Origin of the sequence: Nocardia sp. NPDC057227 (genome assembly GCF_042669725.1) — a bacterium.
Taxonomy (GTDB): domain Bacteria; phylum Actinomycetota; class Actinomycetes; order Mycobacteriales; family Mycobacteriaceae; genus Nocardia; species Nocardia asteroides_A.
The window spans coordinates 153936-209117 of sequence record NZ_JBHUXA010000012.1 but is presented as its reverse complement, the minus strand read 5'-3'; the positions used below and the strand labels follow the sequence as shown (position 1 = coordinate 209117).

53 protein-coding genes (2 of these 53 running past the window's edge) are annotated in these 55182 nt (G+C 72.9%); 36 read left to right on the top strand and 17 right to left on the bottom strand.

Annotated features, from left to right (window positions below; translation table 11 throughout):
• From ACFUJ1_RS18985 to der, 3 genes are all read left to right on the top strand, one after another.
• Positions 1 to 415 carry the 3' end of a pseudouridine synthase gene (locus ACFUJ1_RS18985; RefSeq protein ID WP_378647277.1) on the top strand. It extends 908 nt beyond the left edge of the window, so only the last 415 of its 1323 coding nucleotides appear in the window; its start codon lies off the left edge, out of view; its stop codon occupies positions 413 to 415.
• 65 nt (positions 416 to 480) lie between these two features.
• Complete coding sequence (gene cmk, locus ACFUJ1_RS18980) at positions 481 to 1152, top strand: (d)CMP kinase (protein ID WP_378647308.1); 672 nt, start codon at positions 481 to 483, stop codon at positions 1150 to 1152.
• Positions 1149 to 2564, top strand: a complete 1416-nt coding sequence (der, locus tag ACFUJ1_RS18975; RefSeq protein ID WP_378647275.1) for a ribosome biogenesis GTPase Der — start codon at positions 1149 to 1151, stop codon at positions 2562 to 2564. Before cmk ends, der begins: the two co-directional genes overlap by 4 nt.
• Positions 2565 to 2619: 55 nt before the next feature.
• On the opposite strand, the gene ACFUJ1_RS18970 is transcribed toward der, so the two are convergent.
• The gene (locus ACFUJ1_RS18970) at positions 2620 to 2994 is read right to left on the bottom strand and encodes a hypothetical protein (protein WP_378647273.1); all 375 of its coding nucleotides are present in this window, start codon (positions 2992 to 2994) and stop codon (positions 2620 to 2622) included.
• The gene (locus ACFUJ1_RS18965; protein WP_378647271.1) at positions 2991 to 4094 is read right to left on the bottom strand and encodes an AraC family transcriptional regulator; all 1104 of its coding nucleotides are present in this window, start codon (positions 4092 to 4094) and stop codon (positions 2991 to 2993) included. Before ACFUJ1_RS18965 ends, ACFUJ1_RS18970 begins: the two co-directional genes overlap by 4 nt.
• Before the next feature lie 80 nt (positions 4095 to 4174).
• On the opposite strand from ACFUJ1_RS18965, the gene ACFUJ1_RS18960 reads away from it, so the two are divergent.
• The 3 genes from ACFUJ1_RS18960 to ACFUJ1_RS18950 all read left to right on the top strand — a co-directional run bounded on the left by ACFUJ1_RS18960 (position 4175) and on the right by ACFUJ1_RS18950 (position 8471).
• A complete protein-coding gene (locus ACFUJ1_RS18960; protein WP_378647269.1) occupies positions 4175 to 5656 on the top strand; it encodes a flavin-containing monooxygenase in 1482 nt (493 codons plus the stop codon).
• On the top strand, positions 5653 to 7386 hold the full coding sequence (locus ACFUJ1_RS18955; RefSeq protein ID WP_378647267.1) for a GMC family oxidoreductase N-terminal domain-containing protein: 1734 nt from the start codon (positions 5653 to 5655) through the stop codon (positions 7384 to 7386). The genes ACFUJ1_RS18960 and ACFUJ1_RS18955 overlap by 4 nt, the downstream gene beginning before the upstream one ends.
• Positions 7387 to 7514: 128 nt before the next feature.
• The gene (locus ACFUJ1_RS18950; protein WP_378647265.1) at positions 7515 to 8471 is read left to right on the top strand and encodes an oxygenase MpaB family protein; all 957 of its coding nucleotides are present in this window, start codon (positions 7515 to 7517) and stop codon (positions 8469 to 8471) included.
• Here the strand turns inward: ACFUJ1_RS18950 and ACFUJ1_RS18945 are convergent.
• Positions 8468 to 9136 carry a TetR/AcrR family transcriptional regulator gene (locus ACFUJ1_RS18945; RefSeq protein ID WP_378647263.1) on the bottom strand — a complete coding sequence of 223 codons (669 nt, stop codon included), beginning with the start codon at positions 9134 to 9136 and terminating at the stop codon, positions 8468 to 8470. The two genes, ACFUJ1_RS18950 and ACFUJ1_RS18945, sit on opposite strands and share 4 nt — an antisense overlap.
• 135 nt (positions 9137 to 9271) lie before the next feature.
• Here ACFUJ1_RS18945 and ACFUJ1_RS18940 point away from each other — a divergent pair, with 135 nt between their 5' ends.
• The gene (locus ACFUJ1_RS18940; protein ID WP_378647260.1) at positions 9272 to 10243 is read left to right on the top strand and encodes an oxygenase MpaB family protein; all 972 of its coding nucleotides are present in this window, start codon (positions 9272 to 9274) and stop codon (positions 10241 to 10243) included.
• Positions 10244 to 10370: 127 nt separating this feature from the next.
• Here ACFUJ1_RS18940 and ACFUJ1_RS18935 read toward each other — a convergent pair whose 3' ends face one another.
• Complete coding sequence (locus ACFUJ1_RS18935; protein WP_378647258.1) at positions 10371 to 11516, bottom strand: LLM class flavin-dependent oxidoreductase; 1146 nt, start codon at positions 11514 to 11516, stop codon at positions 10371 to 10373.
• 150 nt (positions 11517 to 11666) lie between these two features.
• On the opposite strand from ACFUJ1_RS18935, the gene ACFUJ1_RS18930 reads away from it, so the two are divergent.
• From ACFUJ1_RS18930 to ACFUJ1_RS18905, 6 genes are all read left to right on the top strand, one after another.
• The gene (locus ACFUJ1_RS18930; RefSeq protein ID WP_378647256.1) at positions 11667 to 13160 is read left to right on the top strand and encodes a flavin-containing monooxygenase; all 1494 of its coding nucleotides are present in this window, start codon (positions 11667 to 11669) and stop codon (positions 13158 to 13160) included.
• Between the two features lie 63 nt (positions 13161 to 13223).
• Positions 13224 to 16484, top strand: a complete 3261-nt coding sequence (locus ACFUJ1_RS18925) for a carboxyl transferase domain-containing protein (RefSeq protein WP_378647254.1) — start codon at positions 13224 to 13226, stop codon at positions 16482 to 16484.
• A gap of 204 nt (positions 16485 to 16688) precedes the next feature.
• Positions 16689 to 17093, top strand: a complete 405-nt coding sequence (locus tag ACFUJ1_RS18920) for a YciI family protein (RefSeq protein WP_378647306.1) — start codon at positions 16689 to 16691, stop codon at positions 17091 to 17093.
• Positions 17093 to 18313, top strand: a complete 1221-nt coding sequence (locus ACFUJ1_RS18915; RefSeq protein WP_378647252.1) for an RNA polymerase sigma factor — start codon at positions 17093 to 17095, stop codon at positions 18311 to 18313. The genes ACFUJ1_RS18920 and ACFUJ1_RS18915 overlap by 1 nt, the downstream gene beginning before the upstream one ends.
• Positions 18314 to 18543: 230 nt before the next feature.
• Complete coding sequence (locus ACFUJ1_RS18910; protein WP_378647250.1) at positions 18544 to 19512, top strand: AraC family transcriptional regulator; 969 nt, start codon at positions 18544 to 18546, stop codon at positions 19510 to 19512.
• A gap of 101 nt (positions 19513 to 19613) precedes the next feature.
• Entirely contained in the window at positions 19614 to 20639 is a 1026-nt protein-coding gene (locus ACFUJ1_RS18905; protein WP_378647248.1) for a PP2C family protein-serine/threonine phosphatase, read from the top strand.
• A gap of 116 nt (positions 20640 to 20755) precedes the next feature.
• Here the strand turns inward: ACFUJ1_RS18905 and ACFUJ1_RS18900 are convergent, their stop codons facing one another.
• Genes ACFUJ1_RS18900 through ACFUJ1_RS18885 form a run of 4 tightly spaced genes read right to left on the bottom strand, consistent with a single transcriptional unit; the run spans position 20756 to position 23447 of the window.
• Positions 20756 to 22264: an FAD-dependent oxidoreductase gene (locus ACFUJ1_RS18900; RefSeq protein WP_378647246.1), complete on the bottom strand. Its 1509-nt coding sequence runs from the start codon at positions 22262 to 22264 to the stop codon at positions 20756 to 20758.
• A gap of 43 nt (positions 22265 to 22307) precedes the next feature.
• Entirely contained in the window at positions 22308 to 22640 is a 333-nt protein-coding gene (locus tag ACFUJ1_RS18895; protein WP_378647244.1) for a hypothetical protein, read from the bottom strand.
• A 16-nt stretch (positions 22641 to 22656) separates the two neighbouring features.
• On the bottom strand, positions 22657 to 23106 hold the full coding sequence (locus tag ACFUJ1_RS18890; RefSeq protein WP_378647242.1) for a hypothetical protein: 450 nt from the start codon (positions 23104 to 23106) through the stop codon (positions 22657 to 22659).
• 14 nt (positions 23107 to 23120) lie between these two features.
• Positions 23121 to 23447 carry a hypothetical protein gene (locus ACFUJ1_RS18885; RefSeq protein ID WP_378647240.1) on the bottom strand — a complete coding sequence of 109 codons (327 nt, stop codon included), beginning with the start codon at positions 23445 to 23447 and terminating at the stop codon, positions 23121 to 23123.
• A gap of 128 nt (positions 23448 to 23575) precedes the next feature.
• On the opposite strand from ACFUJ1_RS18885, the gene ACFUJ1_RS18880 reads away from it, so the two are divergent.
• Entirely contained in the window at positions 23576 to 24001 is a 426-nt protein-coding gene (locus tag ACFUJ1_RS18880; protein ID WP_378647238.1) for a ChaB family protein, read from the top strand.
• A 22-nt stretch (positions 24002 to 24023) separates the two neighbouring features.
• Here ACFUJ1_RS18880 and ACFUJ1_RS18875 read toward each other — a convergent pair whose 3' ends face one another.
• Positions 24024 to 24254, bottom strand: a complete 231-nt coding sequence (locus ACFUJ1_RS18875) for a DUF6480 family protein (protein WP_378647236.1) — start codon at positions 24252 to 24254, stop codon at positions 24024 to 24026.
• Between the two features lie 241 nt (positions 24255 to 24495).
• On the opposite strand from ACFUJ1_RS18875, the gene ACFUJ1_RS18870 reads away from it, so the two are divergent.
• From ACFUJ1_RS18870 to ACFUJ1_RS18830, 9 genes are all read left to right on the top strand, one after another.
• Complete coding sequence (locus ACFUJ1_RS18870) at positions 24496 to 24804, top strand: STAS domain-containing protein (RefSeq protein WP_378647234.1); 309 nt, start codon at positions 24496 to 24498, stop codon at positions 24802 to 24804.
• A gap of 39 nt (positions 24805 to 24843) precedes the next feature.
• Positions 24844 to 25527 carry a PAS and ANTAR domain-containing protein gene (locus ACFUJ1_RS18865; protein ID WP_378647232.1) on the top strand — a complete coding sequence of 228 codons (684 nt, stop codon included), beginning with the start codon at positions 24844 to 24846 and terminating at the stop codon, positions 25525 to 25527.
• Positions 25528 to 25720: 193 nt separating this feature from the next.
• Positions 25721 to 26149 carry an ATP-binding protein gene (locus ACFUJ1_RS18860; RefSeq protein ID WP_378647230.1) on the top strand — a complete coding sequence of 143 codons (429 nt, stop codon included), beginning with the start codon at positions 25721 to 25723 and terminating at the stop codon, positions 26147 to 26149.
• The gene (locus ACFUJ1_RS18855) at positions 26139 to 26939 is read left to right on the top strand and encodes an RNA polymerase sigma factor SigF (RefSeq protein ID WP_378647228.1); all 801 of its coding nucleotides are present in this window, start codon (positions 26139 to 26141) and stop codon (positions 26937 to 26939) included. The genes ACFUJ1_RS18860 and ACFUJ1_RS18855 overlap by 11 nt, the downstream gene beginning before the upstream one ends.
• A 491-nt stretch (positions 26940 to 27430) precedes the next feature.
• Positions 27431 to 27802 (top strand): hypothetical protein, encoded by a 372-nt coding sequence (locus tag ACFUJ1_RS18850; protein ID WP_378647226.1) that lies wholly within the window; start codon positions 27431 to 27433, stop codon positions 27800 to 27802.
• 492 nt (positions 27803 to 28294) lie between these two features.
• Positions 28295 to 29005, top strand: a complete 711-nt coding sequence (locus ACFUJ1_RS18845) for a response regulator transcription factor (protein ID WP_378647224.1) — start codon at positions 28295 to 28297, stop codon at positions 29003 to 29005.
• 88 nt (positions 29006 to 29093) lie between these two features.
• Entirely contained in the window at positions 29094 to 29636 is a 543-nt protein-coding gene (gene ectA, locus ACFUJ1_RS18840) for a diaminobutyrate acetyltransferase (RefSeq protein ID WP_378647222.1), read from the top strand.
• Entirely contained in the window at positions 29633 to 30895 is a 1263-nt protein-coding gene (ectB, locus tag ACFUJ1_RS18835) for a diaminobutyrate--2-oxoglutarate transaminase (protein WP_378647221.1), read from the top strand. The genes ectA and ectB overlap by 4 nt, the downstream gene beginning before the upstream one ends.
• Positions 30896 to 30897: 2 nt before the next feature.
• Complete coding sequence (locus tag ACFUJ1_RS18830; protein WP_378647220.1) at positions 30898 to 31290, top strand: ectoine synthase; 393 nt, start codon at positions 30898 to 30900, stop codon at positions 31288 to 31290.
• Between the two features lie 54 nt (positions 31291 to 31344).
• Here ACFUJ1_RS18830 and erm read toward each other — a convergent pair whose 3' ends face one another.
• Together erm and ACFUJ1_RS18820 are read right to left on the bottom strand one after the other, a co-directional pair.
• On the bottom strand, positions 31345 to 32121 hold the full coding sequence (erm, locus tag ACFUJ1_RS18825) for a 23S ribosomal RNA methyltransferase Erm (protein ID WP_378647219.1): 777 nt from the start codon (positions 32119 to 32121) through the stop codon (positions 31345 to 31347).
• 425 nt (positions 32122 to 32546) lie between these two features.
• A complete protein-coding gene (locus ACFUJ1_RS18820; protein ID WP_378647218.1) occupies positions 32547 to 36815 on the bottom strand; it encodes a hypothetical protein in 4269 nt (1422 codons plus the stop codon).
• 133 nt (positions 36816 to 36948) lie between these two features.
• On the opposite strand from ACFUJ1_RS18820, the gene ACFUJ1_RS18815 reads away from it, so the two are divergent.
• Positions 36949 to 38322, top strand: coding sequence for an FAD-dependent oxidoreductase (locus tag ACFUJ1_RS18815; RefSeq protein WP_378647217.1), 1374 nt, complete (start codon positions 36949 to 36951; stop codon positions 38320 to 38322).
• A gap of 9 nt (positions 38323 to 38331) precedes the next feature.
• On the opposite strand, the gene ACFUJ1_RS18810 is transcribed toward ACFUJ1_RS18815, so the two are convergent.
• Positions 38332 to 38718, bottom strand: coding sequence for an ankyrin repeat domain-containing protein (locus tag ACFUJ1_RS18810; RefSeq protein ID WP_378647216.1), 387 nt, complete (start codon positions 38716 to 38718; stop codon positions 38332 to 38334).
• Between the two features lie 110 nt (positions 38719 to 38828).
• Between ACFUJ1_RS18810 and ACFUJ1_RS18805 the strand changes: the two genes are divergently transcribed.
• Positions 38829 to 39854 carry a DNA topoisomerase IB gene (locus ACFUJ1_RS18805; protein WP_378647214.1) on the top strand — a complete coding sequence of 342 codons (1026 nt, stop codon included), beginning with the start codon at positions 38829 to 38831 and terminating at the stop codon, positions 39852 to 39854.
• Between the two features lie 55 nt (positions 39855 to 39909).
• Here the strand turns inward: ACFUJ1_RS18805 and ACFUJ1_RS18800 are convergent, their stop codons facing one another.
• Positions 39910 to 42462, bottom strand: coding sequence for a LuxR C-terminal-related transcriptional regulator (locus ACFUJ1_RS18800; RefSeq protein ID WP_378647212.1), 2553 nt, complete (start codon positions 42460 to 42462; stop codon positions 39910 to 39912).
• Positions 42463 to 42637: 175 nt separating this feature from the next.
• On the opposite strand from ACFUJ1_RS18800, the gene ACFUJ1_RS18795 reads away from it, so the two are divergent.
• The 4 genes from ACFUJ1_RS18795 (at position 42638) to ACFUJ1_RS18780 (ending at position 44338) form a co-directional block, all read left to right on the top strand.
• The gene (locus tag ACFUJ1_RS18795; protein ID WP_233017038.1) at positions 42638 to 43048 is read left to right on the top strand and encodes a hypothetical protein; all 411 of its coding nucleotides are present in this window, start codon (positions 42638 to 42640) and stop codon (positions 43046 to 43048) included.
• Between the two features lie 309 nt (positions 43049 to 43357).
• Complete coding sequence (locus ACFUJ1_RS18790) at positions 43358 to 43849, top strand: ATP-binding protein (RefSeq protein WP_378647210.1); 492 nt, start codon at positions 43358 to 43360, stop codon at positions 43847 to 43849.
• 84 nt (positions 43850 to 43933) lie between these two features.
• Positions 43934 to 44095, top strand: coding sequence for a hypothetical protein (locus ACFUJ1_RS18785; protein WP_378647208.1), 162 nt, complete (start codon positions 43934 to 43936; stop codon positions 44093 to 44095).
• The gene (locus ACFUJ1_RS18780) at positions 44096 to 44338 is read left to right on the top strand and encodes a cold-shock protein (RefSeq protein ID WP_378611201.1); all 243 of its coding nucleotides are present in this window, start codon (positions 44096 to 44098) and stop codon (positions 44336 to 44338) included. It begins immediately after the preceding gene.
• A 2-nt stretch (positions 44339 to 44340) separates the two neighbouring features.
• Here ACFUJ1_RS18780 and ACFUJ1_RS18775 read toward each other — a convergent pair whose 3' ends face one another.
• Positions 44341 to 45369 carry an alpha/beta hydrolase gene (locus ACFUJ1_RS18775; protein WP_378647206.1) on the bottom strand — a complete coding sequence of 343 codons (1029 nt, stop codon included), beginning with the start codon at positions 45367 to 45369 and terminating at the stop codon, positions 44341 to 44343.
• 182 nt (positions 45370 to 45551) lie between these two features.
• Between ACFUJ1_RS18775 and ACFUJ1_RS18770 the strand changes: the two genes are divergently transcribed.
• Entirely contained in the window at positions 45552 to 46529 is a 978-nt protein-coding gene (locus ACFUJ1_RS18770) for an NAD(P)H-dependent flavin oxidoreductase (RefSeq protein ID WP_378647204.1), read from the top strand.
• On the opposite strand, the gene ACFUJ1_RS18765 is transcribed toward ACFUJ1_RS18770, so the two are convergent.
• Positions 46495 to 47733 (bottom strand): TMEM143 family protein, encoded by a 1239-nt coding sequence (locus tag ACFUJ1_RS18765; RefSeq protein WP_378647202.1) that lies wholly within the window; start codon positions 47731 to 47733, stop codon positions 46495 to 46497. The two genes, ACFUJ1_RS18770 and ACFUJ1_RS18765, sit on opposite strands and share 35 nt — an antisense overlap.
• A gap of 110 nt (positions 47734 to 47843) precedes the next feature.
• Here ACFUJ1_RS18765 and ACFUJ1_RS18760 point away from each other — a divergent pair, with 110 nt between their 5' ends.
• Both ACFUJ1_RS18760 and ACFUJ1_RS18755 read left to right on the top strand, forming a co-directional pair.
• Positions 47844 to 49139, top strand: coding sequence for a cytosine permease (locus ACFUJ1_RS18760; protein WP_378647200.1), 1296 nt, complete (start codon positions 47844 to 47846; stop codon positions 49137 to 49139).
• On the top strand, positions 49136 to 49819 hold the full coding sequence (locus tag ACFUJ1_RS18755) for a cysteine hydrolase family protein (protein WP_378647198.1): 684 nt from the start codon (positions 49136 to 49138) through the stop codon (positions 49817 to 49819). Before ACFUJ1_RS18760 ends, ACFUJ1_RS18755 begins: the two co-directional genes overlap by 4 nt.
• A gap of 9 nt (positions 49820 to 49828) precedes the next feature.
• On the opposite strand, the gene ACFUJ1_RS18750 is transcribed toward ACFUJ1_RS18755, so the two are convergent.
• Positions 49829 to 50650: a carbonic anhydrase gene (locus ACFUJ1_RS18750; protein ID WP_378647196.1), complete on the bottom strand. Its 822-nt coding sequence runs from the start codon at positions 50648 to 50650 to the stop codon at positions 49829 to 49831.
• 257 nt (positions 50651 to 50907) lie between these two features.
• On the opposite strand from ACFUJ1_RS18750, the gene ACFUJ1_RS18745 reads away from it, so the two are divergent.
• Positions 50908 to 51450, top strand: a complete 543-nt coding sequence (locus ACFUJ1_RS18745; RefSeq protein WP_378647194.1) for a TetR/AcrR family transcriptional regulator — start codon at positions 50908 to 50910, stop codon at positions 51448 to 51450.
• A 117-nt stretch (positions 51451 to 51567) separates the two neighbouring features.
• Positions 51568 to 52905, top strand: a complete 1338-nt coding sequence (locus tag ACFUJ1_RS18740; RefSeq protein WP_378647192.1) for a lipase family protein — start codon at positions 51568 to 51570, stop codon at positions 52903 to 52905.
• A gap of 83 nt (positions 52906 to 52988) precedes the next feature.
• Here ACFUJ1_RS18740 and ACFUJ1_RS18735 read toward each other — a convergent pair whose 3' ends face one another.
• Positions 52989 to 53465, bottom strand: a complete 477-nt coding sequence (locus ACFUJ1_RS18735; RefSeq protein ID WP_378647190.1) for a PucR family transcriptional regulator — start codon at positions 53463 to 53465, stop codon at positions 52989 to 52991.
• 133 nt (positions 53466 to 53598) lie between these two features.
• Between ACFUJ1_RS18735 and ACFUJ1_RS18730 the strand changes: the two genes are divergently transcribed.
• Positions 53599 to 54192 (top strand): TetR/AcrR family transcriptional regulator, encoded by a 594-nt coding sequence (locus ACFUJ1_RS18730; protein ID WP_378647189.1) that lies wholly within the window; start codon positions 53599 to 53601, stop codon positions 54190 to 54192.
• 167 nt (positions 54193 to 54359) lie between these two features.
• On the top strand, positions 54360 to 55182 hold the 5' portion of the coding sequence (locus ACFUJ1_RS18725) for an alpha/beta hydrolase family esterase (protein ID WP_378647188.1). 197 nt of this gene lie beyond the right edge of the window; 823 of the gene's 1020 nt are visible here — the first part of the coding sequence; its start codon is at positions 54360 to 54362; its stop codon lies beyond the right edge, outside the window.

Genomic DNA, 55182 nt, shown 5'->3' with positions numbered 1-55182 from the left:
GCTGGACGCCGACACCGAGGGGCTGCTGCTGCTCACCAACGACGGCGACCTCGCGCACCGGCTCATGCACCCCTCCTTCGAGGTGCACAAGACCTACCTGGCCACCGTGCGCGGCGAGGTGGACCGCTCGCTGGGCAAGCGGCTGCGCGCCGGCGTCGAGCTGGAGGACGGCCCGGCCAGCGTCGACCGCTTCCAGGTGCTCGAGGTGAACGAGGGACGATCCCTGGTCAAGCTGGAGCTGCACGAGGGGCGCAAGCACATCGTGCGCAGGCTGCTCGCCGAGGTGGGGCACCCGGTGGACCGGCTGCTGCGCACGCACGTCGGCCCGGTGGCGCTCGGCGATCAACGGCCGGGCACGCTCAAGGTGCTCGGACGGGACGAAGTCGGCAAACTCTACGAGGCGGTGCAGTTGTGAACGGTCTGGAGATCCCCGTGGCCGATACCGCGCGGTTGACGGACGATTCGCCGCTGGTGGTGGCGATGGACGGCCCGTCGGGTACCGGGAAGTCCAGCGTCTCGCGGAAGCTGGCCGACCGGCTGCGCGCCCGCTACCTGGACACCGGCGCCATGTACCGGGTCGCCACCCTGCGGGTGCTTCGTCTCGGCGTCGACCCGGCCGACCCGGCCGCGGTCGCCGCCGCGGTCGCCGAGCTGCCGCTGACCATCGGCACCGACCCGGGGCAGGAGCTGATCCTGCTCGCCGGCGAGGACGTCTCCGACGAGATCAGGGGCAGCGTCGTGACCCGCGCGGTCTCCGCGGTCTCCGCGGTGCCCGCGGTGCGCGAGCTGCTGGTGGCGCTGCAGCGCGAGCTGGCGGCGGGCGCGGGGCGGATCGTGGTCGAGGGCCGCGACATCGGCACCGTCGTGCTGCCGGACGCGGACGCCAAGGTCTACCTGACCGCCTCCGCCGAGGCCCGCGCGCACCGGCGCAATCAACAGAACATCCGCGAGGGCAGGGGCGACGACTACGCCGGTGTGCTCGCCGACGTGCAGCGCAGGGACACCCTGGACTCGACGCGCGCGGTCTCCCCGCTGCGCCCGGCCGCGGACGCGGTCCAGGTGGACACCAGCGAGTTGGACATGGACGAGGTCATCGACGCGCTGTACCGGGTGGTCGGGCACGCCGTGACCGGAAACGGACGGACGCGGTGACCGAGGACGTACTGGCAGGCGACGGCATCTGGAGCGACGAATCCGACTGGGAGATCCAGGATCTCGACGCCGAGGCGGAGGCGGGCGACGAGATCGCCATGCCGACCCTCGCGGTGGTCGGCCGCCCCAACGTGGGCAAGTCGACGCTGGTGAACCGGATCCTCGGCAGACGCGAGGCCGTCGTCGAGGACATCCCCGGCGTGACCAGGGACCGGGTCTCCTACGAGGCGAACTGGTCGGGCAGGCGCTTCTGGGTGCAGGACACCGGCGGCTGGGAGCCGGACGCCAAGGGGCTGCAGCAGTCGGTGGCCCGCCAGGCCGAGCTGGCCATGTCGACCGCCGACGCCATCCTGCTGGTGGTGGACGCCGTCGTGGGCGCCACCACCACCGACGAGGCCGCGGTGCGGAAGCTGCGGCGCAGCGACATCCCGGTGATCCTGGTCGCCAACAAGGTCGACGACGTGCGGGCCGAGGCCGAGGCGGCCTCGCTGTGGTCGCTCGGGCTCGGCGAGCCCCGGATGGTCAGCGCCGCGCACGGCCGCGGCACCGGCGACCTGCTCGACGACGTGCTCGCGGCGCTGCCGGAGACCCCGCGCGAGGGCACCCCCGGCATCGGCCCGCGCCGGGTCGCGCTGGTCGGCAAGCCGAACGTCGGCAAGTCCAGCCTGCTCAACAAGCTGGCCGGGGACGAGCGCTCGGTGGTGCACGACGTCGCGGGCACCACCGTCGACCCGGTGGACACGCTGGTCGACCTCGGCGGCAAGATCTGGAAGTTCGTCGACACCGCCGGGCTGCGGCGAAAGGTGGCGCACGCCTCCGGCACCGAGTTCTACGCCTCGCTGCGCACCAAGTCGGCGCTGGAGGCCTCCGAGGTCGCGATCATGCTGATCGACGCCTCGCAGCCGCTCACCGAGCAGGACCTGCGGGTGATCAGCCTGGTCGCCGACTCCGGCCGCGCGCTCGTGCTCGCCTTCAACAAGTGGGACCTGGTCGACGAGGACCGGCGGCTCACCCTGGAGAAGGAGGTCGACCGCGACCTGATCCGGGTGCCGTGGGCGCAGCGGGTGAACATCTCCGCGCACACCGGCCGGGCGGTGCAGAAGCTGGTGCCCGCGATGGAGGGCGCGCTGGAGTCGTGGGACAAGCGCATCTCCACCGGGCGGCTGAACAACTGGCTCAAGGAGGTCATCGCGGCGACCCCGCCGCCGATGCGCGGCGGCAGGCTGCCCCGGGTGCTCTTCGCCACCCAGGCCGGTACCCGCCCGCCCACCTTCGTGCTGTTCACCACCGGTTTCCTGGAGGCGGGGTACCGCCGGTTCCTGGAGCGGCGGCTGCGCGAGGAGTTCAATTTCGACGGCTCGCCGGTGCGCATCTCGGTGCGGATCAGGGAGCGGCGCGAGCGCAAGAAGTAGTGCACAGGCGAACGGCGGGGACGGTCGACGACCGTCCCCGCCGTTGTCGTATCCGCTACTCCGAGACCGGGAAGAGCGAGGAGCCGTCCTCGGGAGCGCCGTCGATCTGGCCGCGGTGGGTGCCGAAGAGCTCGTCGGCATCGTCGGCCGGGAGCTGCTCGACATCGGTGACGCCCGCGTCGGCGAGCTCTTCCGTGGTGTGATCGATGGGTTCGCCGACGTCCGGCTCCTCCTCGGCGAGGCGCTGGGCGAGCGGCTCGCCCTCGCGCTCCTCGCGGGCGGTCATGCCGAAGCGGTTCGCGCCGCTCCAGTCGTCCGGCGGATCCACCACGGCGTCGCCGTCGTCGTTGCGCACCTCGTCGGAGTCGAGGGATTCGGCCGGCGACAGGGTGTCGCCGGGACCGTCTTCGGTGCTCGCGTCGGTACTCATACGCCAGAGGTGCCCGACCGGCCCCCGGGCAAACGTGCGGAGCCGGTCACCGCGGGGGCGCGCAGCCTGGTTCTGCGGTAGGCCGCGGGGGTGGTTCCGGTCCAGCGCTTGAAGGCGTGGATGAAGGGGGTCGCCTCGGCGTAGCCGAGCCGCAGCGCGACGTCGTCCACCGACATCGGGGTGGCGGCGAGCAGCTCCTCGGCCAGCGTGCGGCGCACCTCGTCGAGCAGGCCGCGGTAGCTGGTGCCCGCCTCGGCGAGCCTGCGGCGCAGGGTGCGGGTACTCATGGCGAGCTCGGCGGCGACGGCGTCCAGCGTCGGCGGGCCGCTCGGGCCGGGGAAGAGCCGCTCGCGCACGTCGGCGGCGATCCCGGTGCGGGCGCGGCGGCGGCCGACCAGGTCGCGGCACTGCGCGACACACATGGCCCAGGTGGCCTGATTGGCCTGCGGCAGCGGTCGGGTGAGCAGCCCGGGCGGCACGCCGAAGAGGGTCTGCGGGCGGCCGAAGCGCGGCTCGACGCCGAGCGCGGCGGTCAGGGCGGCGGTGTTCGCGGGCGCGGGGAAGGCGAACTCGGCGCGGGTGAAGGTGCACGGCCTGCCGAGCAGGTCGCTCATCACCCGGTGGATGGCGACGATGTCGCGCTGCACCAGGAACCACTGCAGGTCCGCGGGGACCGTGTCGTAGCGGAACCGGGTGCGCACCTCGTGCTCGTCCCACTCCACCTCGGGGGTGCAGAAGGCGAAACCGAGGCTGTAGTAGCGCAGCGCCAGCGAGATGGCCTCGCGCAGGGTGGCGCTGGTGACGCAGGCGAAGCCGAAGATGCCGAAGGTGCTGATCCGGTAGCGCCGCCCGACCGTCGCGCCGAGCGCCGCGTCGCCGGCGCCGAGCTCGCGGACCAGCGCGCGCACGACGGCCAGCTCGGTGTGCGCGTCGATCTGCCGATCCGGGTCGGTCAGCATGGCCGCGGTGAGGCCGGTGCCGGCCAGCAGCCGCGGCGCCGCGACCCCGTGCGCGGCCGCGTACTCGACCATGACCCCGACGCTGGCGACGCCGCGCGGAAAGCTCCAGTCGCGGACCTCGGCCTGCTCGACTTCGTGCATGCCACCAGTATGGCCGAAACTATTGATTCTTGACCTCAGGTATTTGCCTCGGGGTCACGCTCAGGCCATAGCGTGGGGGTATGCCCAGAAGTGCACCTTCGATCGTCATCATCGGCACCGGCTTCGGCGGCCTCGGCGCCGCCATGGAGCTGCAGCGCGCCGGGTTCGGCGATTTCACCATCCTGGAGCGCGCGGCCGACCTCGGTGGCGTCTGGCGGGAGAACACCTACCCCGGCGCGGGCTGCGATATTCCGTCGCCGCTGTACTCGTTCTCCTACGAGCCCAAGTCGGACTGGCCCAAGCGCTTCTCCGGCCAGGCCGACATCCAGGGCTACATCCGGGACGTGGCCCGCAAGCACAACCTGCTCCCGCGCATCCGGTTCGGCTCCGAGGTCACCGAGGCGGCCTACGACGACGCGACCGGCACCTGGACCGTGCGGCTCGCCGACGGCGCCGAGCTCAGCTGCGACGTGCTGATCTCCGCCGTCGGGCAGCTCTCCCGCCCCGCGCTGCCCGCCATCCCCGGCATCGAGAGCTTCCGCGGGCAGTCGTTCCACTCCGCGGAGTGGAACCACGACGTCGAGCTGACCGGCAAGAAGGTCGCGGTGATCGGCACCGGCGCGAGCGCCGTCCAGTTCGTGCCCGCCATCGCGCCGAGCACCGAACAGTTGACGCTGTTCCAGCGCTCGGCGGCGTGGATCATGCCGAAGAACGACATCGAGTACTCGAAGCTGCACCACACCCTGTTCCAGCTGCTCCCCTTCACCAGGAAGGCCGAGCGGCTCTGGTTCTGGACCTTCTGCGAGTTCCTCGCGCTGGCCCTGGTCGACGTGCCGCCGATCCGGAAGCTGGTCACCTGGATCGGCAAGCGCCAGTTGCGCAAGCAGGTCGCCGACCCGGAGCTGCGCGCGAAGCTGACCCCGGACTACCCGGCAGGCTGCAAGCGCGCGCTCTTCTCCAACGAGTACCTGCCCGCGCTCACCGCGGCGAACGTCCGGGTGGAGACGACGGGCATCACCGCGATCGAGCCGGAGGGCGTGCGCACCACCGACGGCGCGCTGCACGAGGCCGATGTGATCGTCTACGGCACCGGCTTCAAGGGAACCGAGTTCCTGTGGCCGATGCGGATCCGCGGCCGCGGCGGCCGCGCGCTGGAGGACGACTGGGCGGGCGGGGCCAGCGCGTACAAGGGCATCACCGTGCCCGGCTACCCGAACCTGTTCCTGGTGTACGGGCCGAACACCAACCTCGGCGTCGGCTCCATCGTCTACATGATCGAGTCGCAGGCGAGCTACATCCGGCAGGCGCTGGAGCGGCTGGCTCCGCACGCGGGCCGGGTGCTCGACACCCGCACCGACCGGGCGGCCGACTTCGACGCCGGGCTGCAGAAGCGGCTCGACCGCACGCCGTGGAACTTCTGCGGCAGCTGGTACCGCAGCGCGAACGGGCGGATCACCAACAACTGGCCGGGCACCGTGCTCAGCTACCGGCTGCAGACCCGCAAGCTGGACCCGGCCGACCACCCGCTGCTTCCCATCGGAGCAAAGGAGCTCTCCCGATGACCTTCGACTACGACGTGCTGATCGTCGGCTCCGGCTTCGGCGGCAGCGTGAGCGCGCTGCGGCTCACCGAGAAGGGGTACCGGGTCGGCGTGCTGGAGGCGGGGCGCCGCTTCGCCGACCACGAGTTCGCCAAGACCTCCTGGCGTGCCAACAAGTACCTGTGGGCGCCGTGGGCCAAGTTCTACGGCATCCAGCGGCTCACGCTGCTCGACGACACCCTGATCATGAGCGGCTCCGGCGTCGGCGGCGGCTCCCTGGTCTATGCCAACACGCTGTACGAGCCGCCGGAGAAGTTCTTCGCGGACCGGCAGTGGGCGCACATCACCGACTGGAAGTCGGAGCTGCTGCCCTACTACGACCAGGCCAAGCGGATGCTCGGCGTGACGACGAACCCGGCCACCACCGCCACCGACCGCGTGCTGCGCGAGGTGGCCGAGGAGATGGGCGTCGGCGACTCCTACCAGCGCACCCCGGTCGGCGTGTTCTTCGGCGGGCCGGGCACCAGGCCGGGCCAGGACGTGCCCGACCCGTTCTTCGGCGGCGTGGGCCCGGCCAGGCGCACCTGCACGCACTGCGGCGAGTGCATGACCGGGTGCAGGCACAACGCCAAGAACAGCCTGGTCAAGAACTACCTCTACCTGGCCGAGGAGGCCGGGGCCGAGGTGCACCCGCTGACCACCGTCACCGACGTGCGGCCGCTCTCCGGCGGCGGCTACTCGGTCTCGACCGTCGGCACCGGGCGGCTGCTGCGCAGGCGGAAGCGCACCTTCACCGCCGAGCAGGTGATCTTCTCCGCCGCCGCGCTCGGCACCCAGCGGCTGCTGCACAAGCTGCGCGACACCGGCTCGCTGCCGGCGATCTCGCCGCGGCTCGGGTACCTGGCGCGCACCAACTCCGAGGAGCTGCTCGTCGTGCGTACCCGCGCCGAAGACACCGACTTCACCAAGGGCGTCGCGATCACCTCGTCCATCCACCCCGACGCCGACACGCACATCGAACCGGTGCGCTACGGCAAGGGCAGCAACACCCTCGCGCTGCTCAGCACCGCGATGGTGGACGAGGTCGACGGCGTCGCCAAGGGCAAGCTGTGGTGGCGGCAGATGGTGCGCGGCAGGCGCGACATCGCGCGCATGCACAATCCGCGGCGCTGGTCCGAGCAGATGATCGGGCTGCTGGTGATGCAGTCGCTGGACAACTCGATCACCACCTACACCCGGCGCGGGGTGTTCGGGCGCAAGCGGATGCACACCAAGCAGGGGGAGGGCGCGCCCAACCCGACCTGGATCCCGGCCGGGCACGAGGTGGCGAACCGGATCGGCGACAAGATCGACGGTTTCGCCACCGGCTCGATCAGCAGCCTGTTCGACATCCCGATGACCGGGCACTTCATCGGTGGCTGCGTGATCGGCGATTCGCCGGAGAGCGGTGTGGTCGATCCGTACCACCGGCTCTACGGGCATCCCGGGTTGCACGTCATCGACGGCTCGACGATCACCGCGAACCTCGGGGTGAACCCGTCGCTGACGATCACCGCGCAGTCCGAGCGGGCGGTCGCCATGTGGCCGAACAAGGGTGAGGCCGATCCGCGCCCGGAGCTGGGCGCGGCATATCAGCGGATCGCGCCGGTCCGGCCGCGCGAACCGGTGGTGCCGGAGAGCGCGCCGGGGGCGCTGCGGTTGCCGCTGGTGGAGATCACCAGCAGGGGGAAGCCGGTCCCCGCGAGCGAGTAGGAGCTTGTCGATCAGTTCGAGTGATAATACTCGACGCCGGACTCCTCATTGATAGTCTGAAGGCAATGTGACTATCACATGGTTCAGGTGGGGGCGCCTCGCCCGCAACGACCGAGGAGTGAACGACCATGACCGCAGCCCGTCCCCAGCAGAGCCACGTCGCCCCGGTGACCCCGATCCCCGACGACGACGAGATCGAACTGATCTCCCCGGACTCGCTGACCGCGGAGATGGTCGGTCACTGGACCTACCTCATGATGGAGGCCGCGGCCTTCGCCATGCAGGGCCTGCACCCCGTCATCCGCGACGTCACCGACAGGTATTCGGTCGCGCGCACCGACCCGGTTGGCCGCGCGATCCGCTCGGTCGACTCGGTGCTGCGCTGGACCTACGGCGGCGCCGAGGCCATCGCCGAGGGCAGGCGGCTGCGCTCGCTGCACGAGCCGCTCCGCATGCGCAATGCCGAGGGCAAGCAGATCAGCGCGCTGAATCCGGCCGCGTACCAGTGGGTCATCGCGACCGCCTACATCACCACCGCCAAGGCGGGCCCGCTGCTGCTCGGCCGCGACTTCACCGCCGACGAACTCGACGGGCTGCTCGCCGACAACATCAAGATCGCGCGCATCCTGCAGGTTCCGATGAAGGGCTACCCGCGGACCCGCGCCGAGTTCGACACCTACTACGAGCACATGGTCACCGAGGTGCTGAACGCCACCGACCTGCAGCGCCGCGAATACGCCGAGCTCCGCAGCGGCGATCTGGAGCAGCTGCGCAGGCTGCCCTTCCCGCTGAACCGGGTCGCCAGGGCTGCCCTCACGCCGATGCTGCGCTTCAACTACCTGTCTCTGGCCGGGCTGCTCGACCCCCGGCTCCGCGACATGATGGGGCTAACCTGGAGCGACGAGGAGCAGCGCAGGCTGGAGCGAATCTACGCGGTGATCCGCGTCGCCTACCGGGTGCTGCCCGAGCGGCTCACCTACTTCCCGATCGCCTACCACGCGCGGCAACACCACCGGGCGATCCAGAAGATGAAGGTGCGCGAGCTGAAGTCGGCCGCCTACCGGGTGCGGCCGAAGCAGGTCTAACCGCCGGGGTGCGGGAAGAGCAGCGGCGCGAGGTGCCGCCGGGCGAACTCCCGCGCGGCGTCCGCGTCGGAGAGCGGGAGCACCCCGCGCGGGTTGGCGATGATCGACATGGTGAGCCGGACGAAGAGCTCGGCCACCACGTGCGCGTCGAACCGGCCCAGCTCGCCGCGCTCCTGCCAGTACTCGATGTACTGCGCGAACAGCACCCGCCCCTGCTCGATGAACTCGTCGCCGGTGAGGAAATCGGCGAGCTCGCCCGCCGCCGAGGAGACCCGCAGGCTGCGGGTGAGCAGCCGGGGCGCCGTCGCCTCGGTGACGTAGGCGGCGAAGATCTCGGCCAGCCCGCTCACCGGGCCCGCGGCATCCCGCAGCGCCTGCACCACGATCACCCCGACCCGCTGCGACTCCGCCATCAGCGCATACCTGACCAGCGCGGACTTCGTGCCGAAGCGCCGATAGACGGTGGCGACGCCGACCCCGGCGCCCTCGGCGATCCGCACCATCGTCGTCTCCTCGAAGCCGACCTCGGCGAAGCAGTCGCGCGCGGCGTCCACGATGCGTCGCGACTTCGGGTCCAGCGCGGAGAGCGCGGCCCAGGAGCGGGCCACGGCGGCGAGCGCCGCCTCGTCCTCGTCGGTGAGCGGGACCTCCGGGCTGGCCTTCATCGCCGGAAGCCTACCGGCCTGCGGCGCGACCGCGATGAGACGGTCTGCCCGCCGGCTTCTCACAGTGATAGCCTGAAGGCGCTGAACTATCACACGGTGCCGCGCGCGGCCCAGGATCGCCGACGGGGGCCTCCCATGACGACGAACGCAACGGTGCCCGTTGTCCGGGGCGGTAGGAGCGCGCCCCCGGTCCGCCCGGAGATGCTGGCGGAGTTCCGCAAGCACACCGGCAGCGTGCTCTCCGGCGTCTTCGGCGGCGCCGCCTTCGACCAGGTGGCGCTGGTGCCGGTCGCCGCCGCGGTCGACCGCACCGGCCGGTTCGCCGAGAACTTCCTCGATCGCGGGATGCGCAGCGGCCTCTCGGCACTGCTCTCCTTCTGGGGCGACCCGGTCGACCGGCAGGCCGAGGCGGACTGGCTCAAGGAGCGGCACCGCGACGTGCGCGGCCGGGGGCAGGGCGACTACGCCGACGTCCGGTACAGCGCGCTCAACCCGGAGACCTGGATCTGGGTCGGGATCAGTGGAATGTTCCTCTCGCTCAACACCTTCACCCCGTGCACCGGGCACGTGCTGCGGCCCGCGGAGCGGGAGGCCGCCTACCAGCTCGTGCGGGAGAGTTTCCGCGGGCTGGAGCTGGCCGCGGCCGGCGGCAAACTCCCGCCCGACCTGGCCTCGGCCGAGCAGTACTACGAGCACATGGTCGAGCACGAGCTGGCGGCCAGCCCGTTCCTGGTGCGGCAGTTCGCCGGGCTGACCCGGCTGCCGCTGCCGACGCTCGGGATCTCGCCCGCCGCGCGTGCCGCGCTCACCCCGCTCTGGCTGCTGGCCCGGCCGCTGGTCGGGCACGTGATCCAGGTGTGCTCGGCGCAGGTCATGCGCCCCGAGGTGCGGCGCATGGTCGGCTTCGAGCTGCTGCCGCGGCACGACCGGGAATTCGCGCTCTACCGCTGGGTGCTGCGCACCGCGTGGCGCCTCCTGCCGGACCGCTCCAAGCTGGTGCCGCTGGCCCACAACCGGTTGCAGTACGAGAAGCTCGTCGCCGTGCACAGGCGGTACGCCCTCGATTCCTTCGCGCCGCAGGAGCGCTCAGGCGGGTGCCCGATGTAGCGATAGTGGACCCGCGGATGTCTATCAAACCCGCCGGGAGAGCGCACCCCGCCGCGCAATTCGACAATGCCCCGAGGACCGGCTCTACCGCGAGCGGACCGACCGGGGCCCGCGCCCCGCGAGTGGGTCAGCTGCTCGCCGCGCCGGCGAACGGCGTCCCCCCGGCCACCTTGACCGGCCGATTCGGATGCCGCCACAGCCCTTTTCGCTCGAGCACCGGCAGCACCCCCTCGCCGAACCAGTACGCCTCCTCCAGGTGCGGATACCCGGAGAGGATGAAGTGGTCGATCCCGAGCGCGGCGTACTCCGCGAGGCGCTCGGCGACCTCCTCGTGCGACCCGACGAGGGCGGTCCCGGCGCCGCCGCGGACCAGCCCGACCCCGGCCCAGAGGTTGGGCGCGATCTCCAGCCGGTCACTGCTGCCGCCGTGCAGCTCGAGCATCCGCCGCTGCCCCTCGGACTCGCTGCGGCGCAGATTCGCCTGCACCCGCTCGATATCGGCGGGATCGATCCCGGCGAGCAGCCGGTCGGCTTCGGCCCAGGCGGCTTCGGCGGTGTCGCGGCTGATGACGTGGATGCGGAGGCCGAAGTCGACGACCCGGTTCTCGGCGGCGGCCAGCCCGCGGATCCAGTCGAGTTTGGCGCCCACGGCCGAAACCGGCTCACCCCAGGTCAGGTAGGTGTCGGAGTAGCGCGCGGCGATCGGCCCCGCCGGCTGGGAGGAGCCGCCGAAGAAGACCGGCGGCAGCGGGTCGGGGCGGTTGGCCAGGAGCGCGCCTTCGACGCGGAGGTGTTCGCCGGTGAAGGTGAGCGGTTCGGTCGCGGTCCAGAGCGAGCGCACGATGTGCAGGAACTCGCCGGTGCGGGCGTAGCGCTGCTCCTTGTCCAGGAAGTCGCCGTAGGCGCGCTGCTCGTGCTGCTCACCGCCGGTGACGACATTGAGCAGCAGCCGCCCCTCGGAGTGCCGCTGGAAGGTGGCCGACATCTGCGCGGCCAGCGTCGGGCTGACCAGCCCGGGGCGGAAGGCGACCAGGAACTTCAGCGTGCGGGTGGTCTCGACCAGCATGGCGGTGGTGAGCCAGGCGTCCTCGCACCAGGCGCCGGTGGGGGTGAGCACCGCCTCGAAACCGTTGTCCTCGGCGGCGGCGCCGATCTGGTTCAGGTAGCGCAGGCTGGCGGGCCGGTCACCGGACATGAAGGTGCCGTGGCCGCCGGCGACGAGGCCGCGGGAGTCGCCGTAGGTCGGTAGGAACCAGTGGAAGGACAGGCTCATGGGTGCAGTGTCGCCGGGGGCGCGGCGCGGGCGCACGGGTTGCGCTCAGCGGGGTTTTTTCGGACGTGAGCTAGACGTAACTTGGGATAACACGTACCCTCGGTCACCAGCACCCGGCCGAGGGAGTTCGGGGCGGATGGAGCGGAACGCATGACGCGACATGTCGATGTCCTGATCGTCGGCGCCGGGCTCTCCGGCATCGGGGTGGCGAGCCACCTGGTGCGCGAGGGCGCCGGCCGCAGCTTCCTGATCCTGGAGCGGCGCGCCGCCATCGGCGGCACCTGGGACCTCTTCCGGTACCCGGGCATCCGCTCGGACTCGGACATGTACACCTTCGGCTACGGCTTCCGCCCCTGGAACGGCACCAAGGTGCTGGCCGACGGGCCGAACATCCGCAGCTACATCGAGGACACCGCGCGCGAGCACGGCATCACCGAGCACATCCGGTTCGGCCGCAGGGTGGTGGCGGCGCGCTGGTCGAGCGCGGAGGCGCGCTGGACGGTCGAGGCGGTGGACGAGGCGACCGGCGCGGTCGAGACCGTCACCGCGAACTTCCTGGCAGGGGCCACCGGCTACTACGACTACGACCGCGGCTTCCGCCCGCATTTTCCCGGCGAGGAGCAGTTCACCGGCCGCTTCGTGCACCCGCAGCACTGGCCCGACGACCTCGACGTGGCGGGCAAGCGGGTGGTGGTGATCGGCAGCGGCGCCACCGCCATCACGCTGGTGCCGGCGCTGGCCGCGCGCGGTGCCCGGGTGACCATGTTGCAGCGCTCGCCCACCTACATCACCGCGCTGCCCGCCGACGACCCGGTCGCGGTCGCGCTGAAGAAGGCCGGGGTGCCGGATCGGATCGCCTACAGGGCCGGGCGGGCCCGCAATATCGCGTTGCAGCGCGCGAGCTACCGGCTCTCCCGCCGCAGCCCGACGCTGGCGAAGAAACTGCTGCTCACGGCGGTGCGCGCGCAGGTGGGCAAGGACCTGGACATGCGGCACTTCACGCCGAGCTACGACCCGTGGGACCAGCGGCTCTGCGTGGTCCCGAACGGCGACCTGTTCCGCGTGCTGCGCAGCGGCGAAGCGGAGATCGTCACCGACCGGATCGAGACCTTCACCCCGACCGGGATCCGGCTCGCCTCCGGCGCGGAGCTCGCGGCCGACATCGTGGTCACCGCGACCGGGCTCACCGTGCAGATGCTCGGCGGCGCCGCGCTCGAGGTGGACGGCGAGCCGGTGGCGGTGCGCGACCGCGTGGTCTACAAGGGCGCCATGCTGGACGGGGTGCCGAACTTCCTCATGGTGCTCGGCTACACCAACGCCTCCTGGACGCTCAAGGCCGACCTGGCCGCCGAGTACTTCTGCCGCGTGCTCGGCCACATGGACGAGCACGGTTACCGGACCGTGGTCCCGGTGGCGCGCGAGGGCGATCGCTCGCCGCACTCGATCATGGGCGCCGCGCTGACCTCCGGTTACATCGCGCGCGGCGACGCGGTGATGCCGCGGCAGGGCACGCGGGGGCCGTGGAAGGTGATCAACGACTACTTCCGGGATCGGGCGTTCCTGCGCACCGGGCCGGTGGACGACGGGGTGCTGGAGTTCAGCCGGGTGCAGGCGGTGCGCCGCGCGAAGGCGCCGGTGAGCTGAGCCGGGCCCGCGCCGGCGAGGGGTCGGTGCGGGCGCCCGCGGCTCCCGGGACACACTGTCCGCATGCGCGTGGTGGTGGCGAACAGGGGCGAAATCGCGGTCCGGATCCTGCGGACCGCGCGGGACCGGGGCTACGAGACCGTGCTGCTGCACACCGCGGCGGAGCGGGGCGGGCTGCCGGTGCGGCTGGCGGACCGTGCGGTCGAGCTGCCGGGGAGCGGGGCGGCCGGATACCTGGACATCGCTGCGGTGACCGCGGCCGCGGCCACCGCGGGGCCGGGAGCGCTGGTGCACCCCGGGTACGGATTCCTCAGTGAAAACGCCGAATTCGCGGCTTCCTGCGCGGCGGCGGGGCTGACCTTCGTCGGCCCCGCGCCCGCTGCGCTGCGCACCTTCGGGGCCAAGCCCGCGGCGCGTGCCGCCGCCGCCGCGGCCGGGGTTCCGGTGCTGCCCGCCACCGCGGCCGGTGCCGACGTGGACGAGGTCGCGCGGTTCCTCGCGGGGCACCCGGGCGGGGTGCTGCTCAAGGCGGTCGCCGGTGGTGGCGGGCGCGGGATCCGGGTGGTGCGCGCGGCCGGCGAGATCGCCGAGGCGTACGCGCGGTGCGCGGCCGAGGCGGCGGCGGGGTTCGGCGACGGCACGCTGTACGCGGAGGCGCTGCTGAGCGCGGTGCGGCACATCGAGGTGCAGGTGATCGGCGACGGAGCGCGGGCCGTCGCGCTGGGGGAGCGGGACTGTTCGGTGCAGCGGCAGCGGCAGAAGCTGGTCGAGATGGCGCCCGCCGTACTGCCCGACGGGCTGCGGGAGCGGCTGCACGCCGACGCGGTGCGGGTGGCGGCGGGGTGCAGGGGCGTGCTCACCGTCGAGTTCCTGGTGGCGGGGGCGGAGCACTACTTCCTCGAGGTGAATCCGCGGCTGCAGGTGGAGCACACCGTCACCGAGGAGGTGTTCGGGGTGGACCTGGTCGGGGTGCAGTTCGACCTGGCGCTCGGGGCGAAGCTGGACGAGCTGGAGTTGCCGGAGCGGGCGCGCGGGTTCGCGGTGCAGGCGCGGGTCAACGCGGAGCGGATCACCGCGGACGGGGCGGTGCTGCCCGGGCCCGGGGTGCTGGAGCAGTTCGCACCGCCGACCGGCGCCGGGGTCCGGGTGGATACCGCCGCCGGGCCGGGGCAGCGGGTCGAGGCCACGTTCGATCCGCTGCTCGCGAAGGTGATCGCGCGCGGGGCGACCGGGGACGCGGCGCTGCGGCGCTGCGCCGACGCGCTCGGCGAGACGGTCATCGCCGGGCCGGACACGAACCTCGCGCTGCTGCGCGCCGTCCTCGCCCGGCTCGCCGGGGTCGAGCCGGTGGACACCGGGTGGTTCGAGCGGAATCTCGCCGGGCTGCTCGCCGCAGCGGCGGAATTCGCGGAGCGCGAGCAATCGCGCCCGGCCGCGGCGTCCGGCAACGCCGGGACCTCCGGTGCGGTGGCCGCGATCAGCGGCGCCGCGTGCGACGGCAGTGCGGGCGGCTCGACCGTGCGCGGGGAAGGGCCGGACGCGCCGGGGCCGGTCCACGGGGACGACACCCCGACCCTCCGTTCCCCGATGGGCGGCACCGTCGTCTCCCTCCCCGCCCCGGGCGCCATCGTCCCGCCCGGCGGCGAACTCGCGGTGCTCGAGGCGATGAAGATGCAGCACGTCCTGCGCGCCGAGACCGCCGTGCGGATCACCGAGCTGCGCACCGCGCCGGGCGCGGTGGTCGACCGGGGAACCCCGCTGCTCACCTGGACCCCCGAGGCCACCGTCGACCACCACACCGAGACCGCCGAACTCGACCTCGACACCATTCGCCCCGACCTCGCCGAGGTCAGGGCCAGACAGCACCGCACCACCGACGCCGCCCGCCCGGACGCCGTCGCCAAGCGCCGCGGGCTGAACCGCCGCACCGCCCGCGAGAACATCGCCGACCTGGTCGACCCGGACAGCTTCGTCGAGTACGGCGCCCTCGCCGTAGCCGCCCAGCGCCTCCGCCGCAGCGCCGATGAGCTCATCGCGAACACCCCGGCCGACGGCCTGATCGCCGGCCTCGCCACCGTCAACGCCGACCGCTACGGCACCGAGCGCACCGCGGCGGTGGTGCTCTCCTACGACTACACCGTGCTCGCGGGCACCCAGGGCATGCGCAACCACGCCAAGACCGACCGCATGCTGCACCTGGCCGCCGAGCGGAACCTGCCGGTGGTCTTCTTCACCGAGGGCGGCGGCGGCAGGCCGGGCGACACCGACCACGGCGGCATCTCCGGCCTCGACGTCACCACCTTCCACGCCATGGGCGCGCTCTCCGGGAAGGTGCCGCTGGTCGGCATCGTCTCCGGCCGCTGCTTCGCGGGCAATGCCGCGCTGCTCGGCATGTGCGACGTGGTGATCGCGACCCCGGACGCCAATATCGGCATGGGCGGCCCGGCCATGATCGAGGGCGGCGGGCTCGGGGTGTTCACCCCGGACGAGATCGGGCCGGTCTCGGTGCAGCGCCGCAACGGGGTGGTGCACCTGGTCGCCACCGACGAGGCCGACGCGGTGCGGCTGGCGCGGCGCTACCTGGCCTACTTCCAGGGCGCCGACGCCGAGTGGACGGCGCCGGACCCGCGGCTCGCCAGGCACGTGGTACCGGAGAACCGGCTGCGCGCCTTCGACATCCGCGCGGCACTGGATTCGGTGGCCGATGTCGGCTCGGTGCTGGAGCTGCGCCGGGACTGGGCGCCCGGCGTGGTCACCGCGCTCGCCCGGTTCGACGGCGTTCCCTTCGGCGTGATCGCCAACGACTGCACGCACCTCGGCGGCGCCATCGACGCGCCGGAGGCGGACAAGCTCTCGACGTTCCTGCGGCTGTGCCAGGCGCACCGGCTGCCGATCGTCTCGTTCTGCGACACGCCCGGCTTCATGGTCGGGCCGGAGGCGGAGAAGCAGGCGACCGTCACCAGGTTCAGCAGGCTGTTCGTGGACGCCGCCGCGCTCACCGTCCCGTTCGGCACCGTCATCGTGCGCAAGGGGTACGGGCTGGGGGCGCAGGCGATGGCGGCGGGGTCGTTCCGCTCGCCGCGGTTCGTGATCGCCTGGCCGACCGGCGAGATCGGCGGCATGGGGCTGGAGGGCGCGGTCCGCCTCGGCTTCGCCAGGGAGCTGGCCGCGCTCGAGGATCCCGAGCAGCGCCGCCAGGCCTACGAGAACCTGGTCGCCGCCGCCTACGAGCACGGCAGGGCCCTCACCGCCGCCACGGTGCTCGAACTGGACGACGTCATCGACCCCGCCGACACCCGCCGCTGGATCCGCACCCTGCGCTGACCTCCGCCGGCGGCAGGACCGCGGCCGATACCCGGCACGGTGCCCCGGCCGCGGGTGCAGGCAAGGGCCGACACCCGGCCGCGGCTCCACACCGGGTGCGGAAAATTCTGCCAGGGTTGTCCGTGTGCGGGGATCGGCTCCGACGTCCCTGACGAGGCGGCACCACCGGGGCGCCGCACGATCGAGGAGAACGCCGTGAAGTACATGATCCTGAGCTACGCCTCGCAGCGCGACTACGACGAGATGGTCGGCAAGAGCGACGGCGCCGCGCCCGAGTGGTCACCGGAGGATTTCGCGAACATGGCCCAGTTCATGGGCGCCTTCAACGAGAAGCTGGCCGCATCCGGCGAGCTGGTGGAGACCCGCGGCCTGCTCGACCCGGCCCGCACCAGGCGGGTCGCGGCCGGGCCGAGCCCGGTGGTCACCGACGGCCCGTACGCGGAGACCGAGGAGGTGCTGGCCGGGTACTGGATCGTCGAGTGCGCGAGCTTCGACCGCGCCACCGCCATCGCCGCCGAGCTGAACGACTGCCCCGCGCCCGAGGCCGCACGGGCCCGCGCCTACGCCGACGTCAGGCCGATCGCGGAAGACCACGCCGACCTCGGCTGATGTCCGCTCCGGAACCGGTGGGTGACCTGCTGCGCCGGTGCGCGCCGCAGGTCCTCACCGCCCTGGTCCGCCGCTACGGCCACTTCGACGCCGCCGAGGACGCGGTGCAGGAGGCGCTGCTCGCCGCCGTCGTCGCCTGGCCGGAGTCCGGGGTGCCGGACGACCCGCGCGCCTGGCTCGTCACGGTCGCCGCGCGCAAGCTCATCGACGCCATGCGCAGCGACTCCGCCAGGGCGCGGCGCGAGGAGCTGCTCATCCTCCGGACCGCGGCCGGGCAGGAAACCCGCGACACCGACGACACCCTCGAGCTGCTCTTCCTCTGCTGCCACCCGGCGCTCACCCCGGCCGACCGGATCGCGCTCACCCTGCGCGCCGTCGGCGGCCTCGGCACCGCCGAGATCGCCCGCGCCTTCCTGGTCGCCGAGGCGACCATGGGCAAGCGCATCACCAGGGCCAAGCGGAAGATCGCCGGGATCGGCCTCGCCCCACTCGCCCCGGCCGAGCAGCCGGAGCGGCTCGCTGCGGTGCTGCACGTGCTCTACCTGATCTTCACCGAGGGGTACGCCGCCACCGCGGGTCCCGCGCTGCACCGCGCCGAGCTGAGCGCGGAGGCGATCCGGCTGGCCCGGCTGCTGCACCGCCTGCTGCCGGACGAGGCCGAGGTCACCGGGGTGCTCGCGCTCATGCTGCTCACCGACGCCAGGCGCGCCGCCCGCACCGGACCCGGCGGCGAGCCGGTGCCGATGGCCGAGCAGGACCGCACCCGCTGGGACGCCGCCGCCATCGCCGAGGGCACCGCGCTGATCACCGCCGCGCTGCCGACCGGCGTCCCCGGCCCCTACCAGCTGCAGGCCGCCATCGCGGCGCTGCACGACGAGGCCCCGAGCGACGCCGCCACCGACTGGCCGCAGATCGAGCTGCTCTACCGCGAGCTGCGCGCACGGGCCGACAATCCGGTCACCGCGCTGAACCACGCCGTCGCGCTCGCCATGGCGCGCGGCCCCGAGGCGGCGCTCCCGCTCGCCCTCGCCTGCGCGGCCGATCCGCGGTTGGTGAGCGATCATCGCCCGGACGCGGTATTGGGCCATCTCTACGAGCGGCTCGGCCGCCGCGCGGAGGCCCGCGCGGCCTTCCGCCGGGCGGCCGCGCTGGCCCGCACGCTGCCCCGTGAACGATACCTGCTGGCCCGGGCCGCGCGGCTGGCCGAATCGGGCGAATAGGACCCGAAACGGCGGAAAACCCGGGACCCGGTACCTATCGGCATCCGCTGCGGTTATGGCCTGTCACAGAGATGGCTCCGACGTCTATCGGGGCCCTTCCAGCCGTTGATACATTGCGCCAACCCATCGACCACACGGCATCATCGAGGACGCGACTTATGCTCGAACCGGTTAATTTCCGCGGCACCACCAGTGTGCAGGTGCTCATCCGGTTGGCCGAGGAACGCGGTATGCCCGCGACCGAGACCCTGGAAGGCACCGGCCTGCGCCCGCTCGCGGCGCTGGAAGCCGCGACGCCGGTCTCGGTCGCGCACGAACTGCGGATCGTCGCCAACGTCGTCTCCCGCTTCGGCCGCGAGCCGGGGCTCGGCATCGAGGCCGCGCGGCGGCGCCGGGTGCCGCTCTTCGGGCCGTGGGGGCTCGCCCTGCTCGGCAGCCGCTCGCTGCGCGAGATCGTCGCGGTGACCAGGTACCTGGACCGCACGGTCAGCTCCACCGCACTCAGCCTGGAGACCGACGAGCGCGAGGCGCGCATCGTCTTCGACCCGTCGATCACCTCGCCGGTGGTCCGCGCCTTCCTGGCCGAGCGCTACCTGGCCGGGGTGCCCGCGGTGAGCCGGGCGCTCTTCGACCACGTCATCCCGGTCCGCCGGGTGACCTTCCGGCACCCGGGCCCGCGCGACACCGTCCGCTACCGCCGCACCTTCGGCGTCGAGCCGGTCTTCGGGGCGGGCGCCGACTCGCTGGTCTTCGACCGCGCGCACCTGGACATGCCGCTGCCCCGCCCGCACGACTGGGCCCGCGGGCTCTGCGAGCAGCTCTGCCGCGAACTGCTGAACCGGCGCCGGGTGCGCACCGGCGTCGCGGGCACCGTCCGCGACCTGCTGATCCGCGACCCCGCGCGGCTGCCGGACCAGACCGCGGTGGCAGGCGCGCTCTTCATGAGCCCGCGCACCCTCTCGCGCAGGCTGAACGAGGAGGGCACCTCCTTCCGGGCGCTGCTCGACGAGGTTCGCGAGGTGGTCGCCGACGAGCTGCTCGCGCACACCCCGATGACCACCGAGCACCTCGCCACCCGGCTCGGCTACTCCGAGGCCGCCTCCTTCATCCGCGCCTTCCGGCGCTGGAAGGGCTGCCCGCCGCAGGAGTTCCGGGCCCGGCTGGAGCGGCCCTCGCCGCGGCTCGCCGTCGCGGGCTGATCCGCCCGGGTCACCCCGGCCGGGAAGTCGCCCTGCGCGGCACGGACCGGTTCCTGCCGTACTATCGCGAGCAACCGGCCGGGGAGACGAAGGAGGACGGTGTGGACCCTCGTCCACTGCCAGCTGAGGCAGCCGCGGATGTCGCGGGCACACCACCAGCCCCGCCCGCGCGCCGCAGGGTCGCGCTGCCGCCGGAGAACGCGCCTGCCGAGCCGGTGGAAGAGCTGGATTCCGACGGCAATCCGGTGCGCTCCGACGCCGACCGGTTCGCCGCCGACCTCGGCGCCGTCGCGGTGATCACCGACCGCGGCATCACGCACGCGCGCAACGACGACGCGGTCTCCGCCGCGGTTGTCGAGGATCCGGCCACCGGCCGCCCGCTCGCCACCGTGATCGTGGTGAGCGACGGCGTCTCCAGCTCCGACGACCCGCAGGCCGCCTCCGGCGCCGCGGTGCGGGCCGGGCTGGAGGCCACCGTCGCGGTGCTGGAGGCCGGTGGCTCGGCCGCCGAGGCGGTGCCCGCCGGGCTGGAGGCGGCCGCGGCCGCGGTGCGCGCGGTCGGCGTCGACGTGGAGAACGCACCCTCCTGCACCTTCGTCTCCGCGGTCGTGCACGCCGACGGGCCGGACGCGGTGCTGATCACCGTCGCCAATGTCGGTGACAGCCGGGCGTATTGGCTGCGCGCCGGGGTCGCGCCGAACAGTGCCGCGGTCGCCACCCAGCCGGAGCTCACCATCGTCACCGACGGCGGCGCCGCGCACGCGGTGCCCTCGCAGCGGCTCACCGTCGACGACTCCTGGGCGCAGGCCCTTGTCGACGCGGGCGCCATGGACGAGCAGGCCGCCATGCGCGATCCGCGCGCGCACACCCTGCTGCGCTGGCTCGGCGCCGACACCTCGCCGAAGCCGTGGGCCGACGACTGCGTCCGCACGCTCCGCACCCGCGGGCCCGGGGTGCTGCTGCTCTGCAGTGACGGGCTCTGGAACTACATCTCCGACCCGGAGGCGCTGGCCGCGCCCGCCACCGGCGCTGCCCCCGCCGACGCGGCCCGCGAACTCGTCGAGTTCGCGCTGCGCTGTGGCGGAAACGACAACATCACCGTAGCCCTGGCTCCGGTAGCAGGCTGAATCACGCTGCCGCGCTGCGCGTTGTGCGCCACGCCGCGCAGTGGTGCGGCCGCAGTGCGGTGTCGCCGCTTCGCGCGGTCCCCGACCGGCAGCGGTCAGGCGCGGGCGGGGAGTGGTCAGACGTGTTCGGCCGGGGCGGGGGCGGTGAGCGGGGTCAGGTCGCCGGTGGCGGGGCCTTCCAGCAGGGTTCCGTCGGCGGCGAAGCGGGAACCGTGCAGCGGGCAGTCCCAGGACTTCTCGGCGTCGTTCCAGCGCACGATCCCGTAGAGGTGCGGGCAGACCGCCGAGACCCGGTGCGTCGCACCGCCGGTGGTGCAGACCGCGGCGGGCCGCACGCCCCGGTGCTCGACCCGCCCCTCGCCCTCGGCGGCCGGCCGCTCCGAGCCGCCGCGCAGCGTGCGCAGCCACCCGGCGGTCAGCTGCGCCCCGACCTCGACGTTCGCCTTCGCCGCCGCGGGCAGCGCCTTGACCTCGTCGAGTCGCCAGCTGTCCAGCGCCGCGGCCCATTCCGGCACGCCACCGGAGATCCGGCCCGCGATCGCCAGCGCGGCGGCGACCCCGTTGGTCAGCCCCCACTTGGCGTAGCCGGTGCCGGTCAGGATGCGGTCATCGCCGGGGAGCAGCGGCCCGGCGTAGGGCAGCTCGCCGACCGGCAGGTAGTCCTGGGCCGACCAGGTGTGCAGCGGCACCGCGCCGGGGTACCAGCGCCCGGTCCAGTCGATCAGGTCGTCCACCGCGGCCTGCTCGGAGCCGCCCCGCCCGACCGGGTGGCCGTTGCCGCCGACCAGCAGCAGGTCGCCGCGCGCGCTCGGCGTGTACCGCAGCGAGCGGGTGGGGCTGCCCGCGCTCAGGAACATGTCCCTGGTGATCGGCCCGTCCACCCGGAAGGCTGCCAGGTAGGAGCGCTGCGCGGTGAGCCGGGCGAAGAAGCCGCCGCGGTCGAGGATCGGGATGCCGGTGGCCAGCACCACGGTGCCCGCCACCACCGAGCCGTGCTCGGTCTCGACCACCGTCTCGCCGTCCGCCCGGTGCACCCCGCGCACCCTGGTGTTCTCGAAGATCGGCGCGTCGGCCGCCGCCACGTCCGCCGCCAGCGCGGCGAGCAGCTCCATCGGGTCGAGCTGCACCTGCCCGGCCAGCCGGACGGCGGCGCGCGCCGGGAACGGGACGTCGGGGTCGTCGATCAGCTCGGTCGGCAGCCCCGCCGCCGTGGCGACGGCGTGCTCGGCGGTGACCATCTCCACCTCGGCGGCGGTCGGCGCGTAGGTGTGCGCGTCGCGGTGCTCGATCCCGACCCCGGCGCCCGCCGAGTACGCGGTGACCCAGTCCAGCGCCGCGGAATTGGCGGCGACGTACTGCCGCACCGTCTCCGGCGAGTGCTTGCGCGCGATCTGCTGCAGCCGGGTGCCCTGCAGCAGGCTCACCTTGCCGGTGGTGCCGCCCGTGGTGCCCGCGCCCACCCGGCCCGCCTCCAGCACCGCGACGCTCGCCCCGGCGCGGGCCAGCACCAGCGCGGTGACCAGGCCGGTGAGCCCGGCGCCGACCACCACCGTGTCGAAGCGCAGCCCGGGGGTCAACCGGAGCCGGGCGGGCGTGCGGGTTTCCTGCAACCACAAGGACGTCATGGACGCGACATAGCCGATGCGGCCGAATCCAACCGTCCGATTCCTACCGGGGAGCGAGGATCCCGCCGAGATCCGCGTCGCGGATGGGCGTCGCGGCATTCGCCTGCGCCCGGCACATGAGATCGATCGCCCCGATGGCGGCATCGACGGTCGTCGCCTCCGGCGCCGAACCGCGATCGTCCTCCAGGTACTTGGTGACGGTCGTCCGCTTGTCCTCGGTGGACTGCGCGATGTAGTCGTTGCAGGGCGTGTCCCCGCCGCGATTCACCGCCTCCTCCACCTGGTCGCAGCCGGCGCCGCCGAGCACCGCCGCCGTGACGACGAACGCGATGCCCGCGATCCGGGACAGCCGGTGCCGAGTACTGGTGTGCCGCATGGTGTCCTCGCGAGGGTCAGTTGCCGAAGCCGACCAGGCCCGATGCCAGGTCGGAGATGCCGAGCGCGTCGAGCGCCCGCTGCCGGACGTCGGGGCAGGTCTTGCCGGTGATGGTGTCCACCACCGAGCGGTCCCGCACCACGATGTCGTTGAGCCCGCCGTTGCGGGCCGCCCAGCCCTGCACGGTGGTGTTGTAGGAGAGCTTGGCGCCGGTGCCGCCCTGCGCCCACCCCTCGATCTCGGGGGCGAGCGAGTCGCAGAGGTCGCGTTCGGCGCTCGCGGTGATGGTGTCGGTGTCCGGCACCTCCGCGGTCGTGCCGTCGGCGGGCGGCGGGAAGGTGAGCGTGATGGAGCCGCCGCCGGGCGCGGTGGCCGGTACGGGGTCGATGTCGGGGCCGTCGCCGGAGCAGCCGGCGAGCAGCAGCGCACCGGCCGCCGCGAGCGAGCACAGGTGGAGCGAACGCATGGAGCGGCGTCCCGTCAGTGCCCGCCGGGATCGGTCAGGCTGCGCCCCTCCAGGGCCTTCACCCGCCGATGCTCCAGCACGACCAGGCCGACGCCGACGACGAGGCAGACACCGCAGGCGATGCCGGCGATGACCGCCCAGCCCTCGAAGCCGTAGCCCGCGGCGACCAGGGTCAGCCCGACCAGCACGATGCCGAGCCCGACCAGGATCATCCCCGGCCAGTTGCGCGTGTCCTCCAGCGCTTCGCCCGCGTGCTGCCGGGTGGTGCGCGAGCCGTCCGGGAAGCTGTGCCCGGAAACCGGAACTTCCCGCCTCTCGCCGGGTGTGTTCGGGGCGCTCATATCGAGGTCCTTTCTGCCACGTCGAATGGGGGCTCTCCGGTCATACCCGGCGGCATCGCGGTCAATCGTCGGGGCCGGGCCGCCGCACTCCCGGTTAACCGCGCGGGGGAGCGGGGTACCCGCCGAACATGCCGAAGACGAACGCCAAGGGCGAGGTGAAGAAGTCGGAGTTGCCCAGCACCGTGCGGCGCTCCCCGGCGAAGGCGCAGCGCACCTTCGCGGAGGCGCACGACTCCGCGCTGGAGACCTACGACGGTGACGAATCGCGCGCGTACCGGGTCGGGTACGGCGCGCTGAAGCACAGCTACGAGAAGGTGGGTGACCACTGGGAGGCCAAGGAGCAGCGCGGCCCGTCGGACGAGCGCGCCGAGCGCGGCGGGCTGAACGCCGGCGGCGAGACCGCCGAGGGCGTGAACGCCAACGCCACCAAGAAGCACCTGCTTGAGGTGGCGGGGCGGCTGGAGATCACCGGCCGCTGGCGGATGCGCAAGGACGAGCTGGTCGAGGCCATCCAGCGGGCGAACCGGCGGGCCACCGCGGCGGCGCGGAAGTAGCGTCGCCGCGGAGCGGGACGGTCTAGAACTGCAGGACCACCGTGGTCACCGCGGCGATCAGGAACACCGCGACCAGCAGCACCCCCGCGATAATGGCGACGATGCCGGTGATCGGGAAGTGGTGCCTGGTCGCCGGCTCGGCGGCGGAGAGCCCCGAGGTCTGCGGGGTATCCGGCGGGGTGTCGCCCGGCTGCACCCCGCCGCCGGGCTCCAGGCCGGGGACGAGGGCCGGATCGGGATCCATCGAGGCCATGAGTGCTCCTGTTCGGGGTTGCCGGGATTACCGGTATTGCGCGCGGCTACCCGCCGCCCGCGCGCCGAATCCGGCGGGTAACGAGCGGCTACGTTCCCCGGACACGGGCGCGGCGCCCGTGCGATGCTGAGCCCCTTGGTTGAGATCACAGCCGTGACCACCGCTCCCCACCGGGAGGTCGCTCATGTCCGCAGTAGGTGTTCCGCCCCGTCGGCGACGCTGGGAGCCTCGGGTACACCGGATGGCCGACTGCGTGGTGGTGCGGGTCGAGGGCGAACTCGACGCCGCCGGATACCCCGAGTTCAGCTCGGTGCTGGAGCGCGCGGTGCGCACGGGCGGCCGCTGCGTCGTCGTCGACCTGCGGCCGACCCGGTTCCTCAGCATTCGCGCGGCGACCATGCTCGGCTCGGTCAAGCAACGCACCTCGGGCAGCGGCTCCGAGCTGCGGCTGGTGGCGGGCCAAGCCGACGTGGAGCGGGCGCTCGAGGTCACCGGCGTGCGGCCGCTGTTCCGCTCCTACCCCTCGATGCGGGACGCGCTCGCGGGCTGAACCGCGCCGGTCTGCGGCGGTAGCGCCGATAATTGTCCGGTGACGGAAGGCAGGCCGGTACCGCCCGCGGAGGCGGCGGCGGTGGATCGGGTGATCGGCGGGGGAGCGCGGCAGCACGTCGGCAGCTTCCGGTTCTGGTTCGCGACCCAGGCGTGGGAGTGGTCCGACGAGGTCGCGGTGATGCACGGCTATCCGCCCGGCACCCCGGCGCCGGACACCGAGCGGCTGCTCGCGCACAAGCACCCGGACGACCGCGAACAGGTCGCCGACCGGCTGGCCAGGTCCATCGCGCACGGCGAGCCGTTCTGCAGCAGCCACCGGATCGTCGACACCGGGGGTGAGGTGCACCACGTCATCGTGGTGGCCGACCGGGTCACCGGCGACGGCGGCGCGGTGCTCGGCACCGCGGGCTACTACGTCGACGTCACCGGCACCCTCGCCGTGCACCGCCGCGAGACGCTGGACGAGCAGCTGCCCGAGCTCTACGCCGCCCGCGCGGTGATCGAGCAGGCCAAGGGCGCGCTCATGCTGGTCTACGGGGTGAGCCCGGAGCAGGCGTTCCGGGTGCTGAGCTGGCGCTCCCAGGAGACCAACGTCAAGCTGCGCACGCTGGCGACCCGGCTGATCGCCGACTTCGGCACGCTCTCCCCGTTCTCCGCGGGCGCGCGCAGCCGCTTCGACCACCTGCTGCTCACCGCGCACGAGCGCGTCGAGGAGGAGTGACCGACGGTTTCGCGGTGGTGGCACCGGGTAAGCGATCGGTGATCACCGGGTGGCGAGGTGCGGGCGGTGTGCGGCCCGCAGCGCCACCCGGTTCCCCTATACGTGTACGTGGACCGATGCCGGAGCGGGATGCCGGGTGCGGTCGGGTAGCGTGGCCGCTCGGTCGGCCTCGAGAACAAGGTGGTGGTGGGCAATGGGGGAAAAGACTCCCCGATCCTCGACGGATACGACGACGATCGGGGTGCGCGTCCCGGCATCGCTCGAGCAGCTGACCATGCTGCGCGCGCTCGCCGAGACGGTGGCCCTCATCGCTGATTTCGCCATCGACGAGGTCACCGACATCCGGCTCGCGCTGGACGAGGTGGCGACCTCGCTGATCATGGACGCCGTTCCCGGCTCCGACCTGGACTGCGAGTTCAGCTACGAGACGGGCCGGATGTTCGTCCGGGTGCGGGCCACCGCGGCCGCCGAGGGCGGCATCGGCGAGTCCGGCTTCGGCTGGCATATCGTGCGCACCCTCACTGAATCCATCTCGTCGGCGCAGGCGCCGTTCGACAGCGCGAGCTCCGGCTACCCGACCGAGGTCGACTTCACCTGGGTCCGCAGCGCCGATGGCGGCTGAGCCGGGCTCCGGCCGGAGATCCGGCGGCGGCTACGAGAACACCGAGCCGCTCTTCGAAGAGATCGCCGCGCTCGGCCCCGAGGCGGAGCCGCGCCGCCAGGCGCTGCGCGCGCAGCTCATCGCGACCTGCCTGCCGCTCGCCGAGCACATCGCGCGCAAGTTCTCCGGCCGCGGCGAGAACTTCGACGACCTGCTGCAGGTGGCGCGGCTCGGGCTGGTCCAGGCGGTGGACCGCTACGACGTGAGCCGCGGCTCGTCCTTCCTGTCCTTCGCGGTGCCGACCGTCATGGGCGAGGTGCGCAGGCACTTCCGGGACAACACCTGGTCGGTACGGGTGCCGCGGCGCACCAAGGAGATCCAGCTGAGCATCGGCGGCACCGTCGAGGGGCTCTCGCAGAAACTCGGGCGGATGCCGCGGGCACGGGAGATCGCCGACGAGCTCGGGGTCGACGTCGTCGAGGTGACGCAGGCGTTGATCGCGAGCAATGCGTACCAGTCCCAGTCGCTGGATGCCGTCGCGGCCGAAGGGGATTCGGACAACGCGCCGCTGCCGCTCCTGGCCAGGCTCGGCGCCGAGGAGCCCTCGTACCACCTGATCGAGGACTTCATGGCGGTGCGGCCGCTGATCGAGAAGCTGCCGGAGCGCGAGCGCACGGTGCTGGTCATGCGGTTCTTCGAGAACCGGACGCAGTCGCAGATCGCCGAGCACCTCGGGGTCTCGCAGATGCACATCTCGCGGATTCTCGCCAAGACGCTCGCCGGGTTGCGGGACGAGGTTTTCAAGGACTGAGTCCGCGTCCCGCGGCGGCTACACCGGGTTCGGTGGGGCGGGGGCCGGTGCCGGGCCGGGGACCGGGGGGAGTGGGCTCGGGATCGGGGCGGGGCCGGGTGGTGCGGGAGCCGGGATCGGATCGGGGGCGGGAATCGGGTCCGGCGCGGGGATCGGCGGGACCGGCGCGGGGTCGGGGACCGGGTCGGGTGCGGGAGCGGGCGGGACGGGGTCGCGCCCCGGCCCCGGCGGAGCGGGATCGGGTGCGGGGCCGGGCGGTATCGGGTCGGACCCGGTGGGGCCCTGCGGGAACGAGCTCACGGCGACGTCCTCCTCACTGACCGGGCGCGGGGCCCGGACTCGATGCACCCCGACGGGCTACCCGGTCCGGGGCGACCGAATCGCCCACCGCCGCGCATCGCCGGTTTGCTCCCCGATCGGCTCGGGTACCGGGACTGAGTGGGGCGAGCGGTCCCCGCGCCCACCGGGGCGCACACAGCGAGGAGGTCGCCTTGGACGATCGACGCAGGCCGGGAAGCCACGCCCCTGCCGACCGCCCGCAGCGGATCACCTCCCCCGAGCAGCGCCAGGAGCGGCCGGGACGGACCATGATCACCACCGACCACCGGGTGATCCGCTCCTGGGCCGAGCGCCGCGGCGCCCGCCCCGCCACCATGCCGGGCAGCGTCCTCGACGGCGTGCTCGGCGTGCTGCGCTTCGACTTCCCCGGCTACGGCGGCGCCGTCCTGCAGCGCGTCGGCTGGGACGAGTGGTTCGCCACCTTCGACGAGCGCGGCCTGACCTTCCTCTTCCAGGAGCAGCGCCCGGACGGCAGCACGAGCAACTTCAACCGCCTCGAGCACCCGGTCCCCGGCCTCCGGTGACGCGACGGCACCGGCGCTGTGTGGCCTAGGGGAGGACAGCGGCTCCGGCGGCCAGGGCCGATCGGCCTCCCATCCGGGTGGCCTCCGTCACGAAATCGTAGTGGCGCCGGTCACACTTCCGTGTCGGCCGCGGCTCCCGTGTCACTCGCCGCGAGCGCGTCCGCGCCGGGCCGCCCGCGTCGCCGCCGGGTTCGGCGTTACCCCAGTGCGTCGGGGGTTTTCGGGGGCTCGGTAGCGGGTGCCCGGCGGGGTCCGTCAGCCCCCTGAACGACGGCACCTACCCCACACACCTACTACTGCACTCAGTAGATGTGCGCCCGTGCCAGTGTTACGAACTGTTTACTGTCGGAGAGGGCAGGGTAACCGAACAACAGCCGGGCGGACCGAAGCTCCAGCCGAGGCGGTAATGCTCGAAGCGCGGGAGAGCGCCGGGACCGGGGATGCGATTCTCCTCGTCACGGCGGGTCCGTGCCTGTCGGCAGAGGGATGGTAGTGAGCGCGAGACTGATGATCGTCGAGGACGACACCCGGGGGCGGGACGCACTGCGCCTGGCCATGGAGGACGAAGGCTACAACGTCGCCGAGGCCGGAGAAGTGGGTAACGCGCTCGACCAACTGCGTACCAACGGCGTACCAGATGTCATGATCGTCGACCTGATGGCGGACGAGACCCACAGCTTCGACTGCATCCGCGCGATCCGCAGGGACCACGACGTCCCGATCATCGTGGTCGGCGCCCGCGACGGTGCCAACGACGTGGTGGCCGCGCTCGAGGCCGGTGCCGACGACTTCCTGGCGAAGCCGTTCGAGATCAGGGAGATGACGGCCCGCATGCGCGCGCTGTGCCGCAGGGCCGGTTTCGCCGCGGAGCGCTCCGGTGCCAGGGAACTGGTGCTCGACGCCGACCCCGAGCAGCCGCTGGTGCTCGCGCCCGCCGCGGGCGCGGTGCGCAGGGGCGACGTGGAGCTGCACCTGACGCTGACCGAGTTCCGCCTGCTCTGCGAGCTCGCCGAGACCCCGGGTCGCGTGCTGAGCAGGCAGACCCTGCTGGCGAACGTCTGGGAGCGCGGCTTCTACGGCGACGAGCGGATCGTCGACGTCCACATGCGGAGACTGCGCACCAAGATCGAGCGCGACCCCTCCGACCCGAGAGTCGTCGTCACCGTGCGCGGCCTCGGCTACCGCCTGGATCTCCAGCACTGAACGCACGGAATTGCCCACAACTCGACCGGTTCAGCTCACGGATCCTTCGCAAGCCTGGACGAGTACCCGAACCCGACGAGGGAGATGTATGTCAACGCCAACCCTGTCCCCGCCGACCGGGCGCGACACCGAGCACGGCCGGACCGTGCTGCGGGCGCCCCGCGTCGGCGACGCCGCGCAGATCTGGCGGATCGCCAAGGACTCCCAGGTGCTCGACGCCAACTCGAGCTACGCCTACCTGCTCTGGTGCCGTGATTTCCCGGCCACCTCGGTGGTCGCCGAGGTCGACGGCGAGGTGGTCGGCTTCGTGATCGGCTTCGTCCGCCCCAAGGCGCCGGACACCGTCTTCGTCTGGCAGGTGGCGGTCGACCCGTCGCAGCGCGGCCGGGGCACCGGGACCGCGCTGCTGCACAAACTGCTCGACGACACCGCCGCCGCGGGCGTCTCGATCCTGGAGACCACGGTCTCCCCGGACAACGAGGCGTCGATCGCGATGTTCGGCTCGGTCGCCCGCAAGCGCGGCGCCGACATGCGCAAGCGCCCCCTGTTCGACCCATCGGCCTTCCCCGACAACCACGAGGCCGAAGACCTGTACACCATCGCCCCTAGCACCCCGGAGGAGCACCGATGATCACCGCCGAGACCACCGTGTTCGAGAGCCTCGAGTCCAATGTCCGGGGCTACTGCCGCTCCTGGCCGACGCTCTTCACCACCGCCAAGGGCGCCTGGCTGAAGGACGAGGAGGGCAGGGACTTCCTCGACTTCTTCGCCGGCGCGGGCGCGCTGAACTACGGCCACAACAACGACCTGCTCAAGAAGCCGCTGCTCGATTACATCGCGAGCGACGGAATCACCCACGGCCTGGACATGTCCACCGCGGCCAAGCGCGAGCTGCTCGTCACCATCCGGGACACCCTGCTCGCCCCGCGCGGGCTGGACTACAAGGTGCAGTTCCCCGGCCCGACCGGCGCCAACGCCGTCGAGGCCGCGCTCAAGCTGGCCCGCAAGATCACCGGCCGCAAGACCATCCTGAGCTTCACCAACGCCTTCCACGGCATGACGCTCGGCGCGCTCTCGGTCACCGGCAACGCGGCCAAGCGGGCCGGTGCGGGCGTGCCGCTGGTGCACGCCACCCCGATGCCCTACGACGGCTACTTCGACAACACCACCGCCGACTTCCAGTGGATGGAGCGGGTGCTGGACGACACCTCGTCCGGCTTCGACCGCCCGGCCGCGGTGATCGTCGAGACCGTGCAGGGCGAGGGCGGCGTGAACCTCGCCCGCCCGGAGTGGCTGCGGCACCTGGCCGAGCTGTGCTCCGCGCGCGGCATCCTGCTGATCGTGGACGACGTGCAGATGGGCTGCGGCCGCACCGGCCCGTTCTTCTCCTTCGAGACCGCGGGCATCACCCCGGACATCGTGACGCTCTCCAAGTCGATCGGCGGCTACGGCCTGCCGATGGCGCTCGTGCTCTTCAAGCCCGAGCACGACCAGTGGAACCCGGGCGAGCACAACGGCACCTTCCGCGGCAACAACCCGGCCTTCGTCACCGCGACCGCCGCGCTGCGGCACTACTGGAGCGACGACACGCTGGAGCGGGCGACGCTGGCCAACGGCGACGTGGTCGCCGCCGAGCTGGGCAAGCTCACCGAGCGCTTCCCCGGGCTCTCCACCCGCGGCCGCGGTATGGTGCACGGCCTGGTCTTCGATGATCCGGGCCAGGCCGGGAAGGTCGGCCAGGCGGCGTTCGAGCGCGGCCTGCTGGTGGAGACCTCGGGCTCCATGGACGAGGTCGTCAAGCTGCTGCCGCCGCTGACCCTGACCGGCGACGAACTCACCGAGGGCCTCGCCCGGCTCGGCGCGGCCGTCGACAACGTGATGGGAGGATGAGCATGATCGTTCGAACCACCGAGGAGATCACCGGGACCGAGCGTGACGTGGCAGGCGAGGGCTGGCGCAGCAAGCGCATCGTGCTCGGCGGCGACGGCGTCGGGTTCAGTTTCCACGAGACCACCATCGAGGCGGGCTCGACGCACGTCTTCCACTACCTCAACCACATCGAGGCCGTCTGGCTGGTGGAGGGCGAGGGGACGCTGCACGACCTGGACAACGACGTCACCTACGAGCTCGGCGCCGGCTCGATGTACCTGCTGAACGGGCACGAGAAGCACCGGCTGGAGGCGCACACCCAGCTGCGCATGCTGTGCGTGTTCAACCCGCCGGTCACCGGGCAGGAGGTGCACGACGAGAACGGGGTCTACCCGCTCGTCGTCGTGAACACCTGAGTTTCCACCGCCGACTCGAGCCGCCACCCCTTCCGGGTGGCGGCTCGAGTTCGTTCACAGGGCTCGGAAGACGGTGAGCCACTGGGCGGGCGTGACCAGCCCCACCGGGGTGTCCGGGTCGAGTTCCGCTGCCCCGCAGGCACTCCGAACCCGCACCCGGGGGTGCTCGCGGGCGAGGGAGGCACCGAACGAGCCGCCCGCGCCCGCGAAGCCGAGGTGTACCAGGCGCCGGTAGCTCGCCAGGCTCTCCGCCGGAAGCAGCGGCTGCCCGCGGCGGCGTACGAGCAGTACCGCCGCGTCGACGGCGGGAACCGGGTGGAAACTGTTCCGGCCGACCCGCGGCCCGAGCGCCAGCGCCGTCCGCGGCCAGTGCGTGATCGCCAGCCGGGACCAGCGGCCGTAGTCGCCGCTGTGCTTGCGCGCGAACTCGCGCTGGGTGAGCAGGGTGGCCGTGGTCAACGCGGGGGCGGTGAGGCACCAGCGCAGGATGTCGGTGCTCGCCGCGAACGGGATGTTCGCGACCACCGTGAACGGCTCATTCGGCGGTTCCGTTGTTCGGAAGTCACTGTGCTGGATGGTGATTCGCGGATGATTTCGATAGCGGGCACGGAGCTGTTCCGCGTGGTGCGGGTCAAGCTCGTAGGCGCGCACCCGGTCCGCCGCGCGGAGCAGCGCCCGGGTGAGCGCACCCGCGCCAGGGCCGGGTTCGAGCACGAGATCGGCGGGCGTCAGTTCGGCGGCGCGCACGATCGCGCGCACCGCCGCCGGGGCGACGAGGAAATTCTGGGACAGCCGGGCGCGGACGCGCGCCGGCCGGGAACGGCGAGGCATGGGATCCTTCGGCAGAAGGCGAATCGGGAACCGGTGATGGCGCCTGACCCATGCCGGGCACGGCTTCGACGGCCTGCTTCAGGCCGTTCGGGAAAGGGGAGTGCGGTGCGCCGGCGGGCCTAGGCGGCGTGGCGCAGGCGTGCGGACGGCACCGAACGCGCGCTCACGACCGCGCTGAACTCGCCGGGGCTGGCTCCCATATCGGGCACGGTAGTGCACCTGGCTTTCCTCGCGCCACAGGTTTTCGCCGCCGCTCGGGCGGGTCCGCTGCTCGCGCGGGCTCCGCCACCGGGGCGGGGTGCTGCCGCTGGGGTGCTGCCGCTGGGGCGGGGCGCTGGCGCTGGGGTGCTGCCGCTGGGGCGGGGCGCTGGCGCTGGGCGGGGCGCAGCCGCTGGGGCGCTGCCGCCGTCCGGTTGCGGCTCCTGTCAGCCCTCGCCCAGTTCCTTCAGACTCGCCGCCGCACGCGACTCACCGTGCGCGGCCGCAGCACGCCACCACGCCTCCGCGCCTGCCCGGTCGCCCTCGTCGCGCAGGATCGAGCCGAGATCGTAGGCGGCGGCGACGTGCCCCGCCTCGGCGGCCTGGGTCAGCAGGCCGCGTGCGGAATCCGTGTCGCCGCGGCGGTACATGGCGAGGCCGAGGTCGTACAGGGCGCCGCGGTAGCCGGGGTCACCGATTATCCCGCCCTGGCCGCGCGGTACCGGCGGAGGGCCGTAGACGCTGCGGCGCGGGGGGAGGGTGTCGGGGTTGTGCTGGAGCGTTGCCGCGCTCCAGCCGCCGAACCCGGTCGGTTCCGCGTCGGGTGTGCCGCCGGCCTGCCGAGGTGCGTCCGGCTCGCCGGCTCGCGGTTCTCCCGGACCGGCTGCCGGTGCCGCGCTCTGGTCGGCTCGCTGCGGTGCATCGAGGCCCGCTTGCTGTGCTGCGGTCAGGCCCGCTCGCTGCGGTGCGTCGACGTCGGCTTGTTGTTGTGCTGCGTTCTGGTCCGCTCGCTGTGGTGCGTCGCGGTCGGCGCGGCGCGCCGCGTTCCGGTCGGCCACCTGCGACACCTGCCGGTCGGTCGGCGCGCTCGCCTTCTCCGGGCCCCGCCCGGCTGTACTCGCGTCACGCTCGGCCTGCCCGCCCGCGCGCGACGCAGCCGTGCTCGCCGCATCCGGCTGCGTACCGCCGCGGGCCGAGGCCGTGCCGTTCCCCGGCGCGCCTCCGGGCACCCGCTGACCGGCGCGCGGGGTGGCTACGTCCGGGCTCGAGCCGGCCGCCTCGGGCGGTCCGTAGCTGCGCGCCGCCGCCGCACCGACATCGGGCGCGGGATTCTGCGCCCGGCGCTCCGTGCGCGGGGGCGCGGGATCGCCCCCGGGCGTGGCCCGCTCCGGCGGCCTTCTGTCGCGCGGCGTCGGTGCACCCGCATCGGGCGTGGTCCGCTTCGGGAGTGCTCCGGCACGCGACCCGGCCGCCGCGGCGTCGGGCACGGCTTCCCTCGGCTGCACGTCGGCGCGCGGCGTAGCCGTACTCGCCCCGGGCGGCCGCACGCTGCCGTGCGGCACGACGGCATCGCCTTCGGACTCGACTTTTCGTGACCGCCCCTCGGCGCGTGGGGCAACCACGCCGACAACGGGCGTGGCCTGCTCCGGCTGCCCATCGGCGCGCGGCGAGCCCGCATCGGGCGCGCCCCGGTTCGAGCGCGTTCCGTTGTGCGGCGGGGTGGTGTCGTCTCGGGTTGCGGTATCTCGCTGCCGCCCCTCCGCGCGTGCCGCATTCGTACCGGCCCCGGGCGTGCTTCGCTCCTGCTGCGCCCTCGGAGGTAGCGCGGTTGTGCCTCCGGACGTGGCCTGCTTCGGTTCTCCCGGGGGCAGCCCAGTGGTGCTGCTGTGCGGTTGCTCTCCGGGGCGCGGCGCGGTCGTCCCGGCTTCGGGCGAGGCCTGAGCCGGCCGCGCACCGGGGCGTGGCGCCGGCCCACCGGCGCTGGGAGCGGCATCTTCCGCACGTCCGCCGAGGCGTGGTGTCGCCGAGTCGCTCGGTGCGACTTCGCGCGGTGATGGGCCGACCGATGCTGTGCCGCCCGCGACCGCGTCCGGTCGATCGCCGGTGCGCGACGTCACCGTGCCGAGCGGTGCGACCCCTCGCGGCCGGGAGTCGACCTGCTCTCCGGTAGCGAGGGCGGCCTTTTCCGGTCGCTCGTCGCTGCGGGACGCGGGCGTGCTCGCGGGTCGATGTTCTGCTCCGCGCCGACCGGCACTCGGCGCCGCACGGTCGAGCGTGTTCCGCTGGTCCTCGCCGCGACCATCGGCGGCACTCTCCGCCGGGGCAAGCCGACGTGGGCCGCCGAGCCGGTCGGCAGGGACCGTGCCCTCGGCGCCCGGCGCTCGAGCATCCGCAGCGGTGCCCGCGCCGCGCCGCGGCAGGCCACCCGGGCCGCGTCGGTGCCCGTCGGAGGCCACACCCGACCCTGCCTCCGGGTTTCGCGGCACCGCGCCGCTTGCCCCGGTTTCCGGGGCCCGCACAGTCGCGTCACCAGGTCCCGCGGCCGAGATTCGGCCGGTCGCGTCACTCGTTCCCGCGGCCGGGATTCGGCCGGTCGGGGTACTCGGCTCCGCCGCTGGGATTCGGCCGGTCGGGGTACTCGGCTCCGCCGCCGAGGTTCGGCCGGTCGGGGTACTCGGCTCCGCGGCCGGGATTCGGCCGGTCGGGGTACTCGGCTCCGCGGCCGGGATTCGGCCGGTCGGGGTACTCGGTTCCGCGGCCGGGATTCGGCCGGTCGGGGTACTCGGCTCCGCTGCCGGAGCTCGGCCGGGCGCGCTGCTCGTTCCCACCGCCGGGGTTCGCGGGGGCGAACCGTTCGACCCCGCCTCCGGGGTTCCGGCCGGCGCTGCGCCGGACCGGTCCGCGCTCCCGGTGCGAGCATCGTCGCCTGGTTCCTGCGCTCCGTGCCGATGCGGCTGGGTCGGCGCCGACCGCTCCCCGCGCAGCGCCTGCAACCGCGCGGCGAAACTCTCCCGCCGCTGGTCCGACTCGTCACCGCGCATGCCGTGCAGCCCGGCCGCCAGGTTCGCCCCGGCCGCGCTCGGCTGGGCACCGGTCGACCCGGGCCGGCTCTGCCTGGTCTGCCCGTGCCGCCCGGTCAGCTTCTCGCCCGCCGCTGTCGGCCGCTGCCCGTACCGCGACTCGCGGATGTCCGGCCGCCGCCCCGCTCGCGTCGGCAGCGCGTGCTGGCCGCCGGTCCGCGCGGGCGGTTGCCCGTCCTTGCGCGGCTGATCCCGACCCGGCCCGTCGGCCGACCGCCCGGCCCCTGCCGTTCGGTCCGGCTCGCCGGCCCGGCGCTCGGATGCCGGTCGGCCCGATTCGTCTGCCTGTTGCCCGGATCCCGCCGCCCGATCCGGCTCATCGGTTGGCCGCCCGGATCCTGCCGCCCGGTCCGGCTCATCGGTTCGCCGCTCGGATGCCGACGCTCGATCCGGCTCGTCGTTCCGCCGGACGAATTGCGCCGCTCGGCTCCGCTCGCCAACCTGCCGCCCGGACCCGCTCGCACGGCTCTGCTCCGCAGCCTCCGCACCGGATTCCACCGGCCGCTCGGCTCGGCCTCCGCCGCGCGCCGACTCATCTGCGGCTCGCGCCTGTTCACTCCCGAGTCCGGTACGCAGCTCGCGCTCGCCGACGCCCCGCTGTCCGAACCCGGTGTTCGCCGCCCGCGGCTCCTCGACCACCGGCTCGTCCGGCTTCCGCCGCACCACCCCGCGGCCGGACCCGGCCGCTCCGGAATCCGCCGGTTCACCGGAGCCCGACCCGGTCACCGGAGCTGTCCGCACCGCCCCCTCCGGCCGGCCGAACCCGGCCCCACGGTCCCCGCCGACAACCCCTTCCGGACCGACCCCCGGCCCGAACGGCGACTCCTCCCCGAGCCCCTCGGGAACCGGCGGCAACTCCCCGCTCGGCCGCCGGACGGCGGCATCCTCCGGCGCCTGCCGATCCCACCGCCCCGCCGACCCGTCCGCGGGCGGCGCGTAATCCCGCCTGCTCACCCACCCGCCCGCGCGCCGCGCGACCTCGCCCTTCACCTCGGGCGCGGCGCCGGTGTCGACGAGCACGACCCGCCCCCCGTCCGGCCGCTCGGCCCGGTAGCGAACGGGCAGCGTGACGTACTGGTCGTCGAGCAGCTGCGCCTCGTTCTCCCGCGGCGCGGCGGGCTCGGCGTCGAGCGCGGTGGTGGCGATCTCGACCACGAGGTTGGCGAAGTTCGGCGGCCCCTCGCCGACGCTGCACCAGAGCGTGACGCGCCCGTCGGGCAGGTGCTCGACGAGGATGCCGTAGTTCCCCTCCCAGGACTTCTGCACGCCGCGGTCGTCCACCCAGACCGGGGTGAGGGTGAAGAGCGCCTCGGCGGAGTTGCCCGCGAGCTCGACGCTGAGCCCGGTCGCGAGCGCGTCGCCCCAGACGTCGATGCCGCCGAGCCGCCTGCCGTCGAAGCGGACGTGCCCGTCGAGCACGGAGAGCCCGATGCCCCAGCCGCGCAGTCCGGCGGGCGGCGCGGCGGAAAGTGCTGTCATCGCGAGCCGCGCGCCGGGCGCCCCGAACTCCTCGGAGTACATGGGGTAGACCAGGCTGCCGTTGTAGCGGATCGGCTCGGCGCTGGTGTATTGCGTGGCGAGGATCTTCCCGGGCGGCGAATGGCGTTCGTACCATTGCGAATACGACTCGGTCATTTCGCCACCCTTTCCTGCTCTCGCGCCGGGCCCCGATCACGCGCGGTGGCCCGTTCCACCGTACTAGGCGCGGGCGCGGTGGTCGCGGCATCGCGGACCGGTCCGGACACCGGCCGGGCGTACCGTGACGCCCATGAGCGAGCGACTGGTGGTGATCGGCGGGGACGCGACCGGAATGGCCGCGGCGTCGCAGGCACGGCGGCTGAAGGGCGCGGGCGAGCTGGAGATCGTGGTCTTCGAGCGCGGGCATTTCGCCTCGTATTCGGCCTGCGGCATCCCGTACTGGGTGGGCGGCGCGGTGCGCGAGCGGGACGACCTGATCGCCAGGACCCCGGCGGAGCACCGCGAGCGCGATATCGACCTGCGCTTCGGCCACGAGGTGCTGGAGCTGGACCCCGCGGGCCACCGGGTGCTGGTCCGCGACGACGGCGGCACGGAATCCTGGACCGGATACGACAAACTCGTCATCGCCACCGGCGCCGGGCCGGTGCGCCCGCCGCTGCCCGGCTTCGACGCCCCCGGCGTGCACGGCGTGCAGACCCTGGACGACGGGCAGGCGCTCATCGACACCCTGACCGGCCAGGAGTCCGGCGACGCGGTGGTGATCGGCGCCGGGTACATCGGCGTCGAGATGGCGGAGGCGCTCATCCAGCGCGGCTACCGGGTGACCATGCTGCACCGCGGCGCCGAGCCCATGTCCACCCTCGACCCGGACATGGGCGCGCTGGTGCGCGAGGCGATGGACGGGATGGGCATCACCGTGGTCGGCAATGCCGATGTGACCGCGATCCGCACCGGCCCCGACGGCCGGGTGCGCGCGGTCGGGACCGCCGACGGTGAGTACCCGGCCGACGTGGTCGTGCTCGGCCTCGGCGTGCGCCCGGCCACCGAGCTGGCGGCCGCGGCCGGGCTGCCGCTGGGGGAGGAGGGCGGGCTGCTCACCGACCTGGCCATGCGGGTGCGCGGCCACACCGACATCTGGGCGGGCGGCGACTGCGTCGAGGTGCTCGACCTGGTGTCCGGGCGGCTGCGGCACATCGCGCTCGGCACGCACGCCAACAAGCACGGGCAGATCATCGGCACCGGGGTCGGCGGCGGGTACGCGACCTTCCCCGGCGTGGTCGGCACCGCGGTGAGCAAGGTCTGCGCGCTGGAGGTCGCCAGGACCGGGCTGCGCGAGGTGGACGCCACCGCGGCCGGGTTGCAGTTCGTGAGCGTCACCATCGAGTCGACCAGCCGGGCCGGGTACTACCCGGACGCCGCCCCGATGACCGTGAAGATGCTGGCCGAGCGGCGCACCGGCCGGTTGCTCGGCGCCCAGATCGTGGGTCGGGAGGGCGCGGGCAAGCGGGTCGACATCGCCGCCGTCGCGCTCACCGCCCGGATGACGGTCGAGCAGATGACCACCCTCGACCTCGGCTACGCCCCGCCCTACTCGCCGGTCTGGGATCCGGTGCTTGTCGCCGCCCGCAAGGCGGTGGCCGCGGTCCGCGCCGCCGGTTGGTGAAGCCGGCCCTCAGCCGAAGAGCTCGAGCAGCTCGGCCTTGCCGAACATGGCCGCCGCCGCGCGCGCGGACGGGCTGCCCGCATCGGGATCGGCCCCGGCGGCGACCAGCGCCCGCACGACCTCGGTCTCGCCCTTGAAGACCGCCCCGGCCAGCGGCGTCTGCCCGCGATCGTTGGCCCGGTCCGGGTCGGCGCGCCGCTCCAGCAGCACCCGGACCGCGGCCACGTGCCCGTGGTAGGCGGCCAGCATGACGAGCGTGTCCCCGCGGTCGTTGGTGAGATCCACCGGCACCCCGGCGTCCACGTACCCGGCGAGCGCATCGGCGGCCCCGGTCCGGGCCAGGTCGAAGATCCGGCCGGCCAGCTCGACGACTTCGGGATCGGGTTCCTCGCTCATCGGCCCATCATGCCGAAGCGCGCTGGTTACCCGGCGGCGCGGGCCGGAAACAGCGGCGCTCACCACCGGAAAAGCAGGAATGAGCGGGCGCTGCGAAGGTATCCGGAGGTATGCGGTTACGGCGGAGCGACCCCGGCGGGCCCGGCCTGCGCCGGGTGCGTCGCGGCAAGGGCTTCTCGTACCACACCGCCGACGGCGGCCAGGCGGACCCGGCGGACGTCGAGCGCATCCGCGCCCTGGTGATCCCGCCGGCCTGGAAGAACGTGTGGATCAGCGCGCACCCGAACGGCCACATCCAGGCCATCGGCACCGACGCGGCCGGGCGCAAGCAGTACCTCTACCACGAGCGCTGGCGCTCGGCGCGGGACGAGGAGAAGTTCGACCGGGTGCTCACGCTGGCCGCGAAGCTGCCGACGGTGCGCGAGCGGGTCCACGCCGACCTGGGGCTGAGCGGGCTGCCGCGGCACCGGGTCGAGGCGGTCGCCGTCGACCTGCTCGACCGCGGCGTCTTCCGGGTCGGCGGCGAGGAGTACGCGGAGGAGAACGGCACCCGCGGCGTCGCCACCCTGCTGCGCGAGCAGGCGGCCGTGAGCGGCGACTCCATGCTCTTCGACTACATCGCCAAGAGCGGGGTGCACCGCCGGGTCCGGGTCACCGACGCGCGGCTGGCGCGGGCGGTGCGCTCGCTGCGCCGCAGCCGCTCCGGCTCCGACCGGCTGCTCGTCTACCGGCAGGGCGACGCCTACCGCGAGCTGCACGCCGACGACATCAACGCCCGCTTCAAGGAGCTCGCCGACTGCGAGTGCAGCGCCAAGGACCTGCGCACCTGGCAGGGCACGGTGCTGGCCGCGGTCACCTTCGCCGCGCTCGGCCGCCCCGGCTCCGAGCGCGGCCGCAAGCGGGTGCGCAAGGAGGTCTACGAGGCGGTCGCCGATGCGCTCGGCAACACCCCGACCGTCGCCCGCGAGTCCTATGTCGACCCGCGCGTGGTGCGCGCCTGGGAGAACGGCGACACCATCGCCGCCGCGCTGCCGAGGGCGGAGCGGCAGAAGGACGAGGACGCCCGCCGCGACATCCTCGAACGCGCCGTCATCCGGCTGCTGCGTGACCGCAACCGCGCGCGTCGTGCCGCCTGACGTCGCGGCACGCTGTGCACGGCCGTCCCGCTGACGACACCGGGTCGGCCGCCGGTCAGAGCAGCCCCAGGTGCCGCGCCCGGTCCAGCGCGCCGGTGCGGGAGTGCGCCTGCAGCTTGGTGTAGATGCCGCGCAGATGCGTCTTCACCGTGTTCACCGAGATGCCGAGGTCGGCGGCGATCTCGCCCGCCGTCCGCCCGGAGGGCAGCCGGGCGAGCACCTGCCACTCGGTCTCGGTGAGGCCGTGGTCCGCGCGCCCGCGCCCGGCCGCCGCGTACCCGCGCACCGCGGCAACGAAGGGGTCCCGGTGCCCGAAGCACCCCGCCGTCTCGTCCAGCATCCCGATCACCCCCGGCACCTCGAGGAACGGCCGGACCAGCTGCTCCGGCTCGGCGAGCTCGACCGCCGACTCCAGGCAGCCGCGGGCGCGGGCAGGCATCCCGGTGGCCCGGTGCGCGGCGGCGAGCAGCAGCAGCGCCGTCACCCCGGTCACCCGCGGCACGGCCGTCCCGGCGATCGGCTCCAGCAGCGACCGCACCGCCTTCGGCCGCCCGGCCGCGTGCGCGAGCGCCGCCGCCCCGACCGCCACGTCCGGCAGCTCCCCGAGCCGCTCGCGCGCCCGGTCGAGCAGGCCGCGCGCGGCCACCGGCTCGTGCACCGCGAGCAGCTCCCACACGGCGTGCCGCACCAGCCCGCTCACCACGGCCGGGCGCGGGTGCCGGTCGAGCAGCGCGAGCAGCTGCTCGCGCAGCGCGGTCACCGCCGCGTACCGGTCGTCGGCCTGCCCGCAGCGCACCAGCAGCCCCAGCACCAGCGCGTGGCTGCCCGCCACCGGATCCGCCACCCCGGCCGCGTCCGGCCGCATCGCGAAGACCCCGTCCAGCGCCGCCCCGCCCTGCTCCTCCCCGCGCAGGTACCCGGAGAAGACGAGCATGGCGCGCGCCTGCGCGACGTCGGTCACCTCGGGGACGCCGTGCCGTGCCGCGCAGTCCAGCGCGTACCCGGCCCGTCGCCGCATCCCGCCCAGATCGTCGGCGAGCCCGGCGGCCATGGCGAGCCGGGTGGCCGCGCGCACCACCAGCCGCGGCTGGCCGGTGCTCTCGGCCAGGGTGAGCGCGCGGCGCAGCAGCTCCTCGCCGCGCTCCCGGCCGCCGTCCAGCACCGCCAGCGTCGCCCACTGCACCGCCGCGTAGCCGTCGATGTCCGGGTGCGCGGTGCTCGGCGGCTCCGCGCCCGGCGCCCGCGTGCCCGCGGTGACCAGCGCCGCCTCCAGCCCGGCGGCCCCCGCCAGCGCGGCCACCCAGCCGGGCGGCGCGAACGACGGGGTCCCGCTCCTGGTGGCGAGCACGTCGAGGTAGGCGACGGCGTTCGCGTTCTCGCCGCGCACCAGCGCGTCCACCGCGCGCAGCGCCCAGACGAACGGGTCGTCGGCGAGCAGCGGCCGCTCCCTGGTCAGCGGGGTCAGCAGGCTCGGGCCGTCGCCGGCGAGCACCACCGCGGGGCCGCTGGTGCGCAGGTAGCCGCGGATCGGCTCGTCGTCCGGCTGGGCGAGCAGGTGCGGCAGCGCGGCCGAGCCGAGCCCGGCCGCCTGCAGCCACTGCGCGGTCACCAGGCGCAGCTCGGCCGCGCGCTCCCGGCCGAGCCGGTTCACCTCGGCCAGCAGGAAGGCGCGCAGCAGCGGGTGGTAGCGGTACCAGAGCGTGCCCGCCGCGCCGCTGCGGGTGAGCGGGAGGCCGAGCCGCTCCAGCCGGTCCAGCAGGTCGCCGGTGTCCGGTCCGGCGAGCAGCGCGGCCAGCGGCTCGGTGAACTCCTCCGGCACGCTGGTCAGCACCAGGAAGTCGCGCACCGCGGCGGGCAGCGAGTCGAGCAGCTCGCCGATCAGGAAGTCGGAGACCGCGGCGGCGGGCCTGGCCAGCACCGCCAGCGCGGCGCTCCGATCGCCGGGGTAGGCGTCCAGGTAGAGCGCGGCGATCCGGACCAGCGCGGGCCAGCCGCGGGTGAGCCGCATGATCGCGTCCAGCTCGGCGGGCTCCGGCGGGCAGCCCTGCGCCGCGCAGACCAGCGCCGCCTCGGCCTCGGTGAAGGCGAGCCGGTCCGCGCCGAAGCGGCGCATGCGCTGGTCCGGCATGGTGTGCCAGCGCAGCGGCGGGTCGAAGCGCCCGGAGAGCACGGTGACCAGGGTGGGCGGCGCCAGCCGGAGAAACTGCTCCAGCCCGGCCAGCACCAGCGGGTCGTCGATCAGGTGCACGTCGTCGATGACGAGCACGGTGTGCGCGGCGTCGTCGGGCCTGGCGGCGAGCAGCGCGGTGAGCGCGCTCGCCGGGGTGCGCTGCCCGGCGGAGGGGTCGGGCAGGTCGAGCCGCGCGGCCAGCTCACGAACGAAGGCGGTCACCGCCGCGCGCTCCGGGGTGACGGTCAGCAGCGCGACCGCGAACCGGCTCTGCTCGGCCCACGCGGTGAGCACGGAGGTGCGGCCGCTGCCCGCGGGGGCGCTCAGCACCAGCACCCGCGCCGCGCCCGGCCGGACCGCCTCCTCGATCGCCGCGACCAGCGCGGGCCGCGCGATCGTGCGCGAACCGACCGTGCCGATCCGGGTCGAGAGCACCATGCCGCCTCCTCGGACGGTCCATCGAGCTACTTCCGGGCAAATCGTTCCTCGAAAAGTGAAGATACCCCGTTTCCGCTGGTAGCAGTAGAACTCACCCGAATCGGGTGATGCGCCCGGCGGGTCGGGAGAGGAGATTCGGCGACACCGAACACCCACCCGACGAGAGGGGTCTCCCATGACACACGCAGGCGAAACCGGACACCCCGTCCGCCAGGGCTTCGCGGCGGCGACATCGATCGCGGCCTCGATACTGCTGCTCGCCGTCGCCGTGCTCTCGGTGCTGCAGGGCATCTCGGCGGTCGCGGACGATTCGCTGTTCGTGGTCGGCCCGGACTACGTGTACTCGCTCGACACCACCACCTGGGGCTGGATCCACATCGTGCTCGGCGTGCTGCTCGGCATCGCGGCCGTCGGGCTGATGACCGGCGCCACCTGGGCCAGGATCACCGCGATCGGGCTCGCGGCGCTCTCGATCGTCAGCAACTTCCTCTGGCTGCCGTACTACCCGGCGTGGTCGCTGCTGGTCATCGCGCTGGACGTGGTGGTCATCTGGGCCGTCGCCACCTGGCGCCCCGAAGCGGGCTGAGCCGCGGCGAACGATCGGCGGGTATCGGGGCCTCGGCTCCGGTACCCGCTTCCCGTGTGCGGTGGCCGCCCGGCCCGAATGAACGCCGGGGAACCGGGTAGCACCGAATACGAGAACACGGGCAGGAACAGTGACCGTCGACGTCACCACCTCCGACACCGCATCGACCAGCAGGATCTCCCGCGCCAGGCGACGCTCGGGGCTGCTGCCCCGGCCCACCCGGCGGCCGCGACAGCCGCTCAGCCGACCGGAACGGCAGCGCCCCGAACCCGGCCTGACCCCAGCGCGAGGTCCGGAACAGGCAACCGCATGTCCCTGCGTCCGCACTTCCCCCGCGACCCCCGCGGCACCCGCCCCGTCGCGCGGCCGCGCTCCCGCTCCCGCCCCGCGGCCACCCCGGCCCGGGTCGAGTTCCGGGTCGCGCCCGACTACTCCCAGCTCATGACGCTGCGCGCGCTCGCCGAGGCGACCGGGCTGCAGGCCGGGCTGAACACCGCCGAGACCATCGACCTCGGGCTCGCCGTCGACGAGGCCGCCACCGCCCTGATGGCCGACCCGGCGCCCGGCTCCGCCGTGCGCTGCGAGGTCGCCGTCGACGCCAGGCGGGTCACGGTGCGGATCAGCGGGGTCACCCGCGCGGAGTCGCCGTTCGGCCCCGGCCACTTCGGCTGGCACATCCTGTGCTCGCTCACCGACCGGGCAGCCGTCGACCAGGCGCCGTTCGACCCGCGCAGCGGCGGCTACCCGACGGTCGTCGACTTCGGCCACCAGCGGCAACGGCTGCTCCGCGCGGTCCGCTAGCCGAGGTTTCATTTCGGGACTCACGGGAATAACGCGAACACCACCGGGTGCCCGGTGCGCATCGAATCAGAGGAGAACGCCGTCATGACCCGTCAGTCCGGCACGAATCGAATCGGCTCGGAGCGCACCGACACCACCGACGACTCCGCTCCCGCGGTCGAGTGGCCGGACCCGAGCCCGCTCTCCTCGTGGTGGCAGCAGGTGATGCGCGGGTCCGGCGCCGACGCCGCCGCGGCGGGCGCGTAGATGGAACCCCGCTCCGAGTGGCGCACCGGCACCGTCGCCTGGTTCGACGCCGCCAAGGGCTTCGGCTTCATTCGCGCCGACGACCACGCCGAGGTGTTCGTCGAGTTCGGCAGCATCGATCAGCCAGGCTACCGCACCCTCGCCGAGGGCCAGCAGGTGCGGTTCACCAGCGTGCAGGGGCGCACCGGCGCCGAGGCCGCCGTGGTCCGGCCGCTCGCCGCCGAGCACGAGCTCGCCGCCTAGTTTCAGTACAGCCCCGCCGCCAGCGCGGGCCAGGAGCGCTGCAGATCGTCCTGCCAGTACCCCCAGGAGTGCGTGCCCTCCGGCGCGATCTCCACCGTCGCCGGGATGTCCAGCTCCGCCAGGCGGCTCGCCAGGTTCCTGGTGCAGTACGCGGTGCCCGCCTCGATGACGCCGCCGATCACGATCTGGTTCGCGAGCTGCTCCGGATTGTTCGGGTCGCCCATCATGAAGGGGTCACCGAGCCGGTCGTAGCGGCCGGGCAGCCCCGAGCCGCTGGAGATGTAGAGCGTGGTGCCGCGGAGCTTCTCGGCGTGCACGAGCGGATCGTTCGCCGCCCAGCCCGGCGCCTCCGGCGGGCCCCACAGATTCTCCACGTTCCCGCCGCCCCAGGTCTCCACCGACATCTGCACCAGCCGGTGGCCCACCGGGTCGCTGGTCTGCGCGCAGCCGCTGTAGGCGCCGACGCTCCGGTACAGCCCCGGCTTGGTGATCGCGAGCAGCAGCACCGAGGTGCCTGCCATGGAGATCCCGGCGATCGCGTTGCTGCCGCTGGTACCGAGCGCCGCATCGATGATCGGCGGCAGCTCCTCGGTGAAGAAGGTCTGCCACCGGTTCACGCCGAGCACCGGGTCCGGCCGCTCCCAGTCCGCGTAGTAGCTCCAGCGGCCGCCGATGGCGGTGACCACGTTGACCTCCTTGTCGGCGAGGAAGCCGAGCGCGTCGGTCTTCCCGGCCCAGGTGGCGACGCCGTCCTCGCCGCCGCCGCCCCCGTTCAGCAGGTAGAGCACCGGGCGCGGCACCGAGGTGTCGGCCGGGCGCTGCACCTCGACCGGCACCGTCTTGTCCATGGCGGCGGAGTGGATGTGCAGCACGATGTTTCGCGCGTCCACCGGCTCCACCTTCTCGATCCGCGACCCGTTCGGTGCCGTCGCGCTCGCCGCGACGGCGGCCGGCTCCGCCGATGCCGTCGGCCCCGCCCCGGCCGCCGCCATCAGCACCAGCGCGATCGCCGCCACAACCCTGCCCCGCATGTGTCCTCGCTCCTCCCGGCCCGCCCGATGACGTGCCCCCGCGCACACTCAACGCCGCGCGGTCAGGGGCGGCCAGCCCCCAAAGCCTCGTCCGAGAGAAGTGGGGGCAGGGGATGGTGATCGCGCTCTCACTCAATGAGAACGTCATTTCACTCGGTGTCCCGATGTGGTCTCATCGAACGGTGTTGAAGACCAGGTTCACCGAGGAATTCGGGATCGAGCACCCCGTCGTCTGCGGCGGGATGACCGCGATCGGCACCGCCGAGCTCATCGCCGCGGTGGCCGAGGCCGGCGCGCTCGGCTTCCTCACCGCGCTGACCCAGCCCACGCCGGAGGCGCTGCTGGCCGAGATCGGCCGGGTCAGGGAGCGGACCGACAAGCCCTTCGGCGTGAACCTGACCATCCTGCCCACCCGCAACCCGGTGCCCTACGACGAGTACCGGGACGCCATCGTTGCGGGCGGCGTGAAGATCGTGGAGACCGCGGGCGCCAACCCCGAGCCGCACCTGCCGACCTTCAAGGCCAACGGCGTGAAGGTGGTGCACAAGGCGGTCGCGGTGCGGCACGCGCTCAAGGCCGAGAAGCTCGGCGTCGACGCCATCAGCATCGACGGCTTCGAGTGCGCGGGCCACCCCGGCGAGGACGACGTCCCCGGCCTGGTGCTGATCAACGCCGCCGCCCGCAAGCTGAGCATTCCGATCATCGCCTCCGGCGGCATCGCCGACGGCGCCGGGCTGGTCGCCGCGCTCGCGCTCGGCGCCGACGCCGTCAACATGGGCACCCGCTTCGTCGCCACCACCGAGGCCCCGATCCACGAGAACGTCAAGCGCCAGATCGTCGCCAACGACGAGCGCGCCACCCAGGTGATCTTCCGCGAGTTCCGCAATACCGCGCGGGTGGCGCGCAATGCCGTCTCCGCGGAGATCGTCGAGCTCTCCCGGCGTCCGGGTGCCACCTTCGCCGACGTCGCGCACCTGGCCTCCGGCGAGCGCGGCAGGCGCGAGGTGCTCGGCGCGGGCGACATGGACGGCGGGCTGTGGTGGGCCGGTCAGGCGCAGGGGCTGATCGACGAGGTGCTCTCCTGTAAGGAAGTGGTCGAGGGAATCGTCGGCGACGCCGAGCGGATCATTGCCGGGCGACTGGCGGGGATGCGGGGATAGTCCGGAGGAAGAGCCCGTCCCAGCGCCGGTCGAGCCGCGCCCTTGCCACCGCCAGCGGCAGCACCCCGAGCCCGCCGCGCTCGTCGGAGGTGAGCAACTCCAGCTCGCGGAGCCTGCGCAGCCCGTCCCGGATCCGGAAGTCGAACCGTGCGCCCCACTGCTCGCGGAACCACTCCTCGACCCGCGCGTCCAGCTCCGCCCCGCTGAGCGGGGCCTCCGCCGTGAGCAGGAAGTAGTAGGCCAGCACCGCCTCCTTCACCTCGGACTCCTCCGCCGCCCCGAGCAGGTGGTGGAAGACCCCCTGGTCGTTGTCCAGGTTCCGGAAGTAGAGGTGCTCGGAGAGCGTCTTCATGAGCTGCAGCTTGCGATTCTTGAACTTCGAGAACTGCCGCGCCAGATACCCGCCGAACGCCGCGAGCCCCGCGCCCAGCGTGATCAGCGCGGCCTGATCCAGCCGCACCGGCTCCTCGCGCAGCCCCGCCCAGAACAGCAGGAGCAGCGCCACCGGCCCCAGCGAGGCGACCAGCTTGGTCGCGACGACCACGATCCCGGACACCGCCGCGGGCACCCCGATGAGCAGCTTGTCCAGCGGCCGCATCCGCACCCGCACCGTCGGGTAGAGCATCTCCAGATCGTTCTTCGGCACATTCTGGAAGAGCTTCAGCAGCACCCCGCCGTTCGGCCGCCGCGCGCTGTCGGTAAAGGCGATGTAGACGAGAACCTTGGCGTAGCTGGTGAATTCGAGGTCGCGGCGGCGCAACCCGAAGAGCCACGGCACCCGCTCGGTGCGCTGCGACACCCCGCGCCGGAAGAACAGCGCCGTCTCGAACTCGTCCTCGTCCACCTCCAGCCGCACCTTCACCAGCGCGTGCTCGGTGAACGCCTGCCGCATCTCCTCGGCCGAGACCCGGGTGTAATCGGCCGCCTCCGCCAGCGCGACCAGTTCGCGCTCCACCGTCACCCGCGCCGCCGCCCGCTCCTCCGGCGTGGCGGGCGTGAGCACCCGCTCGTCCTCGGAGGGGTCGACCACCTGGTAGGCGTCGAGCGCGGCCTCGCCGCGGTCGTGGAACTCGAGGTGCACCAGCGCGGCGAGCAGCCGGGCGAAGTCGGTGAACGGCCCGCGCTCGGCGTCGGGCAGCTCCGCGGCGCACAGCGCGATCACGGTGTTCTTACGGAAGGGAAGGAAGTGTTCGGCGAGCTCCACGGCGGAAATCCTAGTTCGGCTACATCCCCGTAACCCGGGCCCGATCCGGTCACCTACCCGTAACCGCGCACCGCTTCCGAGGAAACATCAGGTCGCGAACGTATACAGCCATGAGTACAGAGCTGAATACGGCACCACCGGATGCGGCGCCGGTACCGAGCGACGAGTACGAGAGCGTCCCGGTGCCCGCCGCGGCGCGCCGCAGCCTGGCCTCGGTGTCGGCCGTCTGGCTCGGCTTCCCGATGATCCTCACCTGCGCCGTCTTCGGCGGGCTGATCGTGTACTCGCTCGGCTTCTGGCGCGGAATGCTCGCCGTTCTGCTCGGCAACCTCGTGCTCATGGGCTACGTCGGCGCGCTCAGCTATCTGGCGGGGAAGACCGGGAAGAGCTTCGCGCTCATCGCCGTCGACACCTTCGGCCGCCGGGGCTACCGGCTGGTCTCCGGCTTCCTGGCCACGGTCGTCATCGGCTGGTTCGCCTTCCAGACCGGGCTCACCGGCTCCATCCTCGCCACCAGCCTCGGCTGGGACGAGCGGTTGACCTCGCTCGGTGCGGGCATCGGGTACGTCCTGGTCACCCTGCTCGGCATCCGCGCGCTCTCCGCCATCGGCGTCATCGCCGCACCGCTCTACCTGGCGCTCGGGATCACCGCCGTGGTGCTCGCGCTCGGCGAATCGAGCTGGAGTTCGGCGCTCGGGTACGCCGGGGCGGGCTCCGCGCTGAGCCTCGGCGCCGCCGTCACCCTGGTGATCGCCTGCTTCATCGACTCCGGCACCATGACCGCCGACTTCACCCGCTGGTCGAGGAACGGCCGCGAAGGATTCCTCGCCGCCTTCTCCGCGTTCCCCGTCGGCAACACCATCGCCCTGGTGATCGGTGGGCTCATCGTCGCGCTCGGCGCCGCCGCGAACCCCGCCGCCGACGGCGGCAACTTCCTGTCCATCCTCATCGACCAGGGCGGCTGGCTCGTCCCGGTGGCCGTGATCTTCGTCTTCGTGAACCTGGGCTCCGTCTGCGCGCACTGCCTGTACAACGGCGCCGTCGGGTGGAGTCAGCTCACCGGGCAGCGGATGCGGGCGCTGAGCGTCGTGCTCGGCGGGATCGGCGTGCTGCTCGCGGTCGCAGGCGTCTGGTCGCACTTCGAGACCTGGCTGAACCTGCTCGGCGTCATCGTCCCGCCCATCGGCATCGTGCTGATCCTCGACCAGCTGGTCCTTCGCCGTCGCGTCGCCCGCGAGACGGCCTGGCGCTGGGAAGCCTTCGCCGCCTGGGCCGTCGGCGCCGCCGCCGCGCTCGCCGCCCACGAATGGGCGCCAGGGCTCTCCGACGCCATCGTCGGCATGATCGTCGGCGCCGCCGTCTTCTCCGCCCTTTCCCTTCGCAATCGAGAGGCTGTCACCGCATGACCAAGCAAGTGGACGCCCGCCCCTACACCTGGCCCTACGACGGGCCGATCGACCCGGCCGTCACCGCCGTGATCTGCATCGACTGGCAGGTCGACTTCTGCGGGCCCGGCGGGTACGTCGACGCCATGGGCTACGACCTCGCCCTCACCCGCGCCGGTCTCGCCCCCACCGCGCGGTTGCTGTCCGCCGCCCGCGCCGCAGGCCTGACCGTCATCCATACCCGTGAGGGGCACCGGCCCGATCTCGCCGACCTGCCCGCGAACAAGCGGTGGCGTTCCGCGCAGATCGGGGCGGAGATCGGGAGCGAAGGCCCGCAGGGGCGGATTCTGGTGCAGGGGGAGCCGGGGTGGGAGATCGTGCCCGAGGTCGCCCCGCTGCCCGGCGAGCCGATCATCGACAAGCCCGGCAAGGGTGCCTTCTACGCCACCGATCTGGACCTGGTGCTGCGCACCAGGGGAATTCGCAATATCGTGCTGACCGGTATCACCACCGATGTCTGCGTCCACACGACCATGCGCGAGGCCAACGATCGCGGCTACGAGTGCCTGATCCTCTCCGACTGCACCGGGGCCACCGATCCCGGTAACCACGAGGCCGCCCTGCACATGGTGACCATGCAGGGCGGGGTATTCGGCGCGGTGTCGGACTCCGCGGCGCTGATCGCGGCGCTGGAGGCGTGATCGACGAGCTCAGCCTCCGCCGAGAATCACCGCCCGGCCGTTGATCGCCTGGACCGGGCGATTGGTGTGCGGGAATCGCGTCAGATAGCGCTCGACCTCGTCCCGGCCGACCGGGACCGGATGCCGAAGCACCGTCCAGGCGACCCCCTCGGTGCACGGCGGCGTGGTGAGCGAGCCGGTGTAGCGGAACTGCGCGAGGTCGCCGGGCAGCACCTCGCGCAGGTCGAGCGGCCCCGCGGCGCGCACCCCGCCCACCGGCGGCAACTCCCCGAGCACCGGACCGAACGTCGATCGCTGCTCGCCCACCGCCAGGAGCACGCCGAGCACAGCGAGCGCCCCGTCCTCGGCGACGTGCACCAGATGCAACTCCATCGCGGCGCCCCCGCCCTCGACGGTGTGCTCGCTCGGAGCGTGAAAGTGGAACTGGGCCAGCGTGAACCGCCGCCCGTCGACGACGACGTACTGCCCGGCGTCCGGCGGCACGTTCGCCTGGATGGTGTGCCCGTTGTCGACCACCTCCAGCGCTCGCACCGGCCCGTACCCGATGTCGATGTGGTCGGCGGGCGCCACCCGCGTCGGATGGCCGAGGTCGATCGGCGACTGTCCGCCCCCGGTTCCGCACATGCCGTAGCGGCCGTCGAGCTCCGCCCAGTGCCCGGGGCCCTCCGCATCGTAATCCCAGTGCGGGGGAGGGGATTCCCCGTGCTCCGGCCGCGCACTCGTCGCCCCGCAACCCGGGAGGATCAGCAGAGCCGCCGCGGCGGCGAGCGCCCGGCGGCGGGTGATCGCGGGACGGGGAACGGCGGTGAAATCATCGAACCGTCGTGACATCGGGGACTCCTCACGAGACGAACTTCGCCGTCCCGTGCGGTGCGCGCGCACCGCCCCGAGCACCCGGACGGCGCTTCGCGGCAGCGATCGCAGTGCTGCCCCGACGGTCGGTGCGCGTAAATCGTTGTGCGGAGCAGTGTGATTCGCGATTCTGCCGCGGTCAGGGTAGCGCGGGTTCGGGCGTCTCCGACAGTAAGTAGTAGAGCGACCTGTGTCACTGATGCCGGCAGGGCGATGTCGCGCTGTAGCGTGGCGGGGTGAGTCCTGCGTCCCGGGTCAACAGGGGCCCCGCCGCCGCCGCCGAGAACCGTGCGGCGATCCTGCGTGCGGCCAGGGAAGTGTTCGCACACGACGGCCCGCGCGTTCCGCTCTCGCTGATCTCCACCGCCGCCGGGGTCGGCCCTGCGGTGCTGTACCGGCACTTCGCCGATCGGGAGAGCTTGGCGCGGGCGCTGTTCGACGAGGACGTCGCGGAACTCGAGCAGCTCGTGGCGCAGCCGGGCTGCACCCTGGAGTCGCTGCTGGACACCATCATCGGTCAGACTGTCGAGTGCGCCGGGCTGCTGTCCACGCTCCAGCCGGACAGCCCCGAACTCGCTGTCACACATCGGCGGATGCGGGAGCTGATCGACCGCAAACTCGCCGATGACGGCCACGGTCCCTTCGCTCCCGGCGTCACCGCCGACCGGCTGATGCTCGCCCTGGCCCTCGTCGCGGGGCTGCTCACGAAGACCCCGCACCGGCAACGCCCCGAGGTGGCGCGGGACGGCTGGCGGCTGCTCCTGGAAGGACTTTCCTGATCCGGCGGCGCCGGTATGGAGCAAGTCACATATTGACCCCGAAGGTGATGCGGACAACACTACCGTGAGCAACCGGAGTTTTCAGTCCGGTTACCGGAACTCGAAGAGGAGTTGTCCATGCGCGAGCACGCCCGCCGGGATGCGTCGTCACCATCGACCTGGCCACTGCGCGTGGTCGCCGTCGCGATCATCACGATCGCCGCGGCACTGGCCGGAGCGGGAGTGCCCCCCGGTGTGGCGCAGGCCGAGCCGGTCAGCTCCTTCTACATTCCACCCGAGCAGATCCCCGCCGAGCCGGGCGCGATCGTGCGGGCCCAGCCCATGGTGCTGTTCGCGATGCCGCCGGGTGCGGGCGGGTGGCCGGGCAAGGCCGAGCAGATCCTGTACACGAGCCGTCAGCAGGATGGCTCCCCGGTGGCGGTCAGCGGAACCTTCCTCGCCGCGGCCGGGCCCTGGCAGGGCGCCGGACCGCGGCCCACCGTGGTGATCGCCCCCGGCACCGCCGGGCAGGGTGATCAGTGCGCGATGTCGGTCGCCTTCTCCACCGGGCTGAGCTTCGACTTCCGGTCCGCTTTCTCGGCGTCGGCGAACCAGGAGTTGCCGTCGTCGGCGGTCTGGAGTGCGCTCGGGGCGAATGTGTTCGTCACCGACTACATCGGCCTCGGCACCCCCGGCATGCACACCTTCGTCAACCGGATCGACTCCGCGCACGCCGTGCTCGACGGCGCGCGTGCTGCCAACCGGCTGGCCGGTGTCGGCGCGGAGACTCCGCTGGTCCTGTGGGGTTACTCGCAGGGTGGCGGCGCGGTCGCCGCGGCCGCCGAGATGGCTCCCGACTACGCCCCGGAGCTGAACCTGAAGGGCACCTGGGCCGGTGGCCCGACCGCGGATCTCACCGCGATCCTGGCCCAGATCGACGGCGCGCTCATCGGCGGCGCGATCGGCTACGCGATCAATGGCCTGATGGCCAGGTACCCGGAGCTGGACACCGCGATCGACCGCGTGCTCAGCCCCGCCGGGCGCGCCATGCTGAACACGTTGAGTACCGAGTGCATCGGCGATGTGATCCTGCGCCAGCCGTTCCTGCGCACGGCCACGCTCACCAGGGACGGGCGTCCGCTGCTCGAGCACCTGAACGAGATTCCCGAGGCGGCGCCCGCGCTCGCGGAGATGAAGGTCGGCAACCTGACCCCGCGTGCACCGGTCCTGATCACCAGTGGACGCAATGACGACACCGTTCCCTACGCCCAGGCGTTGCAGCTCGCGAAGGATTGGTGCGCGCAGGGGGCCACGGTCACCTTCCGCACCAACGAGCTTCCGCCGATCCTGCCCGGCGCGACCATCCCCAACCACTACGGCCCCGAGATGATCGACGGGTTCGGGCCCGACAACGCCATCACGTATCTGCTCGACCGGCTCGCGGACAAGCCGGTACCGGGCTGCAGCTTCGCCTGACCGGCAGCCCGGCCGCGATCAGGGCACGTGCTTCGAAAGCGCGCGCCGCCGCGCTGAGCGCCACCGGTCCGACGGGATCGTGCTCACCGCGGCTTCGGCTGCGGCCGGTAGGTGGAGGTTTCGCCGGGGCGCTCGGCATCGCGTGCGGTGAGCGCGGAGCGCAGCCGCCACGCTCCGCCGCCGGTCACCGGATCGTGGCCGGTGAGCCGCGCGATGCGCCGGAGCCGGTAGTCGACGGTGTTCGGGTGGACGTACAGCTCGCGGGCGGTGCGCTTGCGGTTGGATTCGTTCCGGAAATGCACCCGCAGCGTCTGGAGCAGCTCGGGGTGGGCGTCGAGCGGGTCGAGCATCGCGGCCAGGTGGGCCCGGGCCGGGCCGGGCCGGGTCAGCTGACGGTGCAGGACGGCCCACTGCCGTCGGCGCCGTTCGTCGTCCGCGGCATCCGGGCCGGTGCCCGGCCGGATTCCGATCCCGAGCTTGGTGACGACCAGATCGATGAGCGCGCTCACCTGGGAATCGGTGGTGCCGGCGGGTGCGTGCGGGTCCTGCTGACGAGCCATTCGCAACACCGTAGAGCAGGTGCTCAGCACATGTCCGGCGTTTCGGTACCACTCGTATTGAAAATCTCACGGGCGCCCGGCGTCCGGTACCTTCCGTCACGGATATCCGAGGTTCCGGTTATCGTGGCGGACCATGCAAGTGCGACGCGGCCGCCCCCGCAGCGACCACGCCCATCGCGCGGTTCTGGAAGCCACCCGCGACCTGCTGCTGGAAAGCGGCTACGAGGCGCTGAGCTTCGACGCCATCGCGGCGAGAGCGGGCGTCGGGCGGCAGACGATCCACCGGTGGTGGTCATCGAAGACCGCGATCATCACCGAAGCCGTCCTGACCGGGCTGGTGTCGACCGAGATCAGCGGCCCACCCGACACCGGCGACGTCGCCGCGGACCTGCGTGCCTGGTGGACCGCGCACATGTCCCTGCTGGACGAGCCGCGCATGGCAGGCATGGTGCGCGGACTCACCGCGGGCACCGCGCAGGACGCCGAGGAGGCCCGGCGGCTCTACGACCGCTACGCGGCGCCGCTGCGGACGGTGATCACCGCGCGGTTGCGGGTCGCGGTCGAGGCCGGGCAGCTGCGCGATCTGCCCGTGCTGGCCACGATCCCCGACGTACTGCTCGGCACCCTGCTCTACCGGTTGCTGAGCAGCAGCACCCACGACGCCGACACCCAGCTCATCGACCTCATGCTCTTCGGCGTCGCCGTGGAAGGTCCCGGAATCGCTTGAACCGGGGAGTGCGGCGGCGCGATCACCCGTTGTCGAACACGTGGCCTCGAGGGTTGCTGTGTCGAGTCATTTTCGTTCGACGTCGATGTGCCGCTTCGGTGATGAGTTAGTCCAAGGTCTCCCGGAACGGCTTCCGCGGCCCCGATCCCGGTGAGACTCTTCCTCTCATGTTTGAGAGCACCATTTCCAGCTTCGGGGGCGGGTCGGCCGGACGTCGCCGAGGCGGGCGTTTCCGGATTCGGGCCGCCGTGAGCATGGCCATCGTGGCCCTCGCGTTCGCCGGCGGGCCGGCGCAGGCCGAGCCTCAGGCGCCCGCGCCCGTGCCGTCGCAGGGCTGTGGCAGCTCGGCTCCGGAGCCGGGACAGACCAGCAACACATTCCGGGGCACCGAGAAGTCCGGGCAGTATCTGCTGAGTGTTCCGGCGGGGGCGGATCGTCCACTGCCGCTCGTGATCGCCCTGCACGGTTTGCTGGAGAACAAGGAGATCGCCGAGCTGGGGAGCGGTTTCGGGGAACACGGAGCGCGGAACGGGTTCATCACGGTCACCCCGCAGCTGGATCGGCTCGGGGTGGCGCAGTGGGAGTACGGCCCCGGTTCGGCGGATCTGGAGTGGGTGATGCAGGTGCTCACCCACGTCGAAGCCGATCTCTGCGTCGATACCGGGCGGGTCTATGTCGCCGGGCTGTCGATGGGGGCGTTCGCGGCCAGTTCGATCGGCTGCCGGTTCGCCGATCGGGTCGCGGCCATCGCCGCGGTCTCCGGGCTCCGGGACTTCACCTGGTGTGCCCCGGCGCGAGCGGTGCCGGTGATCGCCTTCCACGGCACCGACGACGCCATCGTGCCCTACGCCGGCCAGGGCGGCACCGGTTCCGCGTCGGGTTCGGCGGACGAGAACTCCGGTGTGAGCACCAGCCCGGTGACCGACAATGCTGCGGCATGGGCGCGCCGCGACGGATGCACCGGAGGACCCGCACGCCAGACCCTGGCCT

Coding starts and splice junctions, on each gene's coding strand:
- cmk (WP_378647308.1), top strand. CDS start 481: ATGGACGGCCCGTCGGGTACCGGGAAGTCCAGCGTCTCGCGGAAGCTG.
- ACFUJ1_RS18970 (WP_378647273.1), bottom strand. CDS start 2,994: ATGAGTACCGACGCGAGCACCGAAGACGGTCCCGGCGACACCCTGTCG.
- ACFUJ1_RS18965 (WP_378647271.1), bottom strand. CDS start 4,094: ATGCACGAAGTCGAGCAGGCCGAGGTCCGCGACTGGAGCTTTCCGCGC.
- ACFUJ1_RS18960 (WP_378647269.1), top strand. CDS start 4,175: ATGCCCAGAAGTGCACCTTCGATCGTCATCATCGGCACCGGCTTCGGC.
- ACFUJ1_RS18955 (WP_378647267.1), top strand. CDS start 5,653: ATGACCTTCGACTACGACGTGCTGATCGTCGGCTCCGGCTTCGGCGGC.
- ACFUJ1_RS18950 (WP_378647265.1), top strand. CDS start 7,515: ATGACCGCAGCCCGTCCCCAGCAGAGCCACGTCGCCCCGGTGACCCCG.
- ACFUJ1_RS18945 (WP_378647263.1), bottom strand. CDS start 9,136: ATGAAGGCCAGCCCGGAGGTCCCGCTCACCGACGAGGACGAGGCGGCG.
- ACFUJ1_RS18940 (WP_378647260.1), top strand. CDS start 9,272: ATGACGACGAACGCAACGGTGCCCGTTGTCCGGGGCGGTAGGAGCGCG.
- ACFUJ1_RS18935 (WP_378647258.1), bottom strand. CDS start 11,516: ATGAGCCTGTCCTTCCACTGGTTCCTACCGACCTACGGCGACTCCCGC.
- ACFUJ1_RS18930 (WP_378647256.1), top strand. CDS start 11,667: ATGACGCGACATGTCGATGTCCTGATCGTCGGCGCCGGGCTCTCCGGC.
- ACFUJ1_RS18925 (WP_378647254.1), top strand. CDS start 13,224: ATGCGCGTGGTGGTGGCGAACAGGGGCGAAATCGCGGTCCGGATCCTG.
- ACFUJ1_RS18920 (WP_378647306.1), top strand. CDS start 16,689: ATGATCCTGAGCTACGCCTCGCAGCGCGACTACGACGAGATGGTCGGC.
- ACFUJ1_RS18915 (WP_378647252.1), top strand. CDS start 17,093: ATGTCCGCTCCGGAACCGGTGGGTGACCTGCTGCGCCGGTGCGCGCCG.
- ACFUJ1_RS18910 (WP_378647250.1), top strand. CDS start 18,544: ATGCCCGCGACCGAGACCCTGGAAGGCACCGGCCTGCGCCCGCTCGCG.
- ACFUJ1_RS18900 (WP_378647246.1), bottom strand. CDS start 22,264: ATGACGTCCTTGTGGTTGCAGGAAACCCGCACGCCCGCCCGGCTCCGG.
- ACFUJ1_RS18895 (WP_378647244.1), bottom strand. CDS start 22,640: ATGCGGCACACCAGTACTCGGCACCGGCTGTCCCGGATCGCGGGCATC.
- ACFUJ1_RS18890 (WP_378647242.1), bottom strand. CDS start 23,106: ATGCGTTCGCTCCACCTGTGCTCGCTCGCGGCGGCCGGTGCGCTGCTG.
- ACFUJ1_RS18885 (WP_378647240.1), bottom strand. CDS start 23,447: ATGAGCGCCCCGAACACACCCGGCGAGAGGCGGGAAGTTCCGGTTTCC.
- ACFUJ1_RS18880 (WP_378647238.1), top strand. CDS start 23,576: ATGCCGAAGACGAACGCCAAGGGCGAGGTGAAGAAGTCGGAGTTGCCC.
- ACFUJ1_RS18875 (WP_378647236.1), bottom strand. CDS start 24,254: ATGGCCTCGATGGATCCCGATCCGGCCCTCGTCCCCGGCCTGGAGCCC.
- ACFUJ1_RS18870 (WP_378647234.1), top strand. CDS start 24,496: ATGGCCGACTGCGTGGTGGTGCGGGTCGAGGGCGAACTCGACGCCGCC.
- ACFUJ1_RS18860 (WP_378647230.1), top strand. CDS start 25,721: ATGGGGGAAAAGACTCCCCGATCCTCGACGGATACGACGACGATCGGG.
- ACFUJ1_RS18855 (WP_378647228.1), top strand. CDS start 26,139: ATGGCGGCTGAGCCGGGCTCCGGCCGGAGATCCGGCGGCGGCTACGAG.
- ectA (WP_378647222.1), top strand. CDS start 29,094: ATGTCAACGCCAACCCTGTCCCCGCCGACCGGGCGCGACACCGAGCAC.
- ectB (WP_378647221.1), top strand. CDS start 29,633: ATGATCACCGCCGAGACCACCGTGTTCGAGAGCCTCGAGTCCAATGTC.
- ACFUJ1_RS18830 (WP_378647220.1), top strand. CDS start 30,898: ATGATCGTTCGAACCACCGAGGAGATCACCGGGACCGAGCGTGACGTG.
- erm (WP_378647219.1), bottom strand. CDS start 32,121: ATGCCTCGCCGTTCCCGGCCGGCGCGCGTCCGCGCCCGGCTGTCCCAG.
- ACFUJ1_RS18820 (WP_378647218.1), bottom strand. CDS start 36,815: ATGACCGAGTCGTATTCGCAATGGTACGAACGCCATTCGCCGCCCGGG.
- ACFUJ1_RS18815 (WP_378647217.1), top strand. CDS start 36,949: ATGAGCGAGCGACTGGTGGTGATCGGCGGGGACGCGACCGGAATGGCC.
- ACFUJ1_RS18810 (WP_378647216.1), bottom strand. CDS start 38,718: ATGAGCGAGGAACCCGATCCCGAAGTCGTCGAGCTGGCCGGCCGGATC.
- ACFUJ1_RS18805 (WP_378647214.1), top strand. CDS start 38,829: ATGCGGTTACGGCGGAGCGACCCCGGCGGGCCCGGCCTGCGCCGGGTG.
- ACFUJ1_RS18800 (WP_378647212.1), bottom strand. CDS start 42,462: ATGGTGCTCTCGACCCGGATCGGCACGGTCGGTTCGCGCACGATCGCG.
- ACFUJ1_RS18795 (WP_233017038.1), top strand. CDS start 42,638: ATGACACACGCAGGCGAAACCGGACACCCCGTCCGCCAGGGCTTCGCG.
- ACFUJ1_RS18790 (WP_378647210.1), top strand. CDS start 43,358: ATGTCCCTGCGTCCGCACTTCCCCCGCGACCCCCGCGGCACCCGCCCC.
- ACFUJ1_RS18785 (WP_378647208.1), top strand. CDS start 43,934: ATGACCCGTCAGTCCGGCACGAATCGAATCGGCTCGGAGCGCACCGAC.
- ACFUJ1_RS18780 (WP_378611201.1), top strand. CDS start 44,096: ATGGAACCCCGCTCCGAGTGGCGCACCGGCACCGTCGCCTGGTTCGAC.
- ACFUJ1_RS18775 (WP_378647206.1), bottom strand. CDS start 45,369: ATGCGGGGCAGGGTTGTGGCGGCGATCGCGCTGGTGCTGATGGCGGCG.
- ACFUJ1_RS18760 (WP_378647200.1), top strand. CDS start 47,844: ATGAGTACAGAGCTGAATACGGCACCACCGGATGCGGCGCCGGTACCG.
- ACFUJ1_RS18755 (WP_378647198.1), top strand. CDS start 49,136: ATGACCAAGCAAGTGGACGCCCGCCCCTACACCTGGCCCTACGACGGG.
- ACFUJ1_RS18750 (WP_378647196.1), bottom strand. CDS start 50,650: ATGTCACGACGGTTCGATGATTTCACCGCCGTTCCCCGTCCCGCGATC.
- ACFUJ1_RS18740 (WP_378647192.1), top strand. CDS start 51,568: ATGCGCGAGCACGCCCGCCGGGATGCGTCGTCACCATCGACCTGGCCA.
- ACFUJ1_RS18735 (WP_378647190.1), bottom strand. CDS start 53,465: ATGGCTCGTCAGCAGGACCCGCACGCACCCGCCGGCACCACCGATTCC.
- ACFUJ1_RS18730 (WP_378647189.1), top strand. CDS start 53,599: ATGCAAGTGCGACGCGGCCGCCCCCGCAGCGACCACGCCCATCGCGCG.